Annotated in this window: 57 protein-coding genes and 1 tRNA gene (1 of these 58 cut by a window edge); 22 read left to right on the forward strand and 36 right to left on the reverse strand. The window is 70.1% G+C overall.

Annotation, left to right across the window (positions count from 1 at the left end):
• The first annotated feature begins 467 nt into the window (after positions 1-467).
• The 4 genes from QIS96_RS29580 (at position 468) to QIS96_RS29595 (ending at position 4,589) form a co-directional block, all read left to right on the forward strand.
• Positions 468-719, forward strand: a complete 252-nt coding sequence (locus QIS96_RS29580; protein WP_349017424.1) for a hypothetical protein — start codon at positions 468-470, stop codon at positions 717-719.
• A 145-nt stretch (positions 720-864) separates the two neighbouring features.
• On the forward strand, positions 865-4,011 hold the full coding sequence (locus QIS96_RS29585; RefSeq protein ID WP_282545865.1) for a DUF3427 domain-containing protein: 3,147 nt from the start codon (positions 865-867) through the stop codon (positions 4,009-4,011).
• A gap of 21 nt (positions 4,012-4,032) precedes the next feature.
• The gene (locus QIS96_RS29590) at positions 4,033-4,341 is read left to right on the forward strand and encodes a hypothetical protein (RefSeq protein ID WP_282545866.1); all 309 of its coding nucleotides are present in this window, start codon (positions 4,033-4,035) and stop codon (positions 4,339-4,341) included.
• A 41-nt stretch (positions 4,342-4,382) separates the two neighbouring features.
• Positions 4,383-4,589: a hypothetical protein gene (locus QIS96_RS29595; protein ID WP_282545867.1), complete on the forward strand. Its 207-nt coding sequence runs from the start codon at positions 4,383-4,385 to the stop codon at positions 4,587-4,589.
• A gap of 50 nt (positions 4,590-4,639) precedes the next feature.
• Here the strand turns inward: QIS96_RS29595 and QIS96_RS29600 are convergent, their stop codons facing one another.
• The 5 genes from QIS96_RS29600 to QIS96_RS29620 all read right to left on the reverse strand — a co-directional run bounded on the left by QIS96_RS29600 (position 4,640) and on the right by QIS96_RS29620 (position 9,295).
• Positions 4,640-5,179, reverse strand: a complete 540-nt coding sequence (locus QIS96_RS29600; RefSeq protein WP_282545868.1) for a GNAT family N-acetyltransferase — start codon at positions 5,177-5,179, stop codon at positions 4,640-4,642.
• Between the two features lie 243 nt (positions 5,180-5,422).
• Positions 5,423-5,890 (reverse strand): hypothetical protein, encoded by a 468-nt coding sequence (locus tag QIS96_RS29605; RefSeq protein ID WP_282545869.1) that lies wholly within the window; start codon positions 5,888-5,890, stop codon positions 5,423-5,425.
• A gap of 136 nt (positions 5,891-6,026) precedes the next feature.
• Positions 6,027-6,764 carry a hypothetical protein gene (locus QIS96_RS29610; RefSeq protein WP_282545870.1) on the reverse strand — a complete coding sequence of 246 codons (738 nt, stop codon included), beginning with the start codon at positions 6,762-6,764 and terminating at the stop codon, positions 6,027-6,029.
• Positions 6,765-7,034: 270 nt separating this feature from the next.
• Entirely contained in the window at positions 7,035-8,075 is a 1,041-nt protein-coding gene (locus QIS96_RS29615) for a GlxA family transcriptional regulator (protein WP_282545871.1), read from the reverse strand.
• Between the two features lie 8 nt (positions 8,076-8,083).
• A complete protein-coding gene (locus QIS96_RS29620; RefSeq protein ID WP_282545931.1) occupies positions 8,084-9,295 on the reverse strand; it encodes a DUF445 domain-containing protein in 1,212 nt (403 codons plus the stop codon).
• A gap of 385 nt (positions 9,296-9,680) precedes the next feature.
• Between QIS96_RS29620 and QIS96_RS29625 the strand changes: the two genes are divergently transcribed.
• Positions 9,681-10,994 (forward strand): SGNH/GDSL hydrolase family protein, encoded by a 1,314-nt coding sequence (locus QIS96_RS29625; RefSeq protein WP_282545872.1) that lies wholly within the window; start codon positions 9,681-9,683, stop codon positions 10,992-10,994.
• A 36-nt stretch (positions 10,995-11,030) separates the two neighbouring features.
• Here the strand turns inward: QIS96_RS29625 and QIS96_RS29630 are convergent, their stop codons facing one another.
• Genes QIS96_RS29630 through QIS96_RS29645 form a run of 4 tightly spaced genes read right to left on the reverse strand, consistent with a single transcriptional unit; the run spans position 11,031 to position 14,319 of the window.
• On the reverse strand, positions 11,031-11,687 hold the full coding sequence (locus tag QIS96_RS29630; RefSeq protein WP_282545873.1) for a DUF1707 SHOCT-like domain-containing protein: 657 nt from the start codon (positions 11,685-11,687) through the stop codon (positions 11,031-11,033).
• 5 nt (positions 11,688-11,692) lie between these two features.
• Positions 11,693-12,673, reverse strand: a complete 981-nt coding sequence (locus tag QIS96_RS29635) for an ABC transporter ATP-binding protein (protein WP_282545874.1) — start codon at positions 12,671-12,673, stop codon at positions 11,693-11,695.
• A 19-nt stretch (positions 12,674-12,692) separates the two neighbouring features.
• Positions 12,693-13,526: an ABC transporter permease gene (locus QIS96_RS29640; protein WP_282545875.1), complete on the reverse strand. Its 834-nt coding sequence runs from the start codon at positions 13,524-13,526 to the stop codon at positions 12,693-12,695.
• Positions 13,519-14,319: an ABC transporter permease gene (locus QIS96_RS29645; protein ID WP_282545876.1), complete on the reverse strand. Its 801-nt coding sequence runs from the start codon at positions 14,317-14,319 to the stop codon at positions 13,519-13,521. Before QIS96_RS29645 ends, QIS96_RS29640 begins: the two co-directional genes overlap by 8 nt.
• A 204-nt stretch (positions 14,320-14,523) precedes the next feature.
• Between QIS96_RS29645 and QIS96_RS29650 the strand changes: the two genes are divergently transcribed.
• A complete protein-coding gene (locus tag QIS96_RS29650) occupies positions 14,524-16,833 on the forward strand; it encodes a transglycosylase domain-containing protein (RefSeq protein WP_282545877.1) in 2,310 nt (769 codons plus the stop codon).
• A 27-nt stretch (positions 16,834-16,860) separates the two neighbouring features.
• On the opposite strand, the gene QIS96_RS29655 is transcribed toward QIS96_RS29650, so the two are convergent.
• Entirely contained in the window at positions 16,861-17,208 is a 348-nt protein-coding gene (locus QIS96_RS29655) for a GroES family chaperonin (RefSeq protein ID WP_282545878.1), read from the reverse strand.
• Between the two features lie 44 nt (positions 17,209-17,252).
• A complete protein-coding gene (locus QIS96_RS29660) occupies positions 17,253-17,576 on the reverse strand; it encodes a DUF3618 domain-containing protein (protein WP_282545879.1) in 324 nt (107 codons plus the stop codon).
• A gap of 211 nt (positions 17,577-17,787) precedes the next feature.
• Between QIS96_RS29660 and bcp the strand changes: the two genes are divergently transcribed.
• Together bcp and QIS96_RS29670 are read left to right on the forward strand one after the other, a co-directional pair.
• Positions 17,788-18,255 (forward strand): thioredoxin-dependent thiol peroxidase, encoded by a 468-nt coding sequence (gene bcp, locus QIS96_RS29665; RefSeq protein WP_282545880.1) that lies wholly within the window; start codon positions 17,788-17,790, stop codon positions 18,253-18,255.
• 140 nt (positions 18,256-18,395) lie between these two features.
• A tRNA-Leu gene (locus QIS96_RS29670) sits at positions 18,396-18,480 on the forward strand.
• Positions 18,481-18,552: 72 nt separating this feature from the next.
• On the opposite strand, the gene rdgB is transcribed toward QIS96_RS29670, so the two are convergent.
• The 4 genes from rdgB to QIS96_RS29690 all read right to left on the reverse strand — a co-directional run bounded on the left by rdgB (position 18,553) and on the right by QIS96_RS29690 (position 20,982).
• A complete protein-coding gene (gene rdgB / locus QIS96_RS29675; RefSeq protein ID WP_282545881.1) occupies positions 18,553-19,155 on the reverse strand; it encodes an RdgB/HAM1 family non-canonical purine NTP pyrophosphatase in 603 nt (200 codons plus the stop codon).
• Positions 19,156-19,280: 125 nt separating this feature from the next.
• Positions 19,281-19,676 (reverse strand): hypothetical protein, encoded by a 396-nt coding sequence (locus tag QIS96_RS29680; protein ID WP_282545882.1) that lies wholly within the window; start codon positions 19,674-19,676, stop codon positions 19,281-19,283.
• An 89-nt stretch (positions 19,677-19,765) separates the two neighbouring features.
• On the reverse strand, positions 19,766-20,518 hold the full coding sequence (rph, locus tag QIS96_RS29685) for a ribonuclease PH (protein ID WP_282545883.1): 753 nt from the start codon (positions 20,516-20,518) through the stop codon (positions 19,766-19,768).
• Positions 20,519-20,694: 176 nt separating this feature from the next.
• On the reverse strand, positions 20,695-20,982 hold the full coding sequence (locus QIS96_RS29690) for a PTS glucose/sucrose transporter subunit IIB (RefSeq protein ID WP_282545884.1): 288 nt from the start codon (positions 20,980-20,982) through the stop codon (positions 20,695-20,697).
• Between the two features lie 163 nt (positions 20,983-21,145).
• On the opposite strand from QIS96_RS29690, the gene QIS96_RS29695 reads away from it, so the two are divergent.
• Complete coding sequence (locus QIS96_RS29695; RefSeq protein ID WP_282545885.1) at positions 21,146-22,387, forward strand: PTS transporter subunit EIIC; 1,242 nt, start codon at positions 21,146-21,148, stop codon at positions 22,385-22,387.
• Between the two features lie 312 nt (positions 22,388-22,699).
• Positions 22,700-23,923, forward strand: coding sequence for a PTS transporter subunit EIIC (locus QIS96_RS29700; RefSeq protein WP_282545932.1), 1,224 nt, complete (start codon positions 22,700-22,702; stop codon positions 23,921-23,923).
• A gap of 333 nt (positions 23,924-24,256) precedes the next feature.
• On the opposite strand, the gene QIS96_RS29705 is transcribed toward QIS96_RS29700, so the two are convergent.
• A complete protein-coding gene (locus QIS96_RS29705; protein WP_282545886.1) occupies positions 24,257-25,009 on the reverse strand; it encodes an MBL fold metallo-hydrolase in 753 nt (250 codons plus the stop codon).
• A gap of 201 nt (positions 25,010-25,210) precedes the next feature.
• On the opposite strand from QIS96_RS29705, the gene QIS96_RS29710 reads away from it, so the two are divergent.
• Complete coding sequence (locus QIS96_RS29710) at positions 25,211-25,663, forward strand: type II toxin-antitoxin system PemK/MazF family toxin (RefSeq protein WP_282545887.1); 453 nt, start codon at positions 25,211-25,213, stop codon at positions 25,661-25,663.
• Positions 25,664-25,709: 46 nt separating this feature from the next.
• On the opposite strand, the gene QIS96_RS29715 is transcribed toward QIS96_RS29710, so the two are convergent.
• The 7 genes from QIS96_RS29715 to clpS form a co-directional block, all read right to left on the reverse strand.
• Positions 25,710-26,660 carry a PLP-dependent cysteine synthase family protein gene (locus QIS96_RS29715; protein ID WP_282545888.1) on the reverse strand — a complete coding sequence of 317 codons (951 nt, stop codon included), beginning with the start codon at positions 26,658-26,660 and terminating at the stop codon, positions 25,710-25,712.
• Position 26,661: 1 nt separating this feature from the next.
• Positions 26,662-26,940, reverse strand: a complete 279-nt coding sequence (locus QIS96_RS29720) for a MoaD/ThiS family protein (protein WP_282545889.1) — start codon at positions 26,938-26,940, stop codon at positions 26,662-26,664.
• Positions 26,941-27,052: 112 nt separating this feature from the next.
• Positions 27,053-27,154: a putative leader peptide gene (locus QIS96_RS37765; RefSeq protein WP_349017425.1), complete on the reverse strand. Its 102-nt coding sequence runs from the start codon at positions 27,152-27,154 to the stop codon at positions 27,053-27,055.
• Between the two features lie 163 nt (positions 27,155-27,317).
• Complete coding sequence (locus tag QIS96_RS29725; protein ID WP_282545890.1) at positions 27,318-27,740, reverse strand: M67 family metallopeptidase; 423 nt, start codon at positions 27,738-27,740, stop codon at positions 27,318-27,320.
• 116 nt (positions 27,741-27,856) lie between these two features.
• Positions 27,857-29,326: an amino acid permease gene (locus QIS96_RS29730; protein ID WP_282545891.1), complete on the reverse strand. Its 1,470-nt coding sequence runs from the start codon at positions 29,324-29,326 to the stop codon at positions 27,857-27,859.
• Positions 29,327-29,751: 425 nt separating this feature from the next.
• Complete coding sequence (locus QIS96_RS29735; protein WP_282545892.1) at positions 29,752-30,345, reverse strand: DUF2017 domain-containing protein; 594 nt, start codon at positions 30,343-30,345, stop codon at positions 29,752-29,754.
• Positions 30,345-30,668 (reverse strand): ATP-dependent Clp protease adapter ClpS, encoded by a 324-nt coding sequence (clpS, locus tag QIS96_RS29740; protein ID WP_282545893.1) that lies wholly within the window; start codon positions 30,666-30,668, stop codon positions 30,345-30,347. The genes QIS96_RS29735 and clpS overlap by 1 nt, the downstream gene beginning before the upstream one ends.
• Positions 30,669-30,815: 147 nt before the next feature.
• Here clpS and QIS96_RS29745 point away from each other — a divergent pair, with 147 nt between their 5' ends.
• Together QIS96_RS29745 and QIS96_RS29750 are read left to right on the forward strand one after the other, a co-directional pair.
• A complete protein-coding gene (locus tag QIS96_RS29745) occupies positions 30,816-32,150 on the forward strand; it encodes a nicotinate phosphoribosyltransferase (RefSeq protein ID WP_282545894.1) in 1,335 nt (444 codons plus the stop codon).
• A gap of 123 nt (positions 32,151-32,273) precedes the next feature.
• Complete coding sequence (locus tag QIS96_RS29750) at positions 32,274-32,861, forward strand: isochorismatase family protein (protein WP_282545895.1); 588 nt, start codon at positions 32,274-32,276, stop codon at positions 32,859-32,861.
• Between the two features lie 192 nt (positions 32,862-33,053).
• On the opposite strand, the gene QIS96_RS29755 is transcribed toward QIS96_RS29750, so the two are convergent.
• Positions 33,054-33,368, reverse strand: coding sequence for a hypothetical protein (locus QIS96_RS29755; RefSeq protein WP_282545896.1), 315 nt, complete (start codon positions 33,366-33,368; stop codon positions 33,054-33,056).
• Positions 33,369-33,490: 122 nt separating this feature from the next.
• On the reverse strand, positions 33,491-35,923 hold the full coding sequence (locus QIS96_RS29760) for an immune inhibitor A domain-containing protein (RefSeq protein ID WP_408907280.1): 2,433 nt from the start codon (positions 35,921-35,923) through the stop codon (positions 33,491-33,493).
• Positions 35,924-36,339: 416 nt separating this feature from the next.
• On the opposite strand from QIS96_RS29760, the gene QIS96_RS29765 reads away from it, so the two are divergent.
• Positions 36,340-36,630, forward strand: coding sequence for a hypothetical protein (locus QIS96_RS29765; RefSeq protein ID WP_282545897.1), 291 nt, complete (start codon positions 36,340-36,342; stop codon positions 36,628-36,630).
• A 123-nt stretch (positions 36,631-36,753) separates the two neighbouring features.
• On the opposite strand, the gene QIS96_RS29770 is transcribed toward QIS96_RS29765, so the two are convergent.
• Positions 36,754-37,428, reverse strand: a complete 675-nt coding sequence (locus QIS96_RS29770; RefSeq protein ID WP_282545898.1) for an RDD family protein — start codon at positions 37,426-37,428, stop codon at positions 36,754-36,756.
• Positions 37,429-37,502: 74 nt separating this feature from the next.
• Positions 37,503-39,041 carry an RDD family protein gene (locus QIS96_RS29775; RefSeq protein WP_282545899.1) on the reverse strand — a complete coding sequence of 513 codons (1,539 nt, stop codon included), beginning with the start codon at positions 39,039-39,041 and terminating at the stop codon, positions 37,503-37,505.
• 247 nt (positions 39,042-39,288) lie between these two features.
• Between QIS96_RS29775 and QIS96_RS29780 the strand changes: the two genes are divergently transcribed.
• Positions 39,289-39,762 (forward strand): SsgA family sporulation/cell division regulator, encoded by a 474-nt coding sequence (locus tag QIS96_RS29780; RefSeq protein WP_282545900.1) that lies wholly within the window; start codon positions 39,289-39,291, stop codon positions 39,760-39,762.
• A 70-nt stretch (positions 39,763-39,832) separates the two neighbouring features.
• On the opposite strand, the gene QIS96_RS29785 is transcribed toward QIS96_RS29780, so the two are convergent.
• Entirely contained in the window at positions 39,833-41,224 is a 1,392-nt protein-coding gene (locus tag QIS96_RS29785; RefSeq protein ID WP_282545901.1) for an FAD-binding oxidoreductase, read from the reverse strand.
• Between the two features lie 109 nt (positions 41,225-41,333).
• On the opposite strand from QIS96_RS29785, the gene QIS96_RS29790 reads away from it, so the two are divergent.
• The gene (locus QIS96_RS29790; RefSeq protein ID WP_282545902.1) at positions 41,334-43,049 is read left to right on the forward strand and encodes a tetratricopeptide repeat protein; all 1,716 of its coding nucleotides are present in this window, start codon (positions 41,334-41,336) and stop codon (positions 43,047-43,049) included.
• 99 nt (positions 43,050-43,148) lie between these two features.
• On the opposite strand, the gene hppD is transcribed toward QIS96_RS29790, so the two are convergent.
• On the reverse strand, positions 43,149-44,294 hold the full coding sequence (gene hppD, locus QIS96_RS29795) for a 4-hydroxyphenylpyruvate dioxygenase (RefSeq protein WP_282545903.1): 1,146 nt from the start codon (positions 44,292-44,294) through the stop codon (positions 43,149-43,151).
• 128 nt (positions 44,295-44,422) lie between these two features.
• On the opposite strand from hppD, the gene QIS96_RS29800 reads away from it, so the two are divergent.
• The 5 genes from QIS96_RS29800 to QIS96_RS29820 are packed head-to-tail and all read left to right on the forward strand — an operon-like array spanning position 44,423 to position 48,786.
• Positions 44,423-44,956 (forward strand): Lrp/AsnC family transcriptional regulator, encoded by a 534-nt coding sequence (locus QIS96_RS29800; RefSeq protein WP_282545934.1) that lies wholly within the window; start codon positions 44,423-44,425, stop codon positions 44,954-44,956.
• Positions 44,957-45,001: 45 nt separating this feature from the next.
• The gene (locus QIS96_RS29805) at positions 45,002-45,649 is read left to right on the forward strand and encodes an ABC transporter permease (protein WP_282545904.1); all 648 of its coding nucleotides are present in this window, start codon (positions 45,002-45,004) and stop codon (positions 45,647-45,649) included.
• The gene (locus QIS96_RS29810) at positions 45,642-46,949 is read left to right on the forward strand and encodes a betaine/proline/choline family ABC transporter ATP-binding protein (RefSeq protein ID WP_408907281.1); all 1,308 of its coding nucleotides are present in this window, start codon (positions 45,642-45,644) and stop codon (positions 46,947-46,949) included. Before QIS96_RS29805 ends, QIS96_RS29810 begins: the two co-directional genes overlap by 8 nt.
• A complete protein-coding gene (locus QIS96_RS29815; protein WP_282545905.1) occupies positions 46,946-47,821 on the forward strand; it encodes an ABC transporter permease in 876 nt (291 codons plus the stop codon). The genes QIS96_RS29810 and QIS96_RS29815 overlap by 4 nt, the downstream gene beginning before the upstream one ends.
• Positions 47,818-48,786, forward strand: a complete 969-nt coding sequence (locus QIS96_RS29820) for a glycine betaine ABC transporter substrate-binding protein (protein ID WP_282545906.1) — start codon at positions 47,818-47,820, stop codon at positions 48,784-48,786. Before QIS96_RS29815 ends, QIS96_RS29820 begins: the two co-directional genes overlap by 4 nt.
• A 28-nt stretch (positions 48,787-48,814) precedes the next feature.
• Here QIS96_RS29820 and QIS96_RS29825 read toward each other — a convergent pair whose 3' ends face one another.
• Together QIS96_RS29825 and QIS96_RS29830 are read right to left on the reverse strand one after the other, a co-directional pair.
• Positions 48,815-49,612, reverse strand: coding sequence for a S16 family serine protease (locus QIS96_RS29825; protein WP_282545907.1), 798 nt, complete (start codon positions 49,610-49,612; stop codon positions 48,815-48,817).
• A gap of 205 nt (positions 49,613-49,817) precedes the next feature.
• On the reverse strand, positions 49,818-50,459 hold the full coding sequence (locus QIS96_RS29830; RefSeq protein ID WP_282545908.1) for an IclR family transcriptional regulator: 642 nt from the start codon (positions 50,457-50,459) through the stop codon (positions 49,818-49,820).
• Between the two features lie 490 nt (positions 50,460-50,949).
• Here QIS96_RS29830 and QIS96_RS29835 point away from each other — a divergent pair, with 490 nt between their 5' ends.
• Positions 50,950-51,126, forward strand: coding sequence for a hypothetical protein (locus QIS96_RS29835; RefSeq protein ID WP_282545909.1), 177 nt, complete (start codon positions 50,950-50,952; stop codon positions 51,124-51,126).
• 112 nt (positions 51,127-51,238) lie between these two features.
• On the opposite strand, the gene QIS96_RS29840 is transcribed toward QIS96_RS29835, so the two are convergent.
• From QIS96_RS29840 to QIS96_RS29860, 5 genes are all read right to left on the reverse strand, one after another.
• Complete coding sequence (locus tag QIS96_RS29840; protein ID WP_282545910.1) at positions 51,239-53,038, reverse strand: DEAD/DEAH box helicase; 1,800 nt, start codon at positions 53,036-53,038, stop codon at positions 51,239-51,241.
• 120 nt (positions 53,039-53,158) lie between these two features.
• Entirely contained in the window at positions 53,159-53,542 is a 384-nt protein-coding gene (locus tag QIS96_RS29845) for a type II toxin-antitoxin system death-on-curing family toxin (protein WP_282545911.1), read from the reverse strand.
• Positions 53,543-53,740, reverse strand: coding sequence for an Arc family DNA-binding protein (locus QIS96_RS29850; RefSeq protein ID WP_282545936.1), 198 nt, complete (start codon positions 53,738-53,740; stop codon positions 53,543-53,545).
• A 30-nt stretch (positions 53,741-53,770) separates the two neighbouring features.
• The gene (locus tag QIS96_RS29855; protein ID WP_282545912.1) at positions 53,771-55,423 is read right to left on the reverse strand and encodes an MFS transporter; all 1,653 of its coding nucleotides are present in this window, start codon (positions 55,421-55,423) and stop codon (positions 53,771-53,773) included.
• A gap of 206 nt (positions 55,424-55,629) precedes the next feature.
• Positions 55,630-55,879, reverse strand: partial view of a VOC family protein gene (locus QIS96_RS29860; protein WP_282545913.1) — the 3' portion only. The gene runs 236 nt beyond the window's last position; 250 of the gene's 486 nt are visible here — the last part of the coding sequence; the start codon falls outside the window, past its right edge; it ends in the stop codon at positions 55,630-55,632.

The following is a 55,879-nucleotide window of genomic DNA, read 5'->3' on the forward strand; positions in this document are numbered from 1 at the left end:
AGCGACCGGTCCGGGGGCATGGCCAACCTGAGAAAGCAGGTCGACGTGGCGCACTGTATCGCTCGGTTCTTCGAAGGAGTGCTGTGCTGGTTACTTCCGGCACCTGGCCGTCATCGAGCTACGCATGATGGCTCCTTCCCCTGCCCAACGCCCCTCGGGCTCGCCTGTCCCCCGTCCCAGACTCCGGCCCTGTCAGGCGAGGCAATCGGGCTGGTTCGGCCTTACCTCGTGGCCCACGAGGAACGGCGAGCAGCTCAACGTCAACGCGCTCGACGGCGAGTTCTATGGTTCGCGGTGCATGGCATCGACCTAGGACCTCGCACGATCCACGGGGTTGAGGTGGGCGCATCGTGACCGCATCAGGAGCTCTGAGGCTGCTCCCTTGGACCACCGCAGACGGAAAACCGTGTTTTCTCGCTGGGGACGGGACCGGCTACCTGTCCCGAGTCGCAGACAACATCGAAGCCGTGCAGCTCGACATGGGATCGGATCTGCTCGCGCACGCGACCCACATGCTCGACAACCTGAAGGTTCCGAACGGTGAACTCCGATTCCTTGCATGCCGATTGGTGGAAGCCCTGACCGATGCGCTTCGAGTGGCCGAGAGCCGAGGCGCACGCCTCCCGGTGGTCGAACATCCCGAGGACCCAGACCCCATCGAGCCGGGTGACGGGCCTGACCAGGTAGGCGACTCGGAACCGCCCTCCCCAGCCGCCTGAGGAGCCGTCCGCACCAGGCGATCTTCTATCGCGCCACGCCCATCTCCACTCGGCGATGGGCGTGGCTGGAACACAACTGCTTCCGACCCTGTCAGCGACGCCTGTTAGAACTTGGCGTAACCATTCCTGGCACGAGGGAGCAGACGTGGTGGATACGGGGGACGCGACTCAGCCGGTCGTAGGTGTCTACGAAAAGCTGGTCACCCACAGCTTGCAGAACCAGATAGAGCAGCTTGAAGCCGCCGGTTGGAAGGCCATCGACAAAGAGGTCACCTCGGAGTCATCACCTCACGTGCTGGCCCGACACATCGCGGAGGCAGCCCAGCGCAGGCTCCTTCAACTGCCGCATGACAAGCGGCTAGAAGCGGCCAACAAGATCATGGAGTCGTTGGCGGTCGCCGCCCCGGACCCCGATGTGGACACAGCGCTCGGCCTCATCGCAGACGGCCCCCGCCAGCTGCTGGCCCTGGCCGAAAGGGAGGCCCCGGGGGTCTACGCGATCCGTCCAGCCACACCTCTTTCCGAGACCGCGCTCATCACCAACGCCCCGGACGACCCAAGCCTCGGCTCCGAACTGCGCGCGGAACTGGCCACTGCGGACCGCATCGACCTGCTCTGCGCGTTCGTGAAGTGGTACGGCATCCGCGTACTCGAAGATGCACTCCGCGATGCGAAAGGACGAGGAGTGCCGATTCGAGTCATCACAACGACATACATCGGCGCCACGGACCGAACCGCGCTCGACCGCCTTGTACAGGAATTCGGTGCGGAAGTGAAGGTCAACTACGAAATAAGGTCCACTCGCCTGCATGCGAAGGCATGGCTGTTCCGCCGCAACAGCGGATTCGACACCGCATACGTGGGCAGCTCCAACCTTTCCAAGGCCGCCCTACTCGACGGCCTCGAGTGGAACGTACGCCTCTCCTCGGTAGCCACCCCTGCGGTGCTCACTAAATTCGAGGCCACCTTTGACGCGTACTGGAACGACTCGAGTTTCGAGGCATACGATCCGGACACTGACGGGGACCGACTCGATCAGGCTCTCTTGCAAGCCGGCGGTGGCGGCTCTACCGACGATGCGCCGATCAGCCTGTCCGGCATGGAAGTACGGCCGTTCCCGCACCAGAGGGACATGCTGGAGCGGCTGCGCGTCGAGCGCGAAATCCATCAGCACTCCGAAAACCTCCTGGTCGCGGCCACAGGTACGGGCAAGACCGTCATGGCGGCACTGGACTATCGCGACCTGCGTACGAAGTTCGAGGGGAACACCCCTCGCCTCCTGTTCGTGGCCCACCGCAAGGAAATCCTTCGGCAGTCCCTGCGAACGTATCGGGAGGTGCTGGTCGATGCGTCGTTCGGCGAACTCCTCCACGGTGGCGCGGACCCTCGTGAGTGGCAGCATGTGTTCGCCAGTGTGCAGTCCCTCAAGGCGGCCCGACTCGAACAACTGGATCCCGGGCACTTCGACATCATCGTGATCGACGAGTTCCATCACGCCAAGGCCCAGACGTACGAGCGGGTCATCAAACACTTCAAGCCGAAGCAGCTTCTCGGGCTGACTGCCACGCCCGAGCGGGCCGACGGGTACAACGTCCAGGACGAGTACTTCGGGGGACGCATTGCCGCTGAAATGCGCCTGTGGGAAGCACTGGAGAATGACCTCCTCTGCCCCTTCCACTACTTCGGCATTCCGGACGGAACCGATCTAACCCAGCTTGGCTGGCAGCAAGGGAACTACAACGACGGCGAGTTGGGGGATCTCTATACCGGAAATCTCGCTCGCGCACGGATCGTCGTGAAACAGATTCTCGACAAGGTCTCACGACCTAGCACCATGCGCGCGCTAGGTTTCTGCGTGAACAAGAAGCACGCCCACTTCATGGCAGACTTCTTCCTCCAGGCCGGATTCAAGGCCGTAGCCCTGGACAGCGATTCAAAGGAAGCGGTTCGCGACAAGGCACTCGCCGACCTTCGCGACGGGAAGATCCAAGTCATCTTCTCCGTTGACCTCTTCAACGAAGGCCTAGATATCCCTGACGTAGACACGCTCCTGCTGCTCCGCCCCACCAACAGCGCCACCATCTTCCTGCAGCAACTCGGGCGCGGCCTGCGCAGGACGTCCAACAAACCAGTTCTCACGGTTCTCGACTTCATCGGCCAGCATCGTGCAGAGTTCCGGTTCGAAGAGCAGTTCCGAGCGATGACCAACTCTTCCCGCAACCGCCTGATCAGGCAGATCGAGAACGACTTCCCGCAGTTGCCGTCCGGTTGCCAGATCCTGCTCGAGGGGAAGTCCAAGGACCTTATCCTCGACAACGTTCGGACTCAGATCAAGGCGAACGTAGACACCCTGGCGAAGGAGGTTAGGCAGTACAGCACGCCTGACCTCGCGAGTTACTTGACGGAGAGCCGCCGCGAGATCAAGGAGCTGTACAAAAGCAGCAACTCTTGGACCACCATTCTGCGCAAGGCCCGCCTCCTGGAGAAGGACGGGCCTGCGGGTGAAGACAAGCTCCTCAAGCGCGTGCACGCTTTCCTCCACGTTGACGACCCAGAGCGCGCAGAGGCGTATCTGCGGCTCATCGACGACAACGCACCCGACTACGACTCCCTGTCGCTACGGGACCAGACGTACGCCCGCATGCTGTTCTTCAATCTGTGGGACAAGGCAGGCGGCTTCAGTTCATACGCGCAGGGGCTGGACTCACTTCGCGAACAGCCGGATTTCCGCCGAGAGTTGAGTCAGGTGCTGAACTACTCGCTGGAGCGGATCGATCACTTTCCCGTCCCCCTCACTGGCCCCCACAACGACCTACCTTTGAAGGTGCACAGCTCCTACAACCGCTCCGAGATACTGGCCTCCCTCGGGGTGGCGCGCTTTGGTGGACAAATGCCTGGATCCTTCCAGAGTGGAGTGCAATGGGTGGAAGACATTCGGACCGACGCACTACTCATCACACTTGAGAAGAACGAGAAGGACTTCTCCCCCACGGTCCGATACCAGGACTACGCACTGAGCCCCACACTGTTCCACTGGGAATCCCAGAGCTACATCCCGGAGAATTCTCCAACGGGATTGCGCTATCAGCAGCACAAGCAGCAAGGGAGCCACATTCTCTTGTTCATGCGCCGCTACAAGCACACCGACATCGGCAAGGCCCAGCCATGGATGCTTCTCGGACCCGCCAGCTACGAAAAACACCAGGGAAGCAAGCCTATGGCCATTACGTGGCGACTGGAGCATGAACTCCCTGCCGATGTATGGCTGTACTCATCCGTCAAGCCGAACTAGCCAAGAGAGCCTGGAGTATCGATGTCCGCATTCCCCATCGCCACCACCACGGCAGCCACCGGCCTCCTCGCCGGATACGCCACCGCTCGCTGGACCAAGAAGCGCCCGCTCGGCGGGATCGTGCTGGCCGCTGCCGGGGCCGTTGCCACCCGGCAGTGGCAGCAGCAGGCCGGAGGCAAGGTCGCGGCCGCGCTCACCGGGGCCTACCTGGCCGGGTTCGGTGCGGCGCATCCGCTGGCGAAGAAGGTCGGGGCATGGCCGGCCGTCGGCATCGTGGCCGGCGGGGTCGCTCTCGCCTCTTGGGTGACCGTCGACCGGAGGGGTCGATAGCAACCAGAGGATCGGCACCACTCATGCGCAACGAGCGCCAAGTGATCGAAACTGCAACCGTGTTCGTGGACGCCTGGCAGCATCTGGCGCCCACACTCACCTACGACTACGACTGTCACCTGCAATGCTCCGAAGCGGACGCGCTTGCGGAACTCTTCCGCGCCTTCGGGCACCAGGACATCGCAGACGAGGTGATCGCTGCGCACGCCGCACACGACGAGCCTGGCGACTCGCACTACGCCGACTGACTCACAAAGGCGCCCCGCCACCCCCGGCGGGGCGCCCGAGCCCGCAGCCCTCAAGCCGCCGCCGGATGCCCAGGCGACAGAAGCACCACCACCCCGTTCCCCGCCCCCGGCAGCGGCTCCGCCTCCCGCCACCCCAGCCGCCGATAGCTCGCCACCGCGTTCTTCGCGTGGCGGGACATCGGGACCCAGGCTCGGCCCGAGGGGGCGTCGGCGGTGAGTTCGGAGAGGAGGGTGCGGCCGAGGCCCTGGGGGCGGGCGTGGCGGCGGACGGCGAGTTCGTCCAACTCCAGTGCGCCGACCAGGAGTTCCTCGACGCGGGCCTCGCCCAGCTGGGACACGACCTTCGCGTACGTCGGGGTGTCCGGGAGCGTGCGCGGGGTCAGCCAGGCGATGGCGAAGCCGTCGATGCCGGTGCGGGACTGGGCGAGCACCGCCCGGAAGCCGGGGCGGGCCGCGTCGTTGCGGAGGCGGTAGTGGAATCGCTGAATGGTTTCCTCATCCTCGTTCCACGGGGGCGCGGAGAACACCTCGGCGTAGGCGTCCACGAGGTCTTCGGCGAGGTCGAGGACGGTCGCTCCGTAACAGATCACCTGTGCGCTCCCACTGCTCTTCGGTGGCCGCCGACCAGTACCGCGGCGGCGGCGGTTCCGCTGTGTCCCAATCTAGGTCGTTTCAGTTGTGTGTGATGGTGCGGGGTGGGTTGTGGGGGTACGGAAGTGCGGGTTCGTGATCTTCAACTGGCCCTGAAGGGAGGGGAGATGGGGACGAGACGGCACTTCACGCGGGGCGGCCGCACACAGTCTCGAACGTTCCCGGACGAGGGCCGAGTCCCTTCAGTTCCCGGGCGTGTCGCGTCCCGTACGTCCACCGCCCAGGGCCTGCCTGCGGCGGCCGAGCGCCCGGCCCGCCAGTGCCGCGCCCGTGACCCCGCCCGCGATCAGGAGCGTGAAGAACGCCCAGGCCAGGGGCCATGGTGAGGCGTCCGGAGCCGGGTGGGTCGACAGCGACGCGTAGAGCAGGACCGCCGGGGGCATCGCGATCAGCGGTATCGCCCAGGCCGGGCGGTCGCAGGCGCCCAGGAAGACGGCGAGGAGCAGGAGTACGGCCGTGAACGCGGCAACTCCCGTGCCCGTGACGGGAGTCACCTCCTGCAGCGCGCCCGGCGTCTCGGCGCGGTTGCGCAGGTCCCAGGGGAGGCAGAGGAGGTATGCGCCGGCCGCGAGCCCCGCCCCCGTCGCTCGCAGAAGTCCTCGCTCGGGCAACGGCCGCAGGGCGAGAGGGCTCAGTGCGTTCGTCGTCATACGTCCAGGGTGCGGCGGGCGGTCGGCCCGACGACTGAGTACCCGTACTCAAAAGTCAGCGGCAAATGCGGAGGCCGCGCGACAGACCGAGGGGTATGACGCCCGCCACGCACCCCGCCGCGGCACTGGGCTTGGCTCAGGCCGGCCCGTAGGGCTGTGGAGAGCGAGAGGCCTTGGCTCTGCGGCGCTCGACCAGGGCGAGAGCGGAGAGCAGGATCAACAGCGAGGCCCAGAGCGCGACGACCAGCGCCGGGACCGCGGCCGGAGCGGCCGTGGGCGAGGTGATGCCGTCAGCGGCGAGGCCGAAGAGCACTGCTGCTGCGATCACCAGCAAAGCGAAGTACCCGGCCGTCTTCACGCGTTGGGCGACTCCACTCGAACCTGGGGCTCGCTCCGGCACGAGCAGGCGGATACCCGCGTATCCGAGGTAGAGGAAGAGTGTCAACGGCGCCAAGGCGAAACCCGTTGCGAACCCTCTGTCGGACTCGGGGCTGTCCTTGCTCTGCTGGGCGACGCCGTCGCGGTCGATCTGCGTGACGTTGCCGCGCCAGCGCGTGACGGTCACTGTGTCGCCGGGCCGTAGGCGGGCGAGCAACGGCTGGTCGTCATCCAGGCTCAGGCTCCCGCGGACCTGGGCGGGCCCGTCCAGGAGCACGGTGTACGACTCGGTCTTGCCCTTGTCGACGATTTCGGTCGAGCGCACGGTCGCCGTGCTGCGGTGGCGGCAGTCCCCACCATCCCCGGCGACGCACACCGGAGCGGACCGGTACTGCCTCACCTCGTCGACAGAGTTCGCCACGGCGTACCCGGCCCAGGCCGTCAGGGGGAGGAACAGCAGCACGGCGAGGACCAGAGACAGGGCACCCGCAAGCACCCGGCCGACGTTCAGGGGACGGCCAGGTGCCGGTGGTGTCGGCGCCCACGGCTTGGCGTACGAAAGCGGGTCCTGCGGGAATTGCGGGTACTGCGACCGCTGCGTAGAGCGAGAGGGTATCGGCCCCTGCCTGCGATCGTCCCCAACCATGACACCAGGGTATCGGGCGTGATCCGACACCAACGGGGGCCGTGCCGCGTGCCCTCCTGACTGCGGAGAACGTGGAGAGCCCGGTGCAGTGAGAGTCGAGCACGCCGACTCACCGATCCGCTACGCAGACCCCCGCCCCGGCCCCCTGAACGTAGCCCGGTAAGCCCGAGGCGAGACCCCGAGGGCCGACTGGAAGTGCTGGCGCAGGGACGCCGCTGTGCCGAAGCCCGACTCGGCGGCCACGCGGTCCACCGTACGGTCGGTCTCCTCCAGCAACTGGCGGGCGTGCGCGAGGCGTTGCTGGGCGAGCCACTGCATGGGGGTCAGGCCCGACTCCTCGCGGAAGCGGCGGCTGAAGGTGCGTACGCTCATCGCCTCCTGGGCCGCCAACTCCCGCAATGTGAGCGGCTGTTCGAGGCGGGTCAGGGCCCAGGCGCGGGCGGCGGAGGTGGACGAGGAGTCCGGCTCCGGGACGGGGCGCGGGATGTACTGGGCCTGGCCGCCCTCGCGGTGCGGCGGTACGACCGTGCGGCGGGCCACGTCGGCGGCGACGGCGGCGCCGAAGTCGCGGCGGATCATGTGCAGGCACAGGTCGATGCCCGCGGCCTCCCCCGCCGAGGTGAGGACGCGGCCGCCGTCGACGTAGAGCACCCCCGGCTCGACGCGGACGGCGGGGAACGCACGGGCGAAGTGGTCCGTGGACAGCCAGTGCGTGGTGGCGGAGCGGCCGTCGAGGAGGCCGTGGGCGGCGAGGACGAACGCGCCGGTGCAGATGGAGGCGATGCGTGCGCGGGCGGGGATCCGGTCGAGGGCGGCGGCGAGGGCGGGCGGCAGACCGTCGCCGCCTGCGTACGGGCCCCCCGCGTAGGAGCCTCCCGCGTACGAGCCCCCCGTATACGCGCCCCCCGTGTACGACTCGTCCTCCTCGTGCGAGGCCGGGACGAGGACGGTGTCGGCGTGCTCCAGGGCCTCGGGGCCGTGGTCCGCGCGGATCGGGAAGTCGGCGTCGGTGCGGATCAGGCCGGGGGCGAGCGCGCAGGTCGTCACGGAGTACAGCGGCTCGCCGTGCGCGGAGCGGGCCGAGCCGAACAGCTGGTGGACCAGGCCGAGTTCCATCGGCAGCACGCCGTGGCGGACGAGCACGATGACACTGTGAGACATCTTTTTTCCTACGCCCCGAAGGCCCGCGAGACCGTGTAGATCAGCAGGCCCGCGAGGGAGCCGACCACCGTGCCGTTGATGCGGATGAACTGCAGGTCGCGGCCGATGTGGGCCTCGATCTTCTTCGAGGTGTGCTCGGCGTCCCAGCCCGCGACGGTCTCGGTGATCAGCGAGGTGATCTCGGTGCGGTACGTCGTGACCACGTACACGGCCGCGTCCTCCACCCAGGTGTTCACCTTGCGCTGCAGCTCCGGGTCGGTGGCGAGGCGCCGGCCGAGGGAGAGCAGGGCCGCGCGCACCCGCAGGCGCAGCTCGCTGCGCTCGTCCTCGGCGGCGGAGACGATCATCGCGCGTACGGAGGACCAGGCGGAGGCGATCACGTCCTGGACCTCGCCGCGGCCGAGGATCTCGCTCTTGAGGCGTTCGACGCGGGCCCGGGTGTCGCTGTCGGACTGCAGGTCGGCGGCGAAGTCGGTGAGGAAGCGGTCGATGGCGCCGCGGGCCGGGTGCTCGGGCATGTCCCGCATCTCGGTGACGAAGCGGAGCAGCTCCTTGTAGACCCGCTCGCCCACCTTGCGGTCCACGAATCGCGGGGTCCAGCCCGGAGCGCCGCCCTCCACCGCGTCCATCACGGAGTCGGCGTGCACGACGAGCCAGTCGTGGGCGCGGACGCAGACCAGGTCGACGACGCGGTGGTGGCCGCCGTCCGCGACGACCTTGTCGAGGGTCTTGCCGAGCCCGGGGGCGACCTCGACGGCGTCGGCGCGGCGGGTGATGGCCTCGCCGACGACGGCCTGGACGTCGGAGTCGCGAAGGACGGTGAGGGCGCCGCGCAGCGCGGCGGACAGCTCGGCGGTGACCCGGTCGGCGTGCTCGGGCTCGGCGAGCCAGGCGCCGAGCCGGGAGCCGAGGCCGACGCCGCGCAGGCGGCGCCGTACGACGTCCTCGGAGAGGAAGTTCTCGCCGACGAACTCGCCGAGCGAGACGCCCAGCTGGTCCTTCTTGGTCGGGATGATCGCGGTGTGCGGGATGGGCAGGCCGAGCGGGCGCTTGAAGAGCGCGGTGACGGCGAACCAGTCGGCGAGCGCGCCGACCATGCCGGCCTCGGCGGCCGCCGCGACGTACCCGGCCCAGCCGGCCGCGCCGGAGCTCTGCGCCCACTTGGCGAGGACGTAGACAAGGGCGACGAGGAGCAGCAGGCCGGTCGCCGTGGCCTTCATCCGGCGCACGCCGCGGAACTTCTCCTCGTCGGCGGGGCTGTACGTGAAGCCGGCGCCCTGAGAAGCAGGAACCTCAGAGACGGACGTCTCGGAGTCAGGTGTGCCGGATGAGTGGCCGTTCACCGGGGAATGCTCCCTCATGTCGCGTTCACCCGATTCTTCCGCCTCTTCGACCTTCTTGCGTTCCATCCGCTCCACCGTCCGACCGCCCCCGTCCCATTGTCCCGACGTTGCCGCTACGTGACCTACTCCTGGAACGAACCGCGAGTTCCCGGCGTCTTGTTCGGGCGGAGGGGGTGCCGTGCGCGGCCCCTTCGCCCATGTCGCAAAATGGGATTGTCGAACTGGAGCCCCGGGCTCCCCTGCCCGAGGAGAAAAAGGCCGCGTGACCAGGCGTAACGGTTATGCCCTACTGGCCGCCCTGGCGGCCGTCGTGGTGCTGATCTCCGCGGCCATATACGTGGGTGTGTCCGGCGATGCCCGGGACGACGACCTGCGCGCGGGCCCACGTACCCCGCAGGGCTCCGCCGCCCCCGCCTCCTCCGGCACCTGGGTCGGCACCTGGTCCAGCTCGCCGGCGGCCGCCGAGCCGCGCACCGAGGACGGGTACGCGGGCCGCTCCATCCGCAACGTCGTGCACACCAGCGTCGGCGGCACCAGCGCCCGCATCACACTCTCCAACCTGTACGGGCGTACGCCGCTGTCCATCACGCACGCCTCCATAGCCCTGGCGGCCGCGCCCAACAATCCGAGCGCGGCCGCCGGCACCCTGCGCCGCCTCTCCTTCGGCGGCAACCACTCGGTGGTCGTCGAGCCGGGCGGCCAGGTCGTCAGCGACCCGGTCAGGCTGCGCGTACCGCACGACGCCGACCTGCTCGTGACGACCTTCTCGCCCACCCCTTCGGGCCCGGTGACGTACCACCCGCACGCCCGCCAGATCTCCTACGTGGCCGACGGCGACCGGGTCTCGGACCTGCGCGGCGACGCATACACCCAGCAGAGCCCGTACTGGCGCTACCTCGCCGCCGTCGACGTGCTCAGCCGTGAGGCCGAGGGCGCCGTCGTCGTCCTCGGCGACTCCCTGACCGACGGCGTGAGCGCCACGATGGGCGCCAACTCCCGCTGGACGGACGTCCTTTCGGACCGGCTCAGGGACGAGCAGGGCGCGCCCCGCTACAGCGTCCTCAACCAGGGCATCAGCGGCAACCGCATCCTCTCCGACGGCCTCGGCCGCCCCGCCGACAACCCGAGCGGCCTGTCCCGCTTCGAGCGCGACGCGCTGTCCCGTACGGGCGTCAAGGCCGTCGTCATCGCCCTCGGCGTGAACGACATCCTGCGCAACCCGCAGCAGACCTCCAGCGACAAAGTCCTCGACGGGCTGCGGGAGTTGACCCGGCAGGCGCACGCCCGCGGCCTCCGTGTGATCGGCGCGACGCTGATGCCGTTCGGCGGACACCGCGGCTACACACCGGAGTTGGACCAGGTCCGCCGCCAGGTCAACGACGAGATCCGGTCCGGCCGGGTCTTCGACGCGGTCGTCGACTTCGACCGCGCGCTGCGCGACCCGTACGCACCGGAGAAGCTGCGGGCGCCGTACGACTCGGGGGACCACCTCCACCCGAGCGACGAGGGCTTCAAGAAGATGGCTTACGCGTTCAACCTGGCCACGTTGCGGGGGTCGGTGCCGGCGGAGTTGTAAGCGTTCAAACGCCGGACGGGCTGATTCTGCCCCCGCTCACTCCAGCTCCCCCCGGCGCCGTTCCTCCTTGAGTTGCCGTTTCTGGGCCCGAGTGACCTTCCGCTTGACCCCCACCCCGCCCCAGAACGCGAACCCCGTGACGATCACGCGCGGTGCGCCCCGTTCCGGCAGGTCGTCGCCGAGGCGTTCCTCGAAGCCGCCCATCACGCCGATGCCGCGTACGACGACCTCGACGCCCGGCGGCACGATCACGTCCACGCCGCCCATGATCGCCACGCAGTTGACGACGACCTCCGGCGCCTCGAACCGCGCCTCGCGCAGGTCGACTTCGCCGCCGCCCCAGAACGCGAAGCAGTTGAAGCGGCGCGGGACCGTCCACACGCCCTTGCGGGAGAAGCCCGACATGATCGCGACCCCGCGGGACGAGGTGCCCGCACCGCCGATCCGCTCCGCCCACGCCCCCGTGCCCGTACTCGAAGCCCGCGCGGGTACCGCGGACGGCGCCGAGGCGTCCGGCAGATCGCGTGTCACGGGCGCCAACTCCCCGTACGTACGCGCCTTGTACGTGGCGTCCAGGCGCTCCTGGAACTCCTCCATGTCGAGCCGGCCCTCCGCCACGGCCTCCCGCAGCCGCTCGGCCACCCGCTCCCGGTCCGCGTCCGAAGCCCGCAGCTCCGGCGACTCGTCGGTCATACGAATCAGCCTAGGGCCGCGGACCGGTCCGCGTACATCTGGGCGATGACCGCTTCGATGTCGGGTTCGCGGACCGACAGGTCCACCACCGGGTACGAGGCGGCCAGCTCCGTGACGAGCGGCGCCGCCGACGCCGAGGCCGGGAACGCCAGCCACTGCCGGGGCCCCTCCACCCGCACCACCCGCGCCCCGGCCACGCTCACCTCGGGCAGCTCGCGCGCCAGGTCCACGACGAGGGTGCGCTCGCTCTCGCCGACCTCGTGCAGCCCGGCGAGGGCCCCGTCGTACATGAGCCGGCCGTGGTCGATGACCATGACGCGCCTGCAGAGCTGCTCGATGTCCTGCAGGTCGTGCGTGGTGAGCAGCACCGTCGTGCCCGACTCGGCGTTCAGGTCGCGCAGGAAGCCGCGCACCTTCGCCTTGGAGACGACGTCGAGCCCGATGGTCGGCTCGTCCAGGTACAGCACCTCCGGGTCGTGCAGGAGCGCCGCCGCGATGTCCCCGCGCATCCGCTGCCCGAGCGACAGCTGCCGTACGGGAACGTCCAACAGGCCGCCCAGATCGAGGAGTTCGACGCAGCGGTCCAGGTTCGCGCGGAACCGGGCGTCGGGGATGCGGTACATGCGGTGCATCAGGCGGTACGAGTCGATCAGCGGCAGGTCCCACCACAGGGTGGTGCGCTGCCCGAAGACCACCCCGATACGGCGGGCCAGGCGGGTGCGCTCACGGGCCGGCTCGATGCCCGCGACGCGGAGCCGGCCGCCGCTGGGCGTGAGGATGCCGGTGAGCATCTTGATGGTGGTGGACTTGCCCGCGCCGTTCGGCCCGATGTAGCCGACCATCTCGCCGCGCGCCACGCTGAACGAGATCCCGTCCACGGCCCGCACCTCCCGCCGCTCCCGCCGCAGGAACCCGGTCTTCTTCCGTACGTCGAAGACCTTCTCCACGCCGTCCACCAGAATGAAGTCATCGTCGAGTCCCGCCATTTCAGCTCCCCAAGCTCCCTCAGCTGCCGGTACTGCGGTACGAACGAAGGCCCGCCCGCCACGCGAGGCCCGCGAGCGCACAGCACGCGGCGGCCACGAACGGCGGCAGGAACGCCAGCCAGGAGGGCAGCCCGATCGGATTCTCCCGGTCCAGGACGTAGAGCGCGGGCAGCCAGTTCACGAAGGCGAGCGGCAGCACGAAGGTCACCCCGCGCACCAGCTCCTTCGCGAACACGGTCGGCGGGTACTGCAGCAGCGTATTGCCGCCGTACGTAAAGGAGTTGGACACCTCGGACGCGTCCTGCGCGAAGAACTGAAAGGCCCCGCCCGCGACCAGGATCGACCCGAAGACCGCCGCCCCGCACAGCAGCATCATCGGCACGAGCAGCACCTTCACGGGGTCCCAGTCGACCTCCATGACCGTGAGCCCGTAGCCGAGTACCAGGAGCCCCTGCGTGATCCGCCCCAGGCGGCGCAGCGCGAAGCGGTCCGCGGCGACCTGCGCGAGGACCGGCGCGGGCCGCACCAGAAGCGTGTCGAGCGTGCCGTCCCGGACCCGCGAGCCCAGCCGCTGCACCGGCCCGAAGAACAGCTCGGCGAGGCCGAAGGCGGTGCCCGTGGTGCCGTACAGGAAGGCGATCTCGCCGAGCGTGAACCCGCCGAGCGCGTCGACGTGCGAGAACATCAGCAGGATCGCCACGAAGTCGAAGGCCGTGACGGCGAAGTTGGCGCACAGGGTCAGCGCGAACGACGTGCGGTACGCCATCGTCGACCGCACCCAGGCCCCGACGATCAGCCGGTACGCGGCCACGCCCTGCCTCAACCTCCCCTGTTCGTCGACGAGTTCAGCCACCTTGCACCACCACCCTGCGCGTCGCGGCGAGCTGCAGCAGCCGCCCGAGCCCGAGCAGTACGACGGCCCACGCGGCCTGAAAGGCGTACGCGCCGAGCAGCCCGAACCCGGTGTGCTTGCCGAGGAGCACGTCCGCGGGCACCTGCAGCAGCGCCGACCACGGCAGAGCGCGGGCGACCTCGCCGAGAGCACCCGGGAACACGTTGAGCGGCAGCAGCATCCCGGAGAAGAACATCCCCGCGAGGGAGGCGATCTGCGTCACCCCCGCCCCGTCGAGCAGCCAGAACGCCGAGAGCGCCACCAGGTAGCGGATCGCGAAACTCACCACGAACGCGAGCAGCACACTGCACAGAAAGGCCAGCCACACCCCGGGCGCGGTGGGCAGGGCCAACTCGAAGAGCAGCGCACCGCACACCATCGGCACCACGCCCCGCCCGATCAGGTGGAACACGGCCCGCCCCAAGTCCCCTGCCAGCCACCACAGTTGGAGATCCGCCGGACGGTACAGGTCCACGGCGATGTCCCCGCTGCGGATGCGCTCGACCAGCTCGTCCTCGAACCCGCCCCCGAGCAGCGAACAGGCCGCCAGCATCGCCTGCCCGAGCCAGACGTACGTCACGGCCTGCGCCTGGTCGTACCCGCCGAGGGCCGGCCGCTCGTCCCACAGCGCCAGATAGGTGTAGGCGACGATCAGGCCGAACACGGTGTTGGTGAACACCCCGGCCGCCGTCGCCGCCCGATAGGTCGCGTAGCGCCGGAACCCGCCCGCCGCGACCGCCGCGTACAACCGCACCGAACCCCCTCCCCCACCGCCACCGGCCAAAGCGCACGACCTTAGCCGCCGCACGCCCCGCCGCGCCACGCGTTTTCACCCGCGAGGCGGATACCCGCGGCGCCCCGGACACGCGCCCCGGCCGAGCCCACCCGATCAGGGTGGAACAGTGTCCAATAGGTCGTACGGGGGATGTACCTAGGCGAAACGGGAGTTCCGGCAGAGATGAGCGACGAGTCCGACGAGCCCCAGCCTCAGCCCCAGCAGCCGGCTGAGGGCAGCAGGCGGCAACTCAAGAAGCTCACACGGAAGCAGCGCAAGGCCGCCCGCAAGGCGAAGCGGAAGGCCTCCGGCTGGCGGCGGATCTTCCCCACCTGGCGCATGCTCCTCGGCGCCTTCCTGCTGCTCTGCCTGCTCTTCGGCGGCGGCCTCGTCGCGGGCTACCTCCTCGTCGAGATCCCGCCCGCCAACGCCGCCGCCACCAAGCAGAGCAACGTCTATCTCTACGCCGACGGCTCCCCGTTGGCCCGCGACGGCGAGGTCAACCGCGAGAACGTCCCGCTCAGCCAGATCCCCGTACACGTCCGGCGCGCCGTGCTCGCCGCCGAGGACCGCGACTTCTACTCCGAGTCCGCCGTCGACCCGCAGGCCATGATCCGCGCCGCCTGGAACACCGTCACCGGCAAGGGCAAGCAGTCCGGCTCCACCATCACCCAGCAGTTCGTCAAGAACTACTACCTCGGCCAGGAGCAGACCGTCACCCGCAAGGCGAAGGAATTCTTCATCGCCATCAAACTCGACCGCCAGGTCAGCAAGAACGACATCCTGCTCGGCTACCTCAACACCAGCTACTTCGGCCGCAACGCCTACGGCATCCAGGCCGCCGCCCACGCCTACTACGGAAAGCACGCCGAGCAACTCTCCGTCGCCGAGGGCGCGTACCTCGCCACGCTCCTCAACTCCCCCAACGCGTACGACGTCTCCGCCCACCCCGAGAACAAGTCCCGCGCCGTCGCCCGCTGGAACTACGTCCTCGACGGCATGGTCAAGGAGGACTGGCTCACCCGACGCGCCCGCGACAGCGCGAAGTTCCCCGCCCCCCGCACCGCCAAGGCCCCCTCCGGCATGTCCGGGCAGCGCGGCTACCTCGTCAAGGCCGTCGAGGACTACCTCACCGAACACGACGTCATCGACCCGGACACCCTCGCCAAGGGCGGCTACCGCATCACCACCACCCTGCAGAAACCCCGCCAGGACGCCTTCGTCAGGGCCGTCGAGGACCAACTCCTGTCCCAGGTCGACCCGGGGGCCCGCAAGGTCGACGCCCACGTCCGCGCGGGCGGCGCCGCCATCGACCCCGCCACCGGCAAGGTCGTCGCCATGTACGGCGGCATCGACTACACCCAGCAGTACGTCAACAACGCCACCCGCCGCGACTACCAGGTCGGCTCCACCTTCAAGCCGTTCGTCTTCACCTCGGCCGTGAGATACGGCGCCACCACCCAGGACGGCCTGCCCATCGACCCGAACACCCTCTACGACGGCACCAACGCACGCTCCGTGGAAGGCTGGTCGGGCGGTCACTACGCCCCGGAGAACGAGGACCGGCGCTCCTACGGCGAGCTCACCGTCCGGGACGCCACCGACCTCTCCGTGAACGCGGTCTACGCGCAGATGGCCGTCGACGTCGGCTCCGACAAGGTCCGGCAGACCGCGATCGACCTGGGCATCCCGGCCACCACCCCCGACCTGACCGCGTCCCCGTCCATCGCCCTCGGCCCGGCCACCGCCAGCGTCCTCGACATGGCCCAGGCGTACGCGACCCTCGCCAACCACGGCGAGCACGGCTCGTACACGCTCGTCGAGGAGATCACCAAGGACGGCGCACCCATCGCGCTCCCGCCGCAGCACCGGCGGCAGGCCGTCCCCCGCGAGGCCGCCGACACCACCACGTCGATCCTGCAGAGCGTCGTCGAGAACGGCACCGGCACCGCCGCCCAGGCCGCAGGCCGCCCCGCCGCCGGCAAGACCGGCACCGCCGAGGAGGACAAGGCCGCCTGGTTCGCCGGCTACACCCCCGAACTCGCCACCGTCGTGGCCGTGTTGGGCCAGGACCCGAACCCGCCCTACGGTCAGACCCCGCTGTACGGCGCGCTCGGTCAGCCCCGCATCAACGGCGGCGCGTACCCGGCGCGCATCTGGGCGCAGTTCACCCGCGAGACGCTCGCGGACCAACCGGTCCAGGAGTTCGACCTCATCCTGGAACCCGGCGCGGAGGAACCTCCGCCCCCACCCCCGGAGACGGAGCCCGAACCGGAGTCCCCGGCGGAGTCCGTACCACCGTCCGTGCCCGAGCCCGAGCCGACGGCCGGGGGCAGCGAGGAGCCGGGTGCGACGCCGGGCCGGACAGCGGTCCCGACGGAAGCCCCGGTCGAGAGCCCGGCGGAAACCCCGGCGGAGGGGGACGCCCAAGGCCTGACGGCAGGCGACGACGGCCGCCCCCGAAGGGCCGTACCGACGAAACCGGCGAGGTAGAAGAACAGGAGGAGGGGGCCGGGCGGGTTACAGGTACAGCCCCGTCGAGTCCTCGGACCCCTCGAAGCGGTCCGCCGCCACGGCATGCAGGTCCCGCTCACGCATCAGCACGTACGCCACACCCCGCACCTCCACCTCGGCCCGGTCCTCCGGGTCGTAGAGGACGCGGTCGCCGGGCTCCACCGTGCGGACGTTCTGCCCGACCGCGACGACCTCGGCCCAGGCGAGCCGCCGGCCCACGGCCGCGGTCGCGGGGATGACGATGCCGCCCGTGGAGCGCCGCTCGCCCTCCGCGATGTCGGTCCGTACGAGGACGCGGTCGTGCAGCATCCGAATGGGCAGCTTGTCGTGGTGTTCCCGGCTCTTGGCGCTCACGTCCCAGAACCTACCTGCCGACGACCGCCCCGTACGCCGCCGGGTCAGCCTTTGCGGCGTCGCGCCAGAGCGATGAGCCCGACCACGCCGACCACCGCGAGCGCCGCCGGAACGATCCTCTCCATCCGCGGCGCGCCCTCGGCGTCCACGAACTGGGCCTTCACATCGCTCACCGCACGGTTGGCGGAGACGTACGCCCGTCCGAGGGTCTGATCCATCGTGCTCGCGACGCGGGCCTTGGCGTCCCCGACGATCGTCTTCGGGTGCACCCGCACCCCGATCTCGTCGAGCGTCTCGGCCAGCTGGGCGCGCCGCCGCTTGATGTCCGCCTCGATCTCAGCGGGGGTCCTGGCCTGAGCATCCGACACCGCGCGGCCTCCGTGTCATCGTGATCGGTTTCGTGATCAGTTTCGCGATCGGTTCTGTGATCGGTTTCGTCCTGGTGGACAGTCTGTCAGCTCCACGCCGAACGCACCGCACAGCACCCCCCATTACGCTCTCCCCGTACGCCCGGAAGGCCCGCACGCCCCCGGACGCACCGACACCGGCACCACCCCGCACCTCATGAGGAGACCGAAGATGAGCGAGCGCCTGCAGCCCGGCGACACCGCCCCCGCCTTCACCCTGCCCGACGCGGACGGCAACGAGATCTCGCTCGCGGACCACAAGGGCCGCAAGGTCATCGTCTACTTCTACCCGGCCGCCCTGACCCCGGGCTGCACCAAGCAGGCCTGCGACTTCACCGACAACCTCGACGTCCTCGCGGCCGCCGGCTACGACGTCATCGGCGTCTCCCCCGACAAGCCGGAGAAGCTCGCCAAGTTCCGCGAGAAGGAGAACCTCAAGGTCACGCTGGTCGGCGACCCGGACAAGAAGGTTCTCGAGGCCTACGGCGCCTTCGGCGAGAAGAAGCTGTACGGCAAGGTCGTCACCGGAGTCATCCGCTCCACGGTCGTCGTGGACGAGGAGGGCAAGGTCGAGCACGCCTTCTACAACGTGAAGGCCACCGGCCACGTCGCGAAGATCATCCGCGACCTGGGCATCTGACCCCCGCCGAGCCGAGCGAACGGCCCGCACCGGACACCCGGTGCGGGCCGTTCCGGTTTTCCTCAACTGCCGTGCCGCCACGGGCTACTGGCGCAGGGGCGGGAGGTCCGGGCGCACCCCGGTAGCATGGGCGGCGGCTCGCGGCGGTGGCGCAACGGCTGACGCAGCAGACTTAGGATCTGTGGCCCTTGATCGGGCTTGAGGGTTCGAATCCCTTCCGCCGCACCTGGAACGGCCTGCGAATCGACGCATCGGTTCGCAGGCCGTTTGCATGGCCTCAGCCGTCCTCAGCCGTCCTCAGCCCAACAGCTCCCGGACCACCGGCACCAGCGCCCGGAACGCCTTCCCGCGATGGCTGATCGCGTTCTTCTCCTCCGGGCTCAGCTCCGCGCACGTACGGCTCTCGCCGTCCGGCTGCAGGATCGGGTCGTAGCCGAAGCCGCCCGAGCCGGCCGGCTCGTACCGGAGCGTGCCGCGCAGTTGGCCCTCGACGACGCGTTCCGTGCCGTCGGGCAGGGCCAGGGCCGCCGCGCAGGCGAAGTGGGCGGCGCGGTGGGCGACGTCGATGTCGGCGAGCTGGGCGAGGAGGAGTTCGAGGTTGGCGGTGTCGTCGCCGTGGCGGCCGGCCCAGCGGGCGGAGAAGATGCCGGGGGCGCCGCCGAGCACGTCGACACAGAGGCCGGAGTCGTCGGCGACGGCGGGGAGGCCGGTCGCGCGGGCGAGGGCGTGCGCCTTGAGGAGGGCGTTCTCGGCGAAGGTGACGCCGGTTTCCTTGACGTCGGGGATGTCGGGGTAGGCGTCGGCGCCGACGAGGTCGTGCGGGAGTCCGGCCTCGGCGAGGATGGCCTTGAGCTCGGTGATCTTTCCGGCGTTGCGGGTGGCGAGGATCAGGCGTGTCATGCCGTCGATTATCGGCGCACGGGCGGGACGCACGAGGAGCGGGCGGTGGCGTACGAAGGGCGGGCGGTGGCGGGCCCGCCAGATGCCCGTCACCGCCCGCCCGTACGCGAGGCCCTGCGGAAGCCTTACGGCTTACAGGCCTTGGTGAGCTCGCCGGTGGCGTCGGTGACGCCGGAGACGTCGGGCGTCGGGTCGCCGTTCTCGATGGACTTGCGGACCTCGTCGACGGACTTGCTGAGGTCGTCGACGGCCTTGCCGACGTCGGCGTTGTCGGTCTTGTCGCCGATCTCGCCGAGGTTCTTGTCGATCTGGTCGAGGGCCTTCTCGGCCTCGAGGGGGTTGTCGGCGGCGCTCTCCACGGCCTGCTGGAGGTCGGCGGCGCTCTTCGCGATGGCGTCGGCGGTCCGTACGCAGTCGAGTGCCGTGTCCACGGCGCTGCAGCCGATGGCGAGCGGCGCCACCAGGGCCACTGCTGCAGTGGCGAGGGCTATGCGTGCGGTGCTTCGTCGGCGCGGAGCCATGAACGGTTCCTCCCTGGCTGTGCTCGGGCGGGCGGCCGGTTGCCGTCCGCCCGAGCTGGTGTCGTATCCGTAAGAACGCGTGCTGGGGCTCAGTTGGTTGCTGTGCCGGGTGTGATGGTCGCCTCCAGGGCCTTGCGCTGGAGTGCGGTGAGCTCGTCGCAGCCGGCGACGGCGAGGTCGAGCAGGGCGTTCAGCTCGTCGCGGGCGAAGGGCTCGGCCTCGGCGGTGCCCTGGACCTCCACGAAGCGGCCGTCGCCGGTGCAGACGACGTTCATGTCGGTGTCGGCCTTCACGTCCTCCTCGTAGGCGAGGTCGAGGAGGGGTACGCCGTCGACGATGCCGACGCTGACGGCGGCGACGGTGCCGGTGAGCGGAGTGGCCTTGGGCTTGATGAGCTTCTTGCCCTGGGCCCAGGTGACGGCGTCGGCGAGGGCTACGTAGGCGCCGGTGATGGCGGCGGTGCGGGTGCCGCCGTCGGCCTGGAGGACGTCGCAGTCGAGGACGATGGTGTTCTCGCCGAGGGCCTTGTAGTCGATGACGGCGCGGAGGCTGCGGCCGATCAGGCGGCTGATCTCGTGGGTGCGGCCACCGATCTTGCCGCGTACGGATTCGCGGTCGCCGCGGGTGTTGGTGGCGCGGGGAAGCATGGAGTACTCGGCGGTGACCCAGCCTTCGCCGGTGCCCTTGCGCCAGCGGGGCACGCCTTCGGTGACGGAGGCGGTGCAGAAGACCTTGGTGTCGCCGAAGGAGACGAGGACGGAGCCTTCGGCGTGCTTGCTCCAGCCGCGTTCGATGGTGACAGGGCGGAGCTGTTGCGGCGTGCGGCCGTCGAAGCGAGACATGGGGGCGAGCCTATCGCCCGGCGGGTGGGCCCTTTGCCGGGCGGCGGGCCTCGGCCGCTCGGAGGGGGTCGGCCGCTCGGAGGGCCTTAGCTGGGGGGGTGGACGGCCGAAGGCCCCGCTCCTGCCTGGCCGGTGGCGGGTGCGGGGCCTTCGGTGGTGGTGAGCCGGGGGTCAGCTCACATCATGTCTTCGATGTCGGCGGCGACGGGGTCGGCGTCGGTGCCGATGACGACCTGGATGGCGGTGCCCATCTTGACGACGCCGTGGGCGCCGGCGGCCTTGAGGGCGGCTTCGTCGACCTTGTCGGGGTCGACGACCTCGGTGCGGAGACGGGTGATGCAGCCCTCGACTTCTTCGATGTTGTCGATGCCGCCCAGCCCGGCGACGATCTTCTCAGCCTTAGTGGCCATGTCCTTCTCCCTGCTGTCACGGGCTTGTTCGGCCCACCATGGTCCGGTGTGCACCGTAACCCACGTTTGGCGCACGTTCGCGAGCGATGGCCCATTAGGTGCCGAATGATGACGGTCATCGGCGTCCGCCGGGTCTCCGGCCGGCGCTTCGCGCCTCGCACTGGTCTACACCAGTTTCGGGCGACCGCCAAACGTGGCCGGTTCAGGGAGGGATCGCATGAGCTCCGAAAGCCCCGCGGCGAGATCCAAGCCGAGCAAGAGCTGGAAGCAGATCGTCCTCGGCGGCCTGCAGAAGCTGGGGCGCAGCCTGCAACTCCCGGTCGCGGCACTGCCGGCGGCGGGCGTGCTGCTCCGGCTCGGCCAGGACGACGTGTTCGGCAAGGACGGCCTCGGCTGGAACAAGCTGGCGGCGATCTTCGCGGGCGCGGGCGGCGGCATCCTCGACAACATGGCGCTGCTGTTCTGCGTGGGCGTCGCGATCGGCTTCGCGAAGAAGTCGGACGGGTCGACGGCGTTCGCGGCGGTGGTCGCGTACATGGTCTTCAACAACGTGCTGGTCAAGGCGTTCGAGGACGACGTGACCGGGCAGGCGGTCAACCCCGGGGTGCTCGGCGGCGTCGTGGTCGGTCTGATCACGGCGAAGGTGTGGGAGAAGTACCACCGGACGCGGCTGCCCGACTGGTTGGGGTTCTTCAGCGGCCGGCGGTTCATCCCGGTCCTGATGTCGTTCGTCAGCGTGCTGCTCGCGGTGATCTTCGGGTACGGGTGGCAGCCGATCGGCGACGCGTTCAACGCGTTCGCGGAGACGCTGTCGAGCTGGGGCGCGTGGGGTTCAGGCATCTTCGGCGTGATCAACCGGGCGTTGATCCCGTTCGGGATGCACATGCTGTTGAACACGTTCGCCTGGTACCAGTTCGGCAGTTATACGAAGCCGAACGGCGAGGAGGTGCACGGTGACGTGTTCCGGTTCCTCGCGGGCGACCCGGACGCGGGCATGTTCACCACGGGCTTCTACCCGATCATGATGTTCGCGCTGCCCGCGGCCTGTCTGGCGATGGCGCACTGTGCGCGGCCCGAGCGGCGGAAGGCGACGCTCGGCATGATGATGTCGCTGGCCCTGACGTCCTTCGTGACGGGTGTGACGGAGCCGATCGAGTTCTCGTTCGTGTATCTCGCGCCCGCGCTGTACGCGATCCACGCGGTGCTGACGGGTGTGTCGATGGCGGTGACGTGGGCGCTGGGGATCCGCGAGGGGTTCACGTTCTCGGCGGGCCTGTTCGACTACGTACTGAACTGGAACCTCGCGACCAAACCGGCGCTACTCATTCCGGTCGGGCTCTGTTTCGCCGTCGTCTATTACGTGCTGTTCCGGGTCGTGATCACGAAGTTCGACCTGAAGACGCCGGGACGGGAGTCGGACGAGGAGATCGCGGAGATGGAGCGGGAGAACTACAAGTAGGCAGACAGGCGGACAGGCGGACAGGCGGACAGGCGGCGGACGAAGGGCCCGGATCGCGAGCGGCGATTCGGGCCCTTCGTCATGTATGCCCGTTCGTTATGGCCACGGGGCCCGGAACGGGTTCCTTATCTCGCGCTCACCGTGTTACAACAGGTCTACACCTCTAATTGGTGTAGACCACGCGGCCCGTGGCCGCGTCCCCTGAGCGACGCCGCCGTCCCCACATGTCCCCTGGCGGCGCCCTGCCCACTGGAGGAAGTTGTGAGCACGGCTGCCGCACCTGCGGCCGACAAGAAGAAGGGCGCGGGCCTGATGTCCGTGCTCCAGCGCATCGGCCGCAGCCTGATGCTCCCGGTCGCCGTCCTGCCGGCCGGTGCACTCCTGGTCCGCCTGGGCGCGGACGACATGCTCGGCAAGGAGTCCCTGCCGGACTTCATCAACAAGATCGCCGGTTACATGGCCGCGGGCGGCGGCGCGCTGCTCGACAACATGCCGCTGTTGTTCGCGGTGGGCATCGCGATCGGCTTCGCGAAGAAGTCCGACGGCTCCACGGCGCTCGCCGCGGTCACCGGCTACCTGGTCTTCCAGAAGGTGCTCGCCACGTTCACCGACCCGAACCTGCCGAAGGTGGAGCAGGTCGTCGACGGCAAGGTCGCCCTCGTCGAGGCTCCGGTGGACGCGAAGGTCCTCGGCGGTGTCGTGATGGGCATCGTGGTGGCGCTGCTGTACCAGAAGTTCTACCGGACCAAGCTGCCGGACTGGGCGGGCTTCTTCGGCGGCCGCCGTCTCGTCCCGATCCTGTCGGCCTTCGCGGGCCTGGTCATCGGCATCGTCTTCGGTTTCATCTGGCCGGTGCTCGGCACGGGTCTGCACAACTTCGGTGAGTGGCTGGTCGGTTCGGGCGCGGTCGGCGCGGGCATCTTCGGTGTCGCCAACCGTGCGCTGATCCCGGTCGGCATGCACCACCTGCTCAACTCCTTCCCGTGGTTCCAGGCGGGTTCGTACGAGGGCGCCGACGGCACCGTCAACGGCGACATCGCGCGCTTCCTCGCCGGTGACCCGAGCGCCGGTCAGTTCATGACGGGCTTCTTCCCGATCATGATGTTCGCCCTTCCGGCGGCCTGCCTCGCGATCACGCACTGCGCCCGTCCGGAGCGGCGCAAGGTCGTCGGCGGCATGATGTTCTCGCTCGCGCTCACCGCGTTCGTCACGGGTGTCACCGAGCCCATCGAGTTCACGTTCATGTTCATCGCGCCGGTCCTGTACGCGATCCACGCGGTGCTCACCGGTGTGTCGATGGCGCTGACCTGGGCGCTCGGCATGAAGGACGGCTTCGGCTTCTCGGCCGGCGCGGTGGACTACGTCCTCAACCTCGGCATCGCGTCCAACCCGTGGGGTCTCGCCCTGGTGGGCCTCTGCTTCGCGGTCGTCTACTACTTCGTCTTCCGGTTCGCGATCACGAAGTTCAACCTGCCGACGCCGGGGCGGGAGTCCGACGAGGAGTTGGCGGAGCTGCAGAAGGCGGAGGGCAAGTAGCGCCTCGCGTCCCGCCGTTCACGTACTGAGGGCCCGCCCCGTTGTCCACAACGGGGCGGGCCCGCTGGCGTTCTTCTCCCCCACCCCGCCCCTTCCCGAAAGACTGCCGTCGGCTACGGGGGCTCCGCCCCCGGACCCCCGCTCCTCAAACGCCGGAGGGGCTGAATTTTGCGGGCTAGCGCTGGATTCGGCCCCGGCAGGGGCTTGTCTTTTAGGGGCGCGGGGAACTGCGCGAGCAACCACGACGGCGCAGCAGCCGAAAGGCAGCCGGGGTCGGGGGCACAGCCCCGGGAAGCGGGGACCAGCTCGACGGCGCGGAAACGGGCGCCGAGGCTACAGCTCGTACACCGCCCCCGCGCGGGCCAGCTCGACCGGCCCCCCGTACACCGCACTCGCGTCCGTGACGTTGATCTGCGGATCGGTCCACGGCGGGACATGGGTGAGGACGACGCGGCCGACGCCCGCGCGGCGGGCGGTCTCGCCTGCCTCGCGGCCGTTGAGGTGCAGGTCCGGGATGTCCTCCTTGCCTGCCGTGAAGGAGGCCTCGCAGAGGAACAGGTCGGCGCCTTGGGCGAGTTCGTCCAGCGGCTCGCAGACACCCGTGTCACCGGAGTACGTGAGCGTCTTCCCGCCGTGCTCGATGCGGATCGCGTACGCCTCCACAGGGTGCGCGACCCGCTCGGTGCGCACGGAGAACGGACCGATCTCGAAGGCCGCCGACTTCAGGGTGTGGAAGTCGAACACCTCGCTCATCGCCGACGGGGACGGAGTGTCCGCGTACGCCGTGGTCAGGCGCTGTTCCGTGCCCTCGGGGCCGTACACCGGGATCGCGTCGCAGCGGCCGCCCTCGTGCCGGTAGTACCGGGCGACGAAGTAGCCGCACATGTCGATGCAGTGGTCGGCGTGCAGATGGCTGAGGAAGATCGCGTCGAGGTCGTAGAGACCGCAGTGGCGCTGCAGCTCGCCCAGGGCGCCATTGCCCATGTCGAGGAGCAGCCGGAAGCCGTCGGCCTCGACGAGGTAGCTCGAGCAGGCCGAGTCCGCGGACGGAAACGAGCCCGAGCAGCCGACGACGGTGAGCTTCATGGAGCGGGAACCTCCGTGCTGGCAGGAAGGACGGGGGTTGTGCGGTCCGTCGAGCGTAAGGCGCAAAAGCCCGCGTCACTCCTCGGTGCCGGGCTGTTGTGGGGGAACTCACCACCGTTGTCACCAGATCGGGCGGCGTGGGCCCAGTTGCCGGGTGGGGACGGCGTCGCGGGGGGCGCGGGGCGCCGGTACGGTCGGGGCATGGACACGTCGTGGTGGATCGCGCTCGCCGCTGTCGTGGCCGTTGCCCTGGTCGCCGCGGTCGCGGACGGCCTCGGGCGTGCCCGTACCCGGCCGGGTGGGCGGACCAGGCCGCCGGCCGGACCGCGTGTGCTGCCGAAGCTGCGGCCGCAGGCGCGGGAGATCTGGTGGGCGATGGTGCCGTACGAGGACGGGCCCGGCGGCAAAGACCGGCCCTGCCTGGTGCTTTCGGTGCACGGGAAGCGGGCCCTCGTCGCGAAGATCACCAGCAAGTACCACGACGAGCGGGCCGGGGTGATCCCGCTGCCGCCCGGTTCGGTCGGCGACGCGCACGGGCGGCCGAGCTTCCTGGAGACGGACGAGTTGCGGGAAGTGCCGCTGTGGGAGTTCAGGCGCCGGGTCGGGATCGTCGACCCGGCGCTCTGGGATCAGGTCAAGTACCTGGTGGACTGAGGGCCGGACGGGCTCGGGAGCGACCGAACCCGCCCGGCTCCGGCGGTCAGGCCCAGAGCTGACCGTGCAGGGCCTCGACCGCGGCGTCCGTGGACGGGGCGGTGTAGATGCCCGTCGACAGGTACTTCCAGCCGCCGTCGGCGACGACGAACGCCACGTCCGCCGACTCCCCCGCGGCCTGCGCCTTGCGGGCCACTCCGATGGCCGCGTGCAGGGCCGCGCCCGTCGAGACACCCGCGAAGATGCCCTCCTGCTGCAGGAGTTCACGGGTACGGGTCACCGCGTCCTGCGAGCCGACGGAGAACCGGGTGGTGAGCACCGCCTCGTCGTACAGCTCGGGGACGAAGCCCTCGTCGAGGTTGCGCAGGCCGTAGACCAGGTCGTCGTAGCGCGGCTCGGCGGCGACGATCTTGACGTCCGGCTTGTGCTCGCGGAGGTAGCGGCCGACGCCCATGAGGGTGCCGGTGGTGCCGAGGCCGGCCACGAAGTGCGTGATGGACGGCAGGTCGGAGAGGATCTCGGGGCCCGTCGTGGCGTAGTGGGCGCCCGCGTTGTCCGGGTTGCCGTACTGGTAGAGCATCACCCAGTCCGGGTGCTCCGCGGAGAGCTCCTTGGCGACGCGGACGGCGGTGTTGGAGCCGCCCGCGGCGGGGCTGGAGATGATCTCCGCGCCCCACATGGCGAGCAGTTCGCGGCGCTCGGACGAGGTGTTCTCGGGCATGACGCAGACGATGCGGTAGCCCTTGAGCTTGGCGGCCATCGCGAGCGAGATGCCGGTGTTGCCGCTGGTCGGCTCCAGGATCGTGCAGCCGGGCGTCAACCGGCCGTCCTTCTCGGCCTGTTCGATCATGTGGAGCGCGGGGCGGTCCTTGATCGAGCCGGTCGGGTTACGGTCCTCCAGCTTCGCCCAGATGCGGACGTCGTCGGAGGGCGAGAGCCTCGGCAGCCGTACGAGCGGGGTGTTGCCGACCGCGGCCAGCGGCGAGTCGTACCGCATATCAGGCCATACCGCCGGCTACGGCCGGGAGGATCGTGATGCTGTCGCCGTCGGTGAGCTTGGTGGTGATGCCGTCCAGGAAGCGGACGTCCTCGTCGTTCAGGTACACGTTGACGAAGCGGCGCAGCTGGCCCTCCTCCACCAGGCGGGCCTGGATACCCGCGTGGCGGGACTCCAGGTCGGTGAAGAGCGCGGCGAGGGTGTCGCCGGAGCCCTCGACGGCCTTCGCGCCGTCGGTGTACGTGCGGAGGATGGTGGGGATGCGGACCTCGATGGCCATGGCTGGGGCTCCTGTCGAAGGAAGTCAGGTCGGTGGGCGCGCGGCAGTACGCGCAAGTGCGTGGTGGTGCGCTGGGAGAGCGCCGCGGCCCGCGGCCGTGCGGCGGCAGGGTTCAGCGGGGACAGATGGCGCTGTTGAGCCTGCACAGGTCGACGTGAAGGCGCGCCACGAGCAGCATGCCCGGCGTCTTGTCGTTCACGTCGTGGGAAACCATGCGGTCATCGTATCGATTCCCGGTCCGGGCCCTGGAATGTGATCTCGGATACTGGACGATTTTTGTTCACCACTCGGACATGGGGCGGGTCGCGGCGGCCTCGGCGGACCAGTGCGTACCCCTTCGCACCCCTGTGACCACGACAGAAGCAGCCCGAGCGGGCTCAGTAGGCCTCGACGACCTTGACCTCTTCCTCGGTGACCTCGCCGTCCACGATCCGGTACGAGCGGAACTGGAAGTCGCCGAGACCGTCGGCGTCGGCCGTCGAGACCAGGACGTAGTGGGCGCCGGGCTCGTTCGCGTACGAGATGTCGGTGCGGGAGGGGTAGGCCTCGGTGGCGGTGTGCGAGTGGTAGATGACGACGGGCTCCTCGTCCCGGTCGTCCATCTCGCGGTAGAGCTTCAGCAGGTCGCCCGAGTCGAACTCGTAGAACGTGGGCGAGCGGGCCGCGTTCAGCATGGGGATGAAGCGCTCGGGCCGGCCCTCGCCGACCGGGCCGGCGACGACGCCGCACGCCTCGTCGGGGTGGTCCTCTCGCGCGTGGGCGACGATCTGGTCGTGCAGGGCCTGGGTGATGGTCAGCATGCGCATGAGGATAGGCAGATGGGCCGCGGATCCGAGATCCGCGGCCCATCTGGTGAGACGACTGCTGAGACGACTGCTGAGACGGGGACCGGGTTGCGGTCGGGCCGTCCGGCCGGTCAGGCCTTGGCGTCCTCCGGGGCGTTCCCTGCGGCCGACTTGCGGCGCTGGATGGCGAGGTAGCCGATGCCGAGGATCAGACCCCAGACCGGGGCTGCGTAGAGCGAGATCCGGGAGTCCGGGTCCAGGGCCATGAGCACGATGACCAGGCCGATGAAGGCCAGGGCGAAGGTGCTCGTGTACGGGGCGCCGGGGGCCTTGAAGCTGGACTGCGGGAGTTCGCCGCGGTCGGCCTTGCGGCGGTAGCGGAGCTGGCTGATCAGGATCATGATCCAGGCCCACATGCCGGAGATGGTGGCGAAGGAGACGACGAGCTCGAAGGCCTTGCCCGGGTCCATGTAGTTGAGCACGACGCCGAAGAGCATCAGGCCGGCCGAGACGCTGGTGCCGATGAGCGGCAGGCCCTTCTTGGACAGCTTGGTGAAGATCTTCGGGCCCTGGCCGTTGAGCGCCAGGTCGCGCAGCATGCGGCCGGTGGAGTACATGCCGGAGTTGCAGGAGGAGAGCGCGGCGGTGAGGACCACGAAGTTCACGATCGCGGCGCCGACGCCGAGGCCCATCTTCTCGAAGGCGGCGACGAACGGGCTGACGCCGGGCTGGAAGTGGGTCCAGGGCACGACCGAGAGGATCATGATCAGCGCGCCGATGTAGAAGACGGCGATGCGCCACGGCACGGTGTTGATGGCCTTGGGCAGCACGGTCTTCGGGTCCTTGGACTCGCCCGCGGTGACGCCGACCAGCTCGACGGCGAGGAAGGCGAACATGACCATCTGCAGGGTCATGAGGGTGGAGCCGATGCCGTTCGGGAAGAAGCCGCCCTGGTCCCACAGCATGGTGACGGAGGCGGTGTCGCCGGCGTCGGAGAAGCCGACGGTGAGGATGCCGGCGCAGATCAGGATCATGCCGACGATCGCGGTGACCTTGACCATCGAGAACCAGAACTCCAGCTCACCGAAGAGCTTCACGGAGATCAGGTTCGCGCCGAAGAGGATCACGGTGAATATCAGGGCGAAGACCCATTGCGGCTGATTGAGCCAGCCGTCCGCGTTCTTCGTCCAGAACTGCATGTACTGGGCCGCGGCGGTGACCTCGGTCATGCCGGTGATGACCCAGAAGAGCCAGTACGTCCAGCCCGTCACGAAGCCCGCGAACGGGCCGATGAACTCACGGGCGTACTCCGAGAAGGATCCCGAGACCGGGCGGTACATGAGGAGCTCGCCGAGCGCCCGCATGATGAAGAAGATGACCAGGCCCGCGAGTGCGTAGGCCAGGATCAGGCTCGGGCCGGCTTTGTGGATGCCCTTGCCCGCGCCGAGGAACAGGCCGGTGCCGATGGCGCCGCCGATCGCGATCATCTGGATCTGCCGGGCTCCGAGCCCGCGCTGGTAACCCTCGCCGCCCTCGGGCGACTCGCCGCCTTGCACGGCCTCATTGGGGTCGTACTGCTTGTCGACCTGCACTGAGGTCATGTTTGTGCGCCTTTCTCCATGACGATCCGTGCCGTACGTCGTACTGGCCCGGATCGGGTCCCGATCCCCCCGGATGTGGATGGAGCTGTGCCTATCGGCGTTCGGCCGACGGGGCGCCCTCGCAAGGACATGGGTGGCGTCCCGCGAGTGGTCGTGAACATTTATCACGGCCGTAACAGTGATCAACGGCCGAAAATGTGGCGCACACCACGGACATAGCTGGGCAAATCGCCCAGAGAGCGATGAAAACTGGCCACGCCGGTGACGCGATCGTTATCCGGATTTGAGTGTCCGTTGAGCGAACGGACTCCTCGGTCGGATAGGTGCTACAGGCACGTACATTCGCATACGTACGGCGGGATCGGAGCGTCGGTCCAGAGTTCGGGCGACAGGGTCCAGGAACCGGGATCCAAGGGCCAGGAGGTTCAGGGCATCAGTGTCTCGACGAGCGTCTCCTGCAGGCCGCCGAGCCAGAGGTACGCCATCACCATCGGCTTGCGCGGATCACTGTCCGGCAGGCGGTAAAGCAGGTCCGTGTCCTCCTCGGCGATGACGTCGAGGCGGGCGGCGAGCGCGAGCCGCAGGTCGTTGAGCGAGCCGAGCCACTGCCGGGACTCGTCCGCGGACAGCTTGAGCACCGCGCCGCTCTCGCCGCCGACGGTGAGCGCGTCGAGGGAGCGGACCACCGCGAGGGCGTTCTCCCGCTTGCCCGCGCGCAGGTCGTTCTCCGTGAACCGCCTGAACTCGGCGGAGTACGCCTTGAGTTGATCGTCCGGCACGGCCTCGGGGTCGCCGTACGCGTCAGGGAAGAGGCGCTGCAGGACCGGGTCGGTCGGGGGCTCGCTCGGGCCCTCGGCGAAGAGGTCGGCGAGTGGGTCGGACTCCTCGTCGGCGCCGCCGGGCCCCGGGCCGATCAGTTCGAGCAGCTGGACCGCGAGGGAGCGCAGGATGGAGATCTCGACCTCGTCGAGCGGGACGGCGGCGCCGCCGCCCGGGACCGGTTCGAACTGGCCGGCCATCAGGTGCGGTCCTGGCTCATCGTCGCCCACAGTCCGTAGCCGTGCATGGCCTGGACGTCGCGCTCCATCTCCTCGCGCGTGCCGCTGGAGACCACGGCGCGGCCCTTGTGGTGGACGTCGAGCATCAGTTTGTGCGCCTTGTCCTTGGAGTAGCCGAAGTAGCTCTGGAAGACATACGTCACGTAGCTCATGAGGTTCACGGGGTCGTTGTGAACGATCGTGACCCAGGGGACGTCGGGCTCGGTCACGGCGGAGACCTCCTCCACCGACTCGGGCTTGACCTCTACGGGAGACACATCAGGAGCCACACTCACCTGCCCCATGCTGCCACTTGGGCCCCCGCCCCGCACAAACGGCCCTGCCGGGAGAGGGTTCCGCCCTCGCGGAACGGGGCCTGCGTCACAATCGGACCCTAGAAATCGTCAAGGTGACGAAATGGGGGTAGCATCCCGGCCATGAACAGTGGGCCTATGAACTCTGCGGACCTCGGGCTGCCCGTGGACGTGCCGTCGACGGCGCTCTTCACGGACCACTACGAGCTGACCATGCTGCAGGCCGCCCTCAGGGCGGGCACGGCCGAGCGCCGCTCGGTCTTCGAGGTGTTCACGCGCAGGCTCCCCGAGGGGCGCCGGTACGGCGTCGTCGCGGGCACCGGACGCGTCCTGGACGCCGTGGAGAACTTCCGCTTCGACGACGGCGTGCTCGGCTTCCTGCGGGACCGCCGCGTCGTCGACGAGCCCACCCTGGAGTGGCTCGCCGGCTACCGCTTCCGCGGCGACATCTGGGGCTACCCGGAGGGCGAGGTGTACTTCCCCGGCTCGCCGATCCTGCGGGTCGAGGGCTCCTTCGCGGAGTGCGTGCTCCTGGAGACCGTGATCCTGTCGATCCTCAACCACGACTCGGCGATCGCCGCGGCCGCCTCCCGGATGTCGGCCGCGGCGGGCGGGCGCGGCCTGATCGAGATGGGCGCCCGCCGCACCCACGAGCTGGCCGCGGTGGCCGCGTCCCGGGCCGCGTACGTCGGCGGCTTCGAGGCCACCTCGGACCTGGCCGCAGGCTTCCGCTACGACATCCCCACCGTCGGCACCTCGGCGCACGCGTTCACGCTCCTGCACGACAGCGAGCGGGACGCCTTCACCGCCCAGGTGGACACCCTCGGCCGGGGCACGACCCTGCTCGTCGACACGTACGACGTGGCCGAGGCGGTGCGGCTCGCCGTCGAGGTGGCCGGTCCTGAGCTCGGCGCGGTCCGGATCGACTCCGGCGACCTGCTGCTCGTCGCGCACCGGGTACGGCAGCAGCTGGACGAGCTCGGCGCCACCGACACCAAGATCGTGGTCACCTCGGACCTGGACGAGTACGCCATCGCCTCGCTCGGGGCCGCGCCCGTGGACGCGTACGGCGTGGGCACGCAGCTGGTCACCGGGTCCGGACACCCGACCTGCTCGATGGTCTACAAGCTGGTGGCGCGGGCCAAGTCCGCCGATCCGAAGGCGCCGCTCGAACCGGTGGCGAAGAAGTCGATGGGCGCCAAGTCCTCACGCGGCGGCCGCAAGTGGGCCGCGCGCCGCCTGGACGAGGACGGCGTCGCCGAGGCCGAGGTCGTCGGCACCGGGCCGGTCCCCGCCGACCTGGTCGACCGGCAGCTGCTCGTCGAGCTGGTCAAGGGCGGCGAGGTGGTGGCCCGTGAACCGCTGGACGCGGTGCGCGCCCGGCACAAGGCGGCCCGCGACCTGCTGCCGCTCTCCGCCACGCAGCTCTCGCGCGGCGAGGCCGTCATCCCCACGGAGCTCGTCTCGCCGTGAGCGGGCGCGCATGAACGCACGGGGAGGGGGAATGCAACGGCCGTCCCCCTCTACCCCCCTCTGAGCATCCGAATAAGCCGAAGCCTCCGAATAATCCGAAGCATCCAGCCGAAGGACACCATCATGCGCCGCGCCTTGATCGTCGTGGATGTGCAGAACGACTTCTGTGAGGGCGGCAGCCTCGCCGTCGCCGGCGGCGCGGACGTCGCCGCGGCGGTCACGGATCTGATCGGCCAGGCGGCCGGTGCGGGCTACCAGCACGTGGTCGCCACCCGCGACCACCACATCGCCCCCGGCGACCACTTCTCCGACCGCCCGGACTTCGTGCACAGCTGGCCCGCGCACTGCGTCGCCGGCACCGAGGGCGTCGGCTTCCACCCGAACTTCGCCCCTGCGGTCGCCTCGGGCGCGGTCGACGCGGTCTTCGACAAGGGCGCGTACACGGCTGCGTACAGCGGGTTCGAGGGGGCCGACGAGAACGGGACGCCGCTGGCGCGGTGGTTGCGGGCGCGGGAGGTGAGCGAGGTCGACGTCGTCGGGATCGCCACGGATCACTGCGTGCGGGCCACTGCGTTGGACGCGGCTCGGGAGGGGTTCCGGACGAAGGTGCTCCTGGATCTGACCGCCGGGGTCTCGGCGGAGTCCACCCAGCGGGCGCTGGACGAGCTCCGCTCGGCGGGCGTCGAACTCACAGGCAAGCCGGTGGTCTGATCCCCTCCCCGCCCCTTCCCGAAAGTCCTGCGGACAGCTCCGGGGGCCAGCCCCCGGACCCCCGCTGCTCAATCGCCGCAGGGGCTGATTTTCAGGGGCGCGGGGAACTGCGCGACCAGCCACGATGGCGCGGCAGACGGGTGACAGCCGACGACAGTCTCTCGGGAAGGGGCGGGGAGGGGAGGGGAGAGTTCAGGCCGTCCTGGCCGGTCGGAGCAAGGACCGGATCGGGTGCCAGAGCTCCGAGACCTCGTCCGGCGCCGTGCGCCATATCAGGCCGTCCGGATGATGCAGGACGGCCGTGACCTCATCGGGCGTCGGCGGATGCGTGTTGCCCCGCAGATACACCGCCCGCAGGCCCAGATTGCGGAGCCTGGTCAGGGCTCGCGCTCGGTTCGCGGCATGTACGAGGACCCGTACATGACTCTGCTCGCCCAGTGGGCTCGGCAGGGTCAGGGCCACCACGACGCTGCCTCCCGGCAGCTTGCTGAAGCCTCCTCCAGCCATCGACATCACACCCCCGTGAGACGTTGCGTCAATAAGGAACTCACAGGACGCACCTAAACACGATCGGCCGCGACCCGCTAGAGGGTCACGGCCGATACGTCTTTGACCAGCGGAAATATGGCTCAGTTCTGCTGGGGGCCCACCTGGACCGTGATCGTCTCGCCGCTCTTCGGCTCGTTCACGATCGCGATCCGAGTGTTCGTGTCAGTTACCTTCACGCTTCCCGTGGGGTTCGACGGGTCGTAGTACGACACCCACTGGCCGTCGTCGAAGACGCTCACTCCGTCGCGCCCGGGGATCTTCTTCGCGACGCCCTCCTTGTGCAGGGTCACCGCGTCCGTGCCGTACCGGCTGAAGGTGGAGTCGTAGGACTGGATGCGGTTGCGCATCAGCGAGCCGTCCGCCCACTTCTCCGCCTTCGGGTGCGCGTCGATCGGCAGGACCAGGCCCTGGCCGGGGTGCACGCCGGTGTTGTTGTCGGCCTGCGAGGTGTCCCACTGCCAGAGCATCAGGCCGTTCTGGTACGGGAAGTGCTCGACCCAGTTCTCCCGCGTCTTGGCCCAACCGAAGTTGTACGGACCGGACTTGAGGGTCTTGTCGTACGACACGTACTGGCGGTTCTCCGCGAGGTAATACTGCGGGTAGTCCTTGGTGAAGGACTCGCCGATGCGGTCGAAGCCCTTCTTCGTCCAGCCGTTGTCGTCGGTCTCGGCGTCGTCCGCGAAGAGCTGCGCGCCGTCCGCGGTCACCGAAATGCCGTCCGCGGCAAAGCCCTTGAGGGACGTGCCGCCGTCGGTCTGGTAGCGGAAGCGCAGCTCGACCTTCTTGCCCGCGTACGCGTCGAGCGGGTAGCTGAGCTTCTTCCAGCCGTCCGAGGAGCCGTGCAGGGCGGGCTTGTCGCCGCCGTCGCGCGGGATCGGGTTGCCGTCGGCGGTGCCGTCGAGCGGGACGTAGCTCGCGCCGCCGTCCGTGGAGACCTCGGCGTAGGCGTAGTCGTAGTTCGCCTCGATGTCCCACCAGCCCGAAAGGTCAAGGCTGGCCTGGGACTTGCCGGTCAGGTCGAGCGTACGGGTCAGAGTGTTCTTGAGGTCGTCGCCCTGGCCGCTCCACCACTGCTTGGCGCCGTCGGCCGGCTTGGTGATGGTGGTCGTGACGGCCTTCTCGGGCAGCTCGACGACGAGGGCCTGCTTGTTCGCGGTGTTGTACTCCGCGTAGCCCAGCTTGTGCGTGGACTCCGTGCCCGCCTTCGCCGTGTCGTAGTCCAGCCAGCCCAGCTGCAGCTTGTCCCAGGCGGTCATGTCGCCGGGCAGGTCGCCGATGGAGTCCTCGCCGCGGCCGAGCCAGGAGCCGGAGGACATCAACGACCAGTAGGCGGTGGAGTTCTCGCCCTTGCCGGAGGTGTCGTAGAGGTCCGGCAGACCGAGGTCGTGGCCGTACTCGTGGGCGAAGACGCCGAGGCCGCCGTTCTCCGGCTGCATCGTGTAGTCGCCGACCCAGACGCCGGTGTCGCCGATCTGGGTGCCGCCGGACTTGTTGTCGGCCGGGCCGGTCTTGCCCGCGTCCGAGCCGTACGCGTACCAGCGGTGCGCCCAGATCGCGTTCTCGCCCTCGACGCCGCCGCCCGCGGACTCGTCCTCGCCGGCGTGCACGATCTGGAAGTGGTCGATGTAGCCGTCGGGTTCGTTGAAGTTCCCGTCGGCGTCGAAGTCGTAGCGGTCCCACTCGTCGTACTTCGCGAGCTGGTCCTTGATCTCGGCGTCGGTCCTGCCGGCGGCCTTCTGGTCGGCGGTCCACTGGTTGACGCCGTCGCGTACCGCGTCCCACACGTTGGCGCAGTTGCTGTCGCCGCAGTAGTTGGAGCCGTAACGGGCCTCGTTCCAGTCGACCTTGACCCAGTCGGAGACCTCGCCGTCGACCGAGTAGCGGCCCGAGGACTGCTTCTCGTAGTACTTCTTCACGGACTCCTTCTTGGCATCCGTCGAGAAGTACAGGTCCTGGAAGTGCTCCTGGTTGTAATCCGCCTGCCAGGCCGTGGAGTTGTCGTCCGCGCGGTCCGGCTCGGCGATCTTGTTGTGCAGCGGGCCGGGCTTGCCGCCGTACTTCTTGACCGGCGCCTCAGGCCCGTCCGGGCCGTCCGGGTCGTACATCGTGGTGTCGTCGACCTTGTCGCCGAACTCGACCAGGATCGTGAAGATCTTGTCGGTCTTCTCCCGGCCCAGCTCCACGTACTTGCCGTCGTCGAGCTTCACCACCTTCGAGGCGCCGCGCTTGGTGGCCTTCGCCTCGCCGGAGAGCAGCTGGTTCAGCGCGTCCTCGCGCTGCTGCGCCTGCCGGTCGCTGTACGGGCCCTTGAGGTTGTGCTCGTCCTTGGCCGCGTGGTCGTCGCCGGGCGCCGGGTCCTGGCGCTCGACTCCGGCCGCCGCCTGCCGCCCCGCGTCGGCATCGGCCTGCGCGACGCTGTACGCCGACGCCGTCGCGCCGACCGCCGCGAGCGCCGTCACCACGGCGGCGGCGCGGAACGTCCGGCGTCTGCCGGACTTCTCTCTCTGGATCACTTCGTACTGTCCTCCCCCGCGACCGCGCCTGCGGAGCCTGCGGATGGGGGTCAAAGGGATCCGGGCGCAGTGCCGCGTCACAAGTGACGACATTCGACCGGAGTCTCGCCAGAAAAGACAGACCTTGACTTGAACTGGTCAACTGCACTATACGATCGGCGAGTTGCACTATCCGGACACTGTCCGTTCCTCGACTCCGTACGAGTACGGGCCGCCGGGAGGGCGCGTACGTCTCGGCTCGTGGACTATGCCGTGAGCCCGTGCGCCCCTCGTGCTTCGACGCCGTGGGTAAGGTCACGCTTAGTCGGCTGTCGGCTCGGGAATCCAGCGGAATAGCATGAGTTGACCGCGTGCTTGCTCCATCGACACGTTCTTCCGCACCCCGCATCTGCTGTCCCAGGACGACGGAGTTCGCCATGCCCCGCCCGACCGCCGCACAGCTCGCCTACGGTTCCGCCACCGTGGTCCTCGCGACCCTCGCCATGCTGCTGCTCTCCCAGACGCGTTCGGGCATCGGCGTCGCCGTGATCGCCGTCGCCGCCCTCGCGCTCGGACTGCTCGTCGCGGTGACCGTGCCGATGCCGGGCGCCGCGCCCCGGGTGCGGACGGCCGCGGTGCAGCCGGTGGCGAGCGGCGAGCCCGTCGCCGTACGGCCGGTGCCCGGCGTGGGTGAGCCCCGTGCCACCGAGCACTCCCTGCGCAGCTGAACCCGCTACGACCTCGCCTTTTCCCGAACTCCTCTTCCCTGCCCCGGAGTTCGGCACCCGGACACGACGGCGGGCCCGCGACACCTTCCTTCGCGGGCCCGCCGTCGTCCTGCCCCGGCGCGGTCAGCCGGTGCTGACCACCACCGTCTTCGCGGCCTTGTCGTGCAGGCCCTGCTTGTACGGCTTGTCGAAGAAGCTCCAACCGCCGCAGATCGCGGTCCAGATGCAGTAGCAGCAGAACGAGAACGGCAGCCACAGCACGGCCGCCCGCACCAGCGAGGTCTGCACGCTCGGCGTCGCCCCGTCGTCCAGGTTCGCCGTCCGCAGCTTCATCAACTGCTTGCCCGGCGTCTGCCCCGAACTCGACGTGAACCAGGTGTCGTACGCCAGATACAGGACCGCCGACAGGATCGATCGGCCGAAGGTCGTGCCGACCTCGACGTCGTCGGCGTCGAGGTCCACGTTCGCCCAGCCGAACGCCCAGGAGAGCAGGGCGACGACGACGCCCACGATGAGCATGTCGACGATACGGGCGAGCACGCGCCGCCCGCTGTCCGCGAGCGGCGGCATCCCGGCGAGCGGATCGGCCCCGCCGTAGCCACCGCCGTACGGATCACCGCCGTAGGGCCCGCCGGGCGGAGGCGGCCCCGCGCCCGGCGGAGGCCCGAAGCCCCCGCCACCGGGGGGCGGTGGGGGCTGGTCGTACGGGGAGCCGCCGCCGCTGTCCGCGGGCGGCGGCTTGCGGAACGGATCGTCGTCCGGCGGGCCCTGGCCTGGGGGCGGCGGTGGAGTGCTCATGGGCCGAGTCGATCGCGGCCCCCTGGCGGGCGCATCCGGCGGTGGGCTGAACGGGGGGCTTGTTCAGCCCCGGGTCAGGCCCCCGCCACGAACGTCCGCGCGACCTTGTCGTGGAGGCACTGCCGCCACGGCCGGTCCCAGGTGCACCACAGCACTCCGACGACGCCGATCACCAGGACCCCGGGGATGCTGTAGGCCAGCCAGCGGCGCAGGGCCGCCGAGAACGTCGGGGCGGCGTGCTCCTCGATGTCCCTGACCTCGATCTTGAGCAGCTTCTTGCCGAGCGTGTAGCCCCACTTGGAGGTGGGCAGCGCCTCGTACAGCGCGCCGAAGACGAGCAGCACGGCGAGGACGATGCCGAACTGCAGCGACGTGGTGCCGTCGAGCAGCCACACCGTCCGCTCCATGCCGGACAGCTTCGCCTCCTCGATCTTGCCGTCGATGTGCTCGATCGCGCTGCTCACCAGCGAGAACCCGACCGCGGCGGTGACCGCGCCCACGACGGCCGTGTCGATCAGCCGGGCCGCGAGCCGCTTGCCGAGGGCGGCGGGCCGGGCCGCGGCCTGGGCCTGGGCGGCCGCGAGGAACGGGTCGTTGGCGACCGGCTTGAACGGCGTGACCGGGCCGGCCTCCGCCTCCGCGCCCTGCGCGAGATGCTGCACCTGCTGCGGCCAGGAAGCACCGCCGCCGGCCGGGCCGCCTCCCGGACCGCCGGACTGGGGCTGCGGATAGCCGTAACCGGAACCGGGCGCACCCTGGCCGGGGCCGCCCTGCTGCGGGGCGGCGGGCTGCGGGTAGCCGTAACCGGATGGGGCGCCGGCGGGCGGCATGGGCTGCACCGGGTTCTGCTGGCCCGGCAGCGCGCGGATCGCCATGGTGCCCGGCTCGGGCTGCCGCTGCGGGGCGCCTTGTGCTCCGGGGTGCTGCGCGGCCGGGTTCTGCGCGGCCGGGTTCTGCGCGCCAGGGTTCTGGCCGGGGCGCACCCGGCGGACCATCATCGTGCCGTCGGCGGGCGGCTGTTGGGCCTGGCCCTGGCCGCCGGCCGGCTGCTGCGGCTCGCCCTGCGGGGCACGGCCCGGCTGCACGGCGCGGATCGCGACCGTGCCGTCCGTACGGGCCGGGGCCTCGGGGTGCACGGGCGGCTGCTGTTCCTCGCCCGGCTGCTGCGGCTGGGCCGGGGCGCCCGCACCGTACGTGCCCTGCGCGCCCTGCTGTTCCTGCTCGCCGCCCCAGGAGACGCGGGACTGCTCGGGGCCGAAGCCGGTCTGCCGGGAGGCGTCGGCCTGCCAGGCGGAGGCGGGCTCAGGCTGCTGCTCCGGCCGCTCGCCCGCCGGACCCGCGCCGAGGGCGGACGCGCCGCCGGGCCCCTCGTCGAGGAACATCGGGCCGGTCTCCTCCGCCGGGGCGACCTGCTGCTCGGGCACGACGCCCGGCGCGGGCTCGACGCCGCCGGGCGGCGCCGGCATCGGCTCACCCTCGGCGGGTGCGGGGCGGCTGGTGCCGGGCACCCAGGCGGCGCCGTTCCAGTACCGGATGTATCCGGGGATGGAGGGGTCCGGGTAGTACCCACTCGTGGGGCTGCTGTCGCCGGGGGCCGGGGTAGGGGCGCTCATGGTCCGTCCGTAGTCCCGTATCTGCTGGAGGGTGTCGTGGAAGTCCCACATCTATCAGACCGCCCGGGGGTACTGGGCAGGTCCCGTCGTTCCGTCCACTTTCCGGGCACATTCGGCTCCCGGGAAGGGCCCGGGAACAGTCCCGGAAAAAAACTTCGGAAAGTCGCGTAAGCATCGTCGGGCTGCGCGCTCTCTCCTCGTGAAGGCCTGTTCCAGGGCCTCGCCCGAAGCGGAAGAGAGGCACGACATGCACACCATGGTGGAGCGCGAGCTCGAGCTGAAGCTGGTCCTGTCGCCGGAGCGCAGCATCCCCGTACCGGCCCGGCTCACCTACCGCACGGACGACCCGTACGCCGTGCACATCACCTTCCACATCGGCTCCGACCAGCCGGTGAACTGGACGTTCGCGCGCGAGCTGCTCGTCGAGGGCGTCTTCCGGCCGTGCGGCCACGGGGACGTACGGGTGTGGCCGACGAAGATGGACGGGCGCAGCGTCGTCCTGATGGCGCTCAGCTCGCCGGACGGTGACGCCCTCCTGGAGGCCCCGGCGGCGGCCGTCTCAGCGTGGCTGAAGCGGACGCTGCGCGTGGTCCCGCCGGGCTCGGAGTCGGACCACCTCGGCATCGACGACGGCCTGGCCGATCTGCTCACCCCGACCCCGGCGGACGACCTGTGGCTGCGCGACCCGTGGCCCTCGGACGAGTCGAAGGACGGTGAGTGAGCCACGTGCCGTACGCCGGTACGGAGCGAACGGAGCGAACAGAACGAACAGCACGAACGGAGCGGACGGGTCAGAACAGCTTGCCGGGGTTGAGCAGGCCGAGCGGGTCGAAGGTCTGCTTGATCCCGCGCTGCAGCTCGACCCCGACGGGCCCGATCTCGCGCGCCAGCCACTCCTTCTTCAGGACGCCCACACCGTGCTCGCCGGTGATCGTGCCGCCGAGTTCGAGGCCGAGCGCCATGATCTCGTCGAAGGACTCGCGGGCGCGCCGGGACTCGTCGGGGTCCTGGGCGTCGAAGCAGACGGTGGGGTGCGTGTTGCCGTCGCCAGCGTGCGCGCAGACGCCGATGGTGAGGTCGTACTTCTCCGCGATACGGGCGGTGCCCTCCAGCATGTCGGCGAGCCGGGAGCGGGGCACGCACACGTCGTCGATCATCGTGGTGCCCTTGACCGCTTCGAGCGCGGTGAGCGACAACCGCCGCGCCTGGAGCAGCAGTTCGGACTCGGCGTGGGTGTCGGCGGGCACGACCTCGGTGGCCCCGGCGGCGGCGCAGAGCTCTCCGACGGCGGCCAGGTCGGCGGCCGGGTCCGCGGTGTCGAAGGCGGCCAGGAGCAGCGCCTCGGTGGTCTCCGGCAGTCCCATCTGCGCCAGGTCGTTGACGGCCCTGATGGTCGTACGGTCCATCAGCTCCAGCAGGGAAGGCACGTGCCCTCCCTCCATGATCTTGACGACGGCCGCGCAGGCGTCTTCGGTGGAGCCGAACTCGGCGGCGAGCGCGAGCTGCCCCGGCGGCTCGGGCTTCAGGGCGAGCACGGCGCGTACGACGATGCCGAGGCTGCCCTCGGAGCCGACGAAGAGACGGGTGAGGTCGTACCCGGCGACGCCCTTGGCGGTGCGGCGGCCGGTCTTGAGCAGGCGGCCGTCGGCGAGGACGACGTCGAGGCCGAGCACGTACTCCGCCGTCACCCCGTACTTGACGCAGCACAGGCCGCCGGAGGCCGTGCCGATGTTGCCGCCGATGGTGCACTGCTCCCAACTGCTGGGATCCGGCGGGTAGTAGAGGCCGTGCTCGCCCACCGCGCGGGAGAGCGTGGCGTTGACGACGCCCGGTTCGACGACGGCGACCCAGTCGATCGGGTTGATCTCCAGGATGGCGTCCATCCTGGTCAGGGAGAGCACGATGCAGCCGTCGGAGGCGTTGGCGGCGCCGGACAGGCCGGTGCGCGCGCCCTGCGGGACGACGGGGACCCGCAGCGCGGTCGCGGTGCGCATCACGTGCTGCACCTGTTCGACCGTGCGCGGCAGGACGACGACGGCGGGCGCGCCCGCCTCGCAGAAGCTGGCCATGTCGTTGGCGTACGCGGCCATGACGTCCGGGTCGGTGAGGACGGATTCGGCGGGGAGTACCTCGCGCAGCTGGGCCGCGAGCTGACCTGGGTGGCTCTCGGGGGCACCGTTCATGATCCAAGGGTCGCACCGGGGGCCATCGGTGTGAACCCGTCTGCGTCGGGCGGCGCAGGGCGCGGTGTGTTCGTCGTATGGGCCCATTTTCTGGCGCACAGTGTCCGCCATGGAGATCGATCGGGATACGCATCGGGACGCCCCGCAGGACGCGGCTCGGGACACTCCGCAGGACGCGCCTCGGGACACTCCGCATGGCGCGCCTCCGGGTGCGCGGGCGGCGCGTCGGCGGCGGGCCGCCTCGCCTCGGCGGGTGCTGCTCGCCTCGGTCGCGGGGGCCGTGGTCCTGGCCGGCGTGGTGACGGTCGTGCCGCGGCTCGCGGAGGACGGAGCGCCACCCGCGCTCGGCCCCGTGGGGCGGGCGCAGGCCGCGTACGGGGCGGGCGTGCCGGCGGCGCTGCCCGATCTGGCCGCGCTGATCGGTGACCGTGAGGCGCATCTGCGCCGGCATCCGGCCGACGAGGAGTCCTGGGCCGTACTCGGCTCCGCATACGTCGAACAGGCGCGCCGGACGGCCGACTTGGCGTATCTGGCGAAGGCCGACGCGGCCCTGAAGCGGTCCCTCGCGAGGCGTTCCGGCGCGCAGGGCAACGTGGAGGCGCTCGCCGGGATGGCGGTGCTCGCGAACGCGCGGCACGACTACCGCGCGGCGAAGAAGCACGGCGAGGCCGCACTGGCGAAGGCGCCGCAACGCTGGACCCTGTACCCGCTCCTGATCGAGGCGTACGGCGGGCTCGGCGACGACAAGGCGGTCGGCAAGGCCCTGGAGAAGCTGCAGGAACTGCGGTCGGGCAGCGCCGTGATGGCCCGTACCGCGCAGGTCTACCGGGACCGGGGCTGGCGCGAGGACGCGGCCGCGTACCTGTCGGACGCGGCGGCGCTCGCCGAGACGCCCGCCGAACAGGCCGCGTACCAGCACCGGTTCGGGGAGCTGCTCTTCGAGCGCGGCGAGCCCGCGCAGGCGCTGAACTACTTCGAGGCGGCGCTGCGCACCGAGCCCGAGCACCACGCCGCGCTCGCGGGCAAGGGCCGCGCCCAGGCCGCGCTCGGCCGGAACTCCGAGGCGATGGCCAGCTACCAGGCGGCGATCACGAAGCTCCCGCGCCCCGAATACGCCCTGGAACTGGGCGAGTTGTACGAGTCGCTCGGCATGACGCCGGCCGCGCAGGCGCAGTACGAGCTGCTGCGGGCGCGGGTGCGGGAGGAGAGCACGGTCGGCGTCAACGCCCAGCTGATCCTCGGCCGCTTCGAGGCCGACCACGGCGACCCGGCGGCGGCGGTACGACGCCTCACGGCGGAGTTCCGGCGCCGGCCGGGCCGGGAGGTCAGCGACGCGCTCGGCTGGGCGCTGCACCGGGCGGGCCAGAGCGAGAAGGCCCTGCCGTATGCGACGCGGGCGATGAAGGACGGGCCGATGAGCGCGCTCTTCGCGTACCACCGGGGCGAGATCGAGCGCGAGATCGGCAAGTACGGTCCGGCCCGCCGCCATCTGCAGCAGGCCATGCGCATCAACCCGCACTTCTCGCCGCTGCTCGTGCCGTACGCCCAGGAGGCCCTGGACGCGCTCGGCGAGCCGCCGGAGGGCGGTCCGGCGAACATGGACGGGACGCCGACACCGCCGCCCTCTCCCCCGAGGCCTGCGGCCCCGGCCCGCCCCAACTCGCCTGCGGCGAGGCCGAGTTCGAAGCCGACGGCCACCCCGACGGCGAAGCCGAGCCCGAAGCCGACGGCCACACCGTCACCGAGCGCGACGCCGACGCCGGCCCCGTCGACCTCACCGCCCAAGTCGCCCGCGCCGTCAAAAATCAGCCCGTCCGGCGCTTGAGGACGAGGCCGGAGGCCGATGATCAGCCCGTCCGGCGCTTGAGGACGAGCCCGGAGGGCGATCCACGGCGCCCCCGGGCAACGACCACCTGACGACGACCTACAAGTTCCCCCGCTTCTCCTGCTCCCGCTCGATCGCCTCGAACAGTGCCTTGAAGTTGCCCTTGCCGAAGCCCATCGACCCGTGCCGTTCGATGATCTCGAAGAACACGGTCGGCCGGTCCTGGACCGGCTTGGTGAAGATCTGCAGCAGGTAACCGTCCTCGTCCCGGTCGACGAGGATCTTCAGCTCGCGCAGTGTCTCCACGGGCACGCGGGTCTCGCCCGCCCACTCGCCGAGGGTGTCGTAGTACGAGTCGGGGGTGTCGAGGAAGCGGACGCCGCCGGCGCGCATCGTGCGTACCGTCTCGACGATGTCGTTGGTGGCGAGGGCGATGTGCTGGACGCCGGCGCCGCCGTAGAACTCCAGGTACTCGTCGATCTGCGACTTCTTCTTCGCGATCGCGGGCTCGTTGATCGGGAACTTGACCTTCAGAGTCCCGTCGGCCACGACCTTCGACATCAGCGCGCTGTACTCGGTGGCGATGTCGTCGCCCACGAACTCCTTCATGTTCGTGAAGCCCATGACCTTGTTGTAGAAGGCCACCCACTCGTTCATCTTGCCGAGCTCGACGTTGCCGACGCAGTGGTCGATGGCCTGGAAGGTGCGCTTGGCGGGCGGCTCGACGATCGGGTCGGCGGCGACGAAGCCCGGCAGGTACGGGCCGTCGTAGCCGGTGCGCTCGACGAGCGTGTGCCGGGTCTTGCCGTACGTGGCGATGGAGGCACGGACGACGGTGCCGTGCTCGTCCTTGGTGTCGTACGGCTCCTCGATGCCGGTGGCGCCGTGCTCGATCGCGTACGCGTAGGCGGCGCGGGCGTCCGGGACCTCGATGGCGAGGTCGATCACGCCGTCGCCGTGCTCGGCGACGTGGGCCTCCAGGAAGCGGCCCCGGTCGGTGGCGGCCTTGATCACGGAGGTGAAGACGAACCGGGCTCCGCCGTTCTCCAGGACGTAACTGGCGGTCTCGCGGCTGCCGTTCTCGGGTCCCGAGTAGGCGACGAGCTTCATGCCGAAGGCGGTCGAGTAGTAGTGCGCCGCCTGCTTGGCGTTGCCCACGGCGAAGACGACCGCGTCCATTCCCTTGACCGGGAAGGGATCGGCCTGCCGGGCGGTGTGGGGGGTGGCATGTGTGGTCTCAGTCATGTCCGCAGGTTCCCGCCGATCCACAAGGTGCGCAATAGTTCACTGAACCCCTGGGCAATCTGCATAGCGGGCGGCCAATATGTCCGGACGATCTGTGCAGGATGACCATCGGGAGTGTGATCCACGCCATGTCCGCAGGAAACCCTCCGGGAACGCCGGTCGGCCCCACCGTCGACGAGCTCGACGGCCGTCTCATCGTGCTGCTCGCCCGGGAGCCCCGCATCGGCGTCCTGGAGGCGTCCCGGCGGCTCGGCGTCGCCCGCGGCACGGTGCAGGCGCGGCTCGACCGGCTTCAGTCGAACGGCGTCATCCGCGGTTTCGGCCCGGACGTCGACCCGGCGGCGCTCGGCTACCCGGTCACCGCGTTCGCGACCCTGGAGATCAAACAGGGCCAGGGAGCGGACGTACGAGCGCATCTCGCCACCGTGCCCGAAGTGCTCGAACTGCACACCACGACGGGCAGCGGGGACATGCTCTGTCGCCTCGTGGCCAGGTCGAACGCGGACCTTCAACGTGTGATCGACCGGGTTGTGGGTTTTGATGGCATCGTCCGGGCCGCCACGGCGATCGTCATGGAGAACCCCGTTCCGCTGCGGATCATCCCGCTGGTGGAGCAGGCGGCGTCGCTGGAGCCGAGCTCTCGCGACGGTGTTCCGACCTGACACAGAACCTGACGCAGAAGAACAGAAGAGCCGAGGTGCAGCCGGGTGAACTTCTGGGACTACCTGGGCAGCCGCCATCAGCAACTCCTGACGGATGCCTTTCAGCACGCCAGCGCGGTCTTCCAGTGCATGGTCGTGGCCACGGTCATCGGCGTGGTCATCGGGGTCGTCGCGTACCGCAGCGAATGGGCCGGGTCGCTGGCCACCACGACGACGTCGACGATCCTGACGATCCCGTCGCTCGCCATGATCGGTCTGCTCATCCCGATCGTCGGGCTCGGCGTCGCGCCGACCGTGATCGCCCTGACCCTGTACGGGCTCCTGCCCATCGTGCGGAACTCGATCGTCGGGCTCCGCGGCGTCGACCCGTCCCTGGTGGACGCCGCCAAGGGCATCGGGATGTCGCGGACGGCCCGGCTGTTCCGGGTGGAGCTGCCGCTCGCCTGGCCGCCGATCCTCACCGGCATCCGGGTCGCCACGCAGATGCTGATGGGCATCGCCGCGATCGCCGCGTACGCCTCCGGCCCCGGGCTCGGCAACGAGATCTTCCGCGGCATCGCCTCCCTGGGCAGCAAGAACGCCCTGAACCAGGTGCTCGCGGGCACGCTCGGGATCATCGTCCTGGCCCTGCTCTTCGACGCCGCGTACGTCCTGATCGGACGACTGACCATTCCGAGGGGCATCCGTGTCTGAGACGACGACCACCACGAACGGTGCGAGTACGGGGGCCGCGGGCGCGGCGGACGGCACCGGCGCGGGCGCGGCCACCGGCGCCACCATCGAGCTGGAGAACCTGACCAAGCGCTACCCGGGCAGCCCCAACCCCGCGGTGGACGAGGTCAACATGGAGATCAAGGCGGGCGAGCTCGTCATCTTCGTCGGCCCCTCGGGCTGCGGTAAGTCCACGACGCTGAAGATGATCAACCGCCTGATCGAGCCGACCAGCGGCCGCATCCGGATCGGCGGCGAGGACGTCACCGACATGGACCCGGTGAAGCTGCGCCGCAAGGTCGGGTACGCGATCCAGTCCTCCGGGCTTTTCCCGCACATGACGGTCGCGCAGAACATCGCCCTGGTGCCGAAGATGGTCGGCTGGTCCAAGTCGAGGATCAAGAGCCGGGTCGAGGAGATGCTCGACCTGGTCGGCCTCGACCCGGGCGAGTTCCGCGGCCGCTATCCGCGCCAGCTCTCCGGCGGACAGCAGCAACGCGTGGGCGTGGCAAGGGCGTTGGCGGCCGACCCGCCTGTGCTGCTGATGGACGAGCCGTTCGGCGCGGTCGACCCGATCACCCGCGACCACCTGCAGGACGAGCTGATCCGGCTCCAGCACGAGCTGCACAAGACCATCGTGTTCGTCACGCACGACTTCGACGAGGCGATCAAGCTGGGCGACCGGATCGCGGTCCTGCGCGAGCGTTCGCACATCGCCCAGTTCGACACCCCGGAGGCGATCCTCACCAACCCCGCCGACGACTTCGTCTCCGGCTTCGTCGGCGCGGGCGCGGCTCTGAAGCGCCTCAACCTGACGCGCGTACGGGATGTGGAGGTGCGGGACTACCCGACCGTGACGGTCGACGACCCACTGCAGGACATCTTCAACAAGCTCCGCTCCGGCAACACCAACGAGATCCTGCTCCTGGACAAGCGCGGCCGCCCGTACAAGTGGCTGCGCCGCGGCGATCTGATGCGGGCCCGTGGCTCGCTCGCCCGCGCGGGCACCCTCGTCCACGACACGGTGACCCGCGACGCGACCCTGCGCGACGCCCTTGAGGCGGTGCTCACCGACAACGCGGGCCGGGTCGCGGTGACGGGGCGGCGCGGGGCGTACGAGGGCGTCGTCGACATGGAGACCCTGATGAACTCCGTGCACGAACTCCTCGAAGCCGACCGCCTGGACGCGGTGGAGCACCAGCACGAGCTGCAGGAACAGCGCGCCGAGCACACCCACCGGGAGCAGGAGGGGGCCGACGCCACCGGGGAGGAGCGGGCGTGAACACGTCGCAGGGGCCGTCGAGCCCCACACCGCCGCCCGCCCGGCCCGACGGCGAGCACGAGGTCAAGGGCGTGCCGTTCCGGGACGTCGGCGAGGAGGGCGAGGCCGCCCCGGTCGTACCGCAGAAGGAGCCGCCGCGGATCACCTGGCAGAAGCTGACGATCCTGCCCTCGGTCCTGACGGTCGCGCTGCTGATCACCTGGCTGTGGTTCAGCAACGCCGAGCTTGACTCGATCGCGGAGAACGCCCTCGCGGACGGGAACGTGTGGCTGCGCCTTCGCCAGCACATCGAACTCACCGCGATCTCCACGTTCTTCGTGCTGATCATCGCGATCCCGCTCGGCATCCTGCTGACCCGGCGGAAGCTGCGCGCCGCGGCCCCGGTCGCGATGGCGCTCGCCAACATCGGGCAGGCGACGCCCGCGATCGGTCTGCTCGCGCTGCTCGTGATCTGGATGGGCATCGGCATGAAGGCCGCCCTGTTCGGCATGGTGATCTACGCGGTCCTTCCGGTGCTGTCCAACACGATCGCCGGCCTGAAGGCCAACGACCCGACGCTCCTGGAGGCCGCGCGCGGCATCGGCATGTCCCCGCTGGGCGTGCTCGGCAAGGTCGAACTCCCGCTCGCCGTACCGCTGATCCTCGCGGGCGTGCGGACCGCGCTCGTCCTGAACGTGGGCACGGCGACGCTCGCCACGTTCGGCGGGGGCGGCGGGCTCGGCGACCTGATCACCACGGGCATCACCAACCAGCGCATGGCGGTGCTCGTGCTCGGCTCGATCCTCACGGTGGCGCTCGCCCTGCTCGTGGACTGGCTGGCGTCGCTCGCCGAACTGTTGCTGCGGCCGCGGGGGTTGGAGGTGCGGTCATGAGGCGGCGTACGCGTGCTGTCGTCCCGGCGGCCGCTCTGGCCCTGCTCGCCGGGTGCGGGCTGACCAGCGGCTCCCCCATGGTGGACGACGTGCGGCCGGGCACGGTCGGCAAGGGCCGGCCCCTCGACGGCGTCGATCTCACCGTCACGTCCAAGGAGTTCACCGAGCAGCTGATCCTCGGCCAGATCACCGGCATCGCCCTCGAAGCGGCCGGCGCGAACGTCCTGGACCGCACCGGCATCCAGGGCTCCATCGGCGCGCGCGAGGCCGTCAAGAGCGGCGACGCGGACCTGATGTACGAGTACACGGGCACCGCCTGGATCACGTACCAGGGCAACACCGAGCCCATCGACGACCCGCAGAAACAGTGGGAGGCTGTGCGCGACGCGGACGCGAAGAACGGCATCACCTGGCTGCCGCCGTCCCGGCTCAACAACACCTACGCGCTCGCCCTGAACCAGGCCAACGCGAAGAAGTACGGGACGAAGACGCTGTCGGACGTGGCGGCGCTCGCGAAGTCCGACCCGAAGGCGGTCACGCTGTGCGTGGAGAGCGAGTTCGCCTCCCGCAACGACGGCCTGCCGGGCATGCAGAAGCAGTACAGGATGGACGTCCCGCCCGCCAACATCACCAAGATGGACACCGGGATCATCTACACCCAGGCCGCGAAGGGCACCTGCACGTACGGCGAGGTCTTCACGACCGACGGCCGCATCAAGGCGATGGACCTGACGGTCATGGCGGACGACAAACGCTTCTTCCCCAACTACAACGCCGCCCCCGAGATCAACTCCGAGTCCCTGAAGGAGTTCCCGGAGATCGCGGACGTCCTCGCCCCGATCACCGCCAAGCTCGACAACGACGTGGCCCGCGAACTGAACGCCCGCGTGGACGTGGACGGGGAGGACCCGCACAAGGTGGCACTCGACTGGATGGTGCGGGAGGGGTTCGTCAAGAAGGGCTGAGCGCTCTCGGCCTCGCGGGGCGGGACGGTCAGCAGCTGGGGACCTTGCCCTTGGTGTTCAGGGCGCGCAGGGCGTCCACCGTGCCGTCGAGCGTGGTGACCGGGATCAGCCGTACGCCGTCGGGGAGTTCGGACTCGGCGTCCGCGCACTCCGCCTTCGGGACCAGGAAGACGCTCGCCCCGTCCCGGCCGGCCGCCTGCACCTTCAGGGCGACGCCGCCGACCGCGCCGACCTTGCCGTCGGCGGTGATCGTGCCCGTGCCCGCGATGGTGCGGCCGCCCGTGAGGTCGCCGCCGCTGCCGTCGCCGTCCAGCTTGTCGACGATGCCGAGGGTGAAGAGCAGGCCGGCGCTCGGGCCGCCGATGTCCTCCATCTTCAGCCCCACCCGTACGTCCTTCGGGCTCTCGTCCAGGTGGCTCAGGGCCGCCGCGACCGCGTCGCCCTGGGACTTCTTCATCTCGCCGAGGTTGTGCTTCTCGATCTCCTCGGTGGTGTCACCGCTCGGGTAGACGGCCTCGCGCGGCATCACGGCGCGGTCGGTGCGGAACCAGGCGTCGACGACCTCGCCGAGGTCGACCTCCACGTTCGGGGCGGTCGCCGCGATCGTCGTCATCAGGAGCTTGCCCTCGGTGGGCCGGGTGGGCGCGCCCTCGATCGTGATCACCTGCTCGCCCTTGTGCTCACCGAGCACGTCCGCGGTCGACCCCGGCTGGGCCACCGCGAACGGCAGCGGCGCGAACGCGGTGACGCCGAGGAGGGCCAGTACGGGGATCGCGCTGAGGGTGAGGGCTGTGCGGCGGGGGAGGGCGGTGAGGCGAGTGAGCACGGGGTCAATGTAGTCCGTTGGCCGTTCCTTGCCGTGGTCCGGGGCTCGGCCCCGGGGCTGCCGCCCCCGGGCCCCGCTCTCGGCCTGCGGCCTGCGCCCACCGGCCCGGTTCGTCCCTGGGCTCGGCGGCTGCCCCGTCGCGTGTGGCTGGGCACGCAGTTCCCCGCGCCCCTATAAGGCACCGCACACCTGAAGAGCGCCCCACCTACCTCAGCGCGTCCGCGACCTCCTTCGCCGCGTCCAGGACTCGCTCCCCCACCCGTTCCGGGACCGCGTCCGCCAGCATCACCACTCCTACGCTGCCCTCTATGCCCGTGACCCCCACCAGCGGGGCCGCCGCGCCGCTCGCGCCGGCCTCCAGCTCGCCGTGGGTGAGCGTGTAGCCGGGGTCGCTGAGCAGGCCCTGGCGCGCGGAGAGTATGGCCTTGCCCGCGGCGCCCCGGTCGAGCGGGTGCCGGAAGCCCGTGCGGTACGCCACGTGGTAGTCGGTCCAGGTCGGCTCGACCACCGCCACCGCGAGCGCCTCCGCCCCGTCGACCATCGTCAGGTGCGCGGTGGCCCCGATGTCCTCGGCGAGCGCGCGCAGCGCGGGCAGCGCGGCCTCGCGGACCAGCGGGTGCACCTGCCGGCCGAGGCGCAGCACGCCGAGGCCGACGCGGGCGCGGCCGCCCAGGTCACGGCGGACCAGGGTGTGCTGCTCCAGGGTGGCGAGCAGCCGGTAGACCACGGTGCGGTTGACCCCGAGCTTGTTGGACAGCTCCGTGACGGTCAGGCCGTGGTCGGTGTCGGCGAGCAATTTGAGGACCCGCAGGCCTCGGTCGAGCGTCTGAGAAGTCTCCGCGGTCACGACGCCCTCTCCTTAGAGGTGAGTTGCGACGGCCCCGATACGACGTTCCGCCACCGAGTCCCGTCGGTGACGCGCGTCAGAGGCCGCCGGGCGAAGAGGCGGCCGGGGCACGCTCGCCCCGGTGCCACCTGTGGCACCGGCTGCGCTCCGCGGCGGCGTTGCCACGGGGCGTGTACGTTTCCCCGGGACAGTAGCGAGCTTGTCCCGCTGAGCGGAAGACTTTGTCCAGAATCCGGGCACCCAGCTCTACGGACAGGCGTGGATCAGGTGCGGTTTGCCCCTTTGGGGACCTTGGGCCGCCGAGGTCGCGCCCGCTTCGGGACTTCCGGCTCGTGGCCGGGGACCTTTGCGGGCGCCCTGGGTGTCGTACGCACATTACGTTGGCCCTCAGTCGGCCCGCGGCCCCGTCCACGACCCGGACCGGCACACCGGGACCCGAACCGCAAGCCGTCTCAGCAACCGCAAGCCGTCTCAGCAAAGGCCGCCGCACATGAAGCTCCGCCGTACCGCCCTCTTCTGCGTCGCCGTCTCCGTCGGCACGGGCGCGGTCCTCTGGGCGGTGCCCACGGCGGCCGCCACGGCGGTCACCTGCGCGCTGACGCTCGCGGTCGGCGCGGGGATGGTCGCGCTCGGCCGCCACGGACGGCCGCCGGGCCAGCGGGGCTGAGCGGGCCGAGAGGAGCCGGGAGCGGGCCGAGAGGGGGCCGGGAGCGGGCCGAGAGGGGACCGAGAGGGGGTCCAGAAAGGCCCGCCGGGGCCCAACTGCCCCTCCCCCGGGCTCACTTCATCCGGGTCGCCCACTCCTGGACCTTGGCGATGCGCTGCCGGATCTGTCCCGCCGTGGCCTCCGCGCTCGGCGGGCCGCCGCAGACGCGGCGCAGCTCGGTGTGGATCACGCCGTGCGGCTTGCCGGACTGGTGGGTGTACGCCGACACCATCGTGTTCAGCGACTTCCGCAGTTCCAGCAGCTCCTTGTGGGAGACCACCGGCCGCCGGTCGGCGGGCAGTTCGAGCAGGTCGGCGTCCTCGTCGGGCTTCTTCCTGCTGTGCGCGATCTGCCGGGCCTGCCGCTTCTGAAGCAGCATCTGCACCTGGTCGGGTTCGAGCAGCCCCGGGATGCCCAGGTAGTCCTGCTCCTCCTCGCTGCCCGGGTGCGCCTGCATGCCGAACTCGGCGCCGTCGTACAGGACTCGGTCGAAGACGGCCTCGGACTCCAGGGCCTCGAAGGAGAACTGCTCCTGCTCGCCGGTGTCCTCGTCCTCCTGCCGGTTCGCCTCGTCCATCTCCTTCTCGGACTCGGCGTACGGGTCCTCCTCGCCGTCCTTCTTCGGCTTGTCGAGGACGTGGTCGCGCTCGGCCTCCATCTCGTTGGCGAAGCCGAGGAGGTCGGGGATGGTCGGCAGGAACACGGATGCGGTCTCGCCGCGCCGCCGGGACCGTACGAAACGGCCGACGGCCTGGGCGAAGAACAGCGGCGTCGAGATCGTCGTCGCGTACACCCCGACGGCGAGACGGGGCACGTCGACGCCCTCGGACACCATGCGGACCGCGACCATCCAGCGGGAGTCGTCGCCGCTGAACTCGTCGATCCTCTTGGACGCGCCGGTGTCGTCGGAGAGGACGACCGTCGCCTTCGTGCCGGTGATCTCGCGGATCAGCTTGGCGTAGGCGCGGGCCGAGTCCTGGTCGGAGGCGATGACGAGGCCGCCCGCGTCCGGGATGCCCTTGCGGACCTCGGTGAGGCGCTGGTCGGCGGCCTTCAGGACGTTCGGCATCCAGTCGCCGCGCGGGTCGAGCGCGGTGCGCCAGGCCTGGCTGACGGCGTCCTTCGTCATCGGCTCGCCGAGCCGGGCCGCGATCTCGTCGCCCGCCTTCGTCCGCCAGCGCATGTTGCCGCTGTACGAGAGGAAGATGACGGGCCGCACGACGCCGTCGCCGAGGGCGTTGCCGTAGCCGTACGTGTAGTCGGCGGACGAGCGCCGGATGCCCTGGTTGTCCTCCTCGTACGTGACGAAGGGGATCGGGTTGGTGTCCGAGCGGAACGGGGTGCCGGTGAGCGCGAGGCGGCGGGTCGCGGGCTCGAAGGCCTCCAGGCAGGCCTCGCCCCAGGACTTGGAGTCGCCGGCGTGGTGGATCTCGTCGAGGATCACCAGGGTCTTGCGCTGCTCGGAGCGGTTGCGGTGCAGCATCGGGCGCACTCCGACGCCCGCGTACGTGACGGCGACGCCCTGGTACTCCTTGCTGAGCGGGCCCGCGCTGTACTCCGGGTCCAGCTTGATCCCTATCCGGGCGGCGGCCTCGGCCCACTGCTTCTTCAGGTGCTCGGTCGGGGCGACCACCGTCACCTGCTGGACCACGTGGTGGTGCAGCAGCCAGGAGGCGAGGGTCAGCGCGAAGGTCGTCTTGCCTGCGCCGGGCGTCGCCACGGCGAGGAAGTCCCGCGGCTGCTCCTGGATGTACCGGTCCATGGCCCCCTGCTGCCAGGCCCGCAGCTTGCTGGCGGTGCCCCAGGGGGCGCGGCCGGGGAAGGCGGGGGAGAGGTGGTGGTTGGAGGTGGCGGCGGCGGTCGAGGTAGTCACGGTCTCCGTCGGGGTTCCTGCGCACTGCGCTCGGCTACGTATGACAACCGGGCCACCTTACCGGTGACACGATGACGACTCCGGTCGACTTGACCGGAGCCGTCGGGGGTGGGACGGGGCTCACATCGCCGCGTGCAGCGCCTTGAGTCTTCCGGCGATCTCGGCGACATCTTCCAGACTGCCTGCCGCTACCTCGATCACCAGCTTGTACGCCTCCTCCTGATCGACATCGAGCATCTCGGTGCCGTTGATGTCGAGGAAGACCACGGTGCACATCCAGGCCATCGGCTTGTTCCCGTCGACCAGCGGATGGTTCACGGCCAGCGAGTGCAGCAGGGAGGCCGCCTTTTCGAACAGGTCCGTGTACGCCTCGACGCCGAACATCTGGGACTGGGGGCGGTTCACCGCAGAGGTGAGCAGGCCCAGGTCACGTACGGCGATCTGCTGCGGGCCACAGGCCAGCTCGGCCAAGTCCAGGACTTCCTGGACCGTCAGGTATTTCACTCACTCCCCCAGCCTGCGCAACAGGTCAGCGTGGCGGGCCGCGTACTTCTCGCCGAGCCGCCGGACTTCCGCCCGGTCCGCTTCCTGCTCCAGATAACGGTCGATCGCCTGCAACACCACGGCGTGCATGCTGCGTCCCTCCTCGTCGGCCCGCTGTCTGAGTGCGTCCTGCTGATCGTCACGAAGACGTAGGTTCATCGCCATACCAAAACGGTACCAAGTATGGGGTCACTTTGGTACTGGTTTCCGCTCCCGCAGCCGTCCCGCCGCGAACACGCCCGTGAGGGCGACCGCGGTCGAGAGGGCGAAGACCGCGAGGAAGGCCGTTGGCTGGGAATTCGTGGCGGCGGTCGCGTGGCCCGGCGTGCCCAGCGCTCCCCCGCCCACCGCTCCTCCGCCCACCGCTCCTCCGCCCACCGCTCCTCCGCCCAGCGCCGCGAACGCCGCGCCGCCCGCGGCGAGGAGCAGGATGTTGGAGAGCCCGTCGGAGATCTGCAGGGCGGCCGAGTTGCCGCCCGCCTCGCTGGGCGCGGAGAGCTTGAGCAGCAGCACGCTCGTCGACGAGATCGTCAGGCCCATCCCGAAGCAGCCCCAGGCCCAGGCGACGGCCACGGTCCAGACGGGCACGGCGGGGATCAGCACGGTCGGCGCGGCCGCGATGGCCAGGGCGACGAGCAGCATGCCGAGCCTGACCAGGGGTTCGCGGTGCGGTTCGAGGCGGGGCCTGGACTGCACCCAGGAGCCGAGGGCCCAGGTCGCGCCGCCGACGGCGAGGGAGAGCCCGGCCATCGTCGGCGACAGCCCGCGCTGCGTGACGAGCATCAGCGGTACGAAGGACTCGGCGGCGATGAACGACCCGGCCGCGATGCCGCGCAGCAGCACCACCGCGGGCAGCCCGCGCGCGGCCCGGAACGTGCCGTGCGGCAGCAGCCCCAGGGGGTGTCTCCCCGATCTTTGCGGATCAGCCTGCGGCGTCTGGTGCGTGCTCTCGGCGTGCGCCCGAATCTCCCTCGTACTGGACGTACTTGGGTGATTCGGGCGTGCGGCGAGAGTGCGTGCCAGGCGTCGCGGGCCCGCAAAGATCGGGGAGACACCCCCTAGCGCGGAGGGCACGAGCAGCGCGGCCCCCGCGAGCGCCGGGGCGAGCGACCAGGGGCTGAGCTCGTGCCCCGCGTACTGGAGGAGTGCGGCGCCGCCGGAGATGCCGAGGGCGAGACGGAGCCGGCGCGGGTCGAAGCCCGCCGGGGCCCCGTCCGGCGGGCCCGCGGCCATCCGGCGGATGGCGGGGAGCGCGAGGGCCAGCGGGATCACGACCAGGGCGGGGATGCCGAGGAACACCCAGCGCCAGCCGAGCCGTTCGGTGACCGTGCCGGCGGCGAGCGGGCCCACGATCGACGGCACGACCCAGCTCGCCGCGAACGCCGCCATGATCGCCGGACGCAGCCGCTCCGGGTAGGCCCGGCTGACCACCACGTACAGGGCGACGATCACCAGGCCGCCGCCGAGGCCCTGGACGGCGCGGCCGAGGACGAAGAGCCACATGGCGCCCGCGGTGCCGGAGAGCAGCAGGCCCGCGGCGAACGCGCCGATCCCGGCGGTCAGCGGGCCGAGCGGGCCGTTCCGGTCGGACCACTGGCCGGCGAGGACCATGCCGAACAGGCTCGTCGTGAAGTAGCCGGAGAACGCGAAGGCGTAGAGCGCGACGCCGTCCAACTCCCGTGCGGCGACCGGCATCGCGGTGCCGACGGCGGTCGCCTCGAACGCGATGAGGAGGACGACGGAGACGATGCCGATGCTCAGCGCGCGGTACGGGCGGCGCAGCACCCCGCCCTCACGCGGCGTCCCCCGCAGGGCGCCGGCGTCCCGCTCGGTCGTGGTCATGCGCGCCAGCGTAAGGGTCAACTGCCCTGGTGGCACCTGTCGTTGGGCGGCTTTCGGCTGGTCCCCCGGTCGTACGTCCCGCGGTCCCGAGCGGCGTACGTGAACGGGGTGTGGCAGTCGCGTCGCACCCTCGGCCGGGGCCTTGAGCGGGGTGTTCGCAGCGGCTTACGTTCACGGCCTCCCGTACGACCGCCCCGCCGGGGGCCTCACTTCCCGTCGGCCGCGTCGAGGAGCGCCTGGACGTCCAGCTTGCCCATGCCCAGCATCGCCTTCATCGCGCGGTCGGCCCTGGCCCGGTCCGGGTCCGTGACCAGGTCGTTCAGGACGCTCGGCACGATCTGCCAGGACAGGCCGTACTTGTCCTTGAGCCAGCCGCACGGGCCCTCCTGGCCGCCGTCCGCGGTGAGCGCGGACCACAGCCGGTCGACCTCCTTCTGGTCGTCGCAGTCGACGGAG

This window comes from Streptomyces cavernicola (assembly GCF_029968035.1).
GTDB classification, from domain to species: domain Bacteria; phylum Actinomycetota; class Actinomycetes; order Streptomycetales; family Streptomycetaceae; genus Streptomyces; species Streptomyces cavernicola.

Coding starts and splice junctions, on each gene's coding strand:
- QIS96_RS29800 (WP_282545934.1), top strand. CDS start 44,423: ATGTCCGCAGGAAACCCTCCGGGAACGCCGGTCGGCCCCACCGTCGAC.
- QIS96_RS29720 (WP_282545889.1), bottom strand. CDS start 26,940: ATGGCCATCGAGGTCCGCATCCCCACCATCCTCCGCACGTACACCGAC.
- QIS96_RS29635 (WP_282545874.1), bottom strand. CDS start 12,673: ATGGCGGGACTCGACGATGACTTCATTCTGGTGGACGGCGTGGAGAAG.
- QIS96_RS29775 (WP_282545899.1), bottom strand. CDS start 39,041: ATGAGCGCCCCTACCCCGGCCCCCGGCGACAGCAGCCCCACGAGTGGG.
- QIS96_RS29695 (WP_282545885.1), top strand. CDS start 21,146: ATGAGCTCCGAAAGCCCCGCGGCGAGATCCAAGCCGAGCAAGAGCTGG.
- QIS96_RS29850 (WP_282545936.1), bottom strand. CDS start 53,740: ATGAACCTACGTCTTCGTGACGATCAGCAGGACGCACTCAGACAGCGG.
- QIS96_RS29820 (WP_282545906.1), top strand. CDS start 47,818: ATGAGGCGGCGTACGCGTGCTGTCGTCCCGGCGGCCGCTCTGGCCCTG.
- QIS96_RS29620 (WP_282545931.1), bottom strand. CDS start 9,295: ATGAAGGCCACGGCGACCGGCCTGCTGCTCCTCGTCGCCCTTGTCTAC.
- QIS96_RS29705 (WP_282545886.1), bottom strand. CDS start 25,009: ATGAAGCTCACCGTCGTCGGCTGCTCGGGCTCGTTTCCGTCCGCGGAC.
- QIS96_RS29615 (WP_282545871.1), bottom strand. CDS start 8,075: ATGTCTCACAGTGTCATCGTGCTCGTCCGCCACGGCGTGCTGCCGATG.
- QIS96_RS29590 (WP_282545866.1), top strand. CDS start 4,033: ATGTCCGCATTCCCCATCGCCACCACCACGGCAGCCACCGGCCTCCTC.
- QIS96_RS29725 (WP_282545890.1), bottom strand. CDS start 27,740: ATGCTGACCATCACCCAGGCCCTGCACGACCAGATCGTCGCCCACGCG.
- QIS96_RS29755 (WP_282545896.1), bottom strand. CDS start 33,368: ATGGCTGGAGGAGGCTTCAGCAAGCTGCCGGGAGGCAGCGTCGTGGTG.
- QIS96_RS29745 (WP_282545894.1), top strand. CDS start 30,816: ATGAACTCTGCGGACCTCGGGCTGCCCGTGGACGTGCCGTCGACGGCG.
- QIS96_RS29680 (WP_282545882.1), bottom strand. CDS start 19,676: ATGGCTCCGCGCCGACGAAGCACCGCACGCATAGCCCTCGCCACTGCA.
- QIS96_RS29765 (WP_282545897.1), top strand. CDS start 36,340: ATGCCCCGCCCGACCGCCGCACAGCTCGCCTACGGTTCCGCCACCGTG.
- QIS96_RS29780 (WP_282545900.1), top strand. CDS start 39,289: ATGCACACCATGGTGGAGCGCGAGCTCGAGCTGAAGCTGGTCCTGTCG.
- QIS96_RS29835 (WP_282545909.1), top strand. CDS start 50,950: ATGAAGCTCCGCCGTACCGCCCTCTTCTGCGTCGCCGTCTCCGTCGGC.
- rph (WP_282545883.1), bottom strand. CDS start 20,518: ATGTCTCGCTTCGACGGCCGCACGCCGCAACAGCTCCGCCCTGTCACC.
- QIS96_RS29605 (WP_282545869.1), bottom strand. CDS start 5,890: ATGACGACGAACGCACTGAGCCCTCTCGCCCTGCGGCCGTTGCCCGAG.
- QIS96_RS29785 (WP_282545901.1), bottom strand. CDS start 41,224: ATGAACGGTGCCCCCGAGAGCCACCCAGGTCAGCTCGCGGCCCAGCTG.
- rdgB (WP_282545881.1), bottom strand. CDS start 19,155: ATGACACGCCTGATCCTCGCCACCCGCAACGCCGGAAAGATCACCGAG.
- QIS96_RS29730 (WP_282545891.1), bottom strand. CDS start 29,326: ATGACCTCAGTGCAGGTCGACAAGCAGTACGACCCCAATGAGGCCGTG.
- QIS96_RS29735 (WP_282545892.1), bottom strand. CDS start 30,345: ATGGCCGGCCAGTTCGAACCGGTCCCGGGCGGCGGCGCCGCCGTCCCG.
- clpS (WP_282545893.1), bottom strand. CDS start 30,668: ATGGGGCAGGTGAGTGTGGCTCCTGATGTGTCTCCCGTAGAGGTCAAG.
- QIS96_RS29700 (WP_282545932.1), top strand. CDS start 22,700: ATGTCCGTGCTCCAGCGCATCGGCCGCAGCCTGATGCTCCCGGTCGCC.
- QIS96_RS29710 (WP_282545887.1), top strand. CDS start 25,211: ATGGACACGTCGTGGTGGATCGCGCTCGCCGCTGTCGTGGCCGTTGCC.
- hppD (WP_282545903.1), bottom strand. CDS start 44,294: ATGACTGAGACCACACATGCCACCCCCCACACCGCCCGGCAGGCCGAT.
- QIS96_RS29650 (WP_282545877.1), top strand. CDS start 14,524: ATGAGCGACGAGTCCGACGAGCCCCAGCCTCAGCCCCAGCAGCCGGCT.
- QIS96_RS29750 (WP_282545895.1), top strand. CDS start 32,274: ATGCGCCGCGCCTTGATCGTCGTGGATGTGCAGAACGACTTCTGTGAG.
- bcp (WP_282545880.1), top strand. CDS start 17,788: ATGAGCGAGCGCCTGCAGCCCGGCGACACCGCCCCCGCCTTCACCCTG.
- QIS96_RS29790 (WP_282545902.1), top strand. CDS start 41,334: ATGGAGATCGATCGGGATACGCATCGGGACGCCCCGCAGGACGCGGCT.
- QIS96_RS29770 (WP_282545898.1), bottom strand. CDS start 37,428: ATGAGCACTCCACCGCCGCCCCCAGGCCAGGGCCCGCCGGACGACGAT.
- QIS96_RS29715 (WP_282545888.1), bottom strand. CDS start 26,660: ATGCGGTACGACTCGCCGCTGGCCGCGGTCGGCAACACCCCGCTCGTA.
- QIS96_RS37765 (WP_349017425.1), bottom strand. CDS start 27,154: ATGGTTTCCCACGACGTGAACGACAAGACGCCGGGCATGCTGCTCGTG.
- QIS96_RS29630 (WP_282545873.1), bottom strand. CDS start 11,687: ATGACCGACGAGTCGCCGGAGCTGCGGGCTTCGGACGCGGACCGGGAG.
- QIS96_RS29855 (WP_282545912.1), bottom strand. CDS start 55,423: ATGACCACGACCGAGCGGGACGCCGGCGCCCTGCGGGGGACGCCGCGT.